General features: G+C 57.3%; 56 protein-coding genes and 2 tRNA genes (1 of these 58 running past the window's edge). 22 read left to right on the top strand and 36 right to left on the bottom strand.

Annotated elements, in window-relative coordinates; all coding sequences use genetic code 11:
* Window positions 1-104 carry the 3' end of a uroporphyrinogen-III C-methyltransferase gene (gene cobA / locus ACZ9W6_RS09115; protein WP_465190793.1) on the top strand. Its footprint begins 655 nt before the window's first position, so only the last 104 of its 759 coding nucleotides appear in the window; its start codon lies off the left edge, out of view; its stop codon occupies window positions 102-104.
* A 63-nt stretch (window positions 105-167) separates the two neighbouring features.
* Here cobA and recN read toward each other — a convergent pair whose 3' ends face one another.
* The 5 genes from recN to ACZ9W6_RS09090 form a co-directional block, all read right to left on the bottom strand.
* On the bottom strand, window positions 168-1,829 hold the full coding sequence (recN, locus tag ACZ9W6_RS09110; protein ID WP_465190792.1) for a DNA repair protein RecN: 1,662 nt from the start codon (window positions 1,827-1,829) through the stop codon (window positions 168-170).
* A 4-nt stretch (window positions 1,830-1,833) separates the two neighbouring features.
* Entirely contained in the window at window positions 1,834-2,715 is an 882-nt protein-coding gene (locus tag ACZ9W6_RS09105) for an NAD kinase (RefSeq protein WP_465190791.1), read from the bottom strand.
* Between the two features lie 2 nt (window positions 2,716-2,717).
* Window positions 2,718-3,356 (bottom strand): response regulator transcription factor, encoded by a 639-nt coding sequence (locus ACZ9W6_RS09100; RefSeq protein WP_465190790.1) that lies wholly within the window; start codon window positions 3,354-3,356, stop codon window positions 2,718-2,720.
* A complete protein-coding gene (locus ACZ9W6_RS09095; protein ID WP_465190789.1) occupies window positions 3,353-5,455 on the bottom strand; it encodes an ATP-binding protein in 2,103 nt (700 codons plus the stop codon). The genes ACZ9W6_RS09100 and ACZ9W6_RS09095 overlap by 4 nt, the downstream gene beginning before the upstream one ends.
* Before the next feature lie 61 nt (window positions 5,456-5,516).
* Entirely contained in the window at window positions 5,517-6,458 is a 942-nt protein-coding gene (locus ACZ9W6_RS09090; protein ID WP_465190788.1) for a nucleoside hydrolase, read from the bottom strand.
* 95 nt (window positions 6,459-6,553) lie between these two features.
* Here ACZ9W6_RS09090 and ACZ9W6_RS09085 point away from each other — a divergent pair, with 95 nt between their 5' ends.
* On the top strand, window positions 6,554-7,516 hold the full coding sequence (locus tag ACZ9W6_RS09085) for a tRNA dihydrouridine synthase (protein ID WP_465190787.1): 963 nt from the start codon (window positions 6,554-6,556) through the stop codon (window positions 7,514-7,516).
* Between the two features lie 227 nt (window positions 7,517-7,743).
* On the opposite strand, the gene ACZ9W6_RS09080 is transcribed toward ACZ9W6_RS09085, so the two are convergent.
* The 6 genes from ACZ9W6_RS09080 to ACZ9W6_RS09055 are packed head-to-tail and all read right to left on the bottom strand — an operon-like array spanning window position 7,744 to window position 10,946.
* Window positions 7,744-8,205 (bottom strand): molybdenum cofactor biosynthesis protein MoaE, encoded by a 462-nt coding sequence (locus ACZ9W6_RS09080; RefSeq protein WP_465190786.1) that lies wholly within the window; start codon window positions 8,203-8,205, stop codon window positions 7,744-7,746.
* A 1-nt stretch (window position 8,206) separates the two neighbouring features.
* Window positions 8,207-8,458 carry a MoaD/ThiS family protein gene (locus tag ACZ9W6_RS09075; protein ID WP_465190785.1) on the bottom strand — a complete coding sequence of 84 codons (252 nt, stop codon included), beginning with the start codon at window positions 8,456-8,458 and terminating at the stop codon, window positions 8,207-8,209.
* Window positions 8,458-8,967 carry a molybdopterin-guanine dinucleotide biosynthesis protein B gene (mobB, locus tag ACZ9W6_RS09070; protein WP_465190784.1) on the bottom strand — a complete coding sequence of 170 codons (510 nt, stop codon included), beginning with the start codon at window positions 8,965-8,967 and terminating at the stop codon, window positions 8,458-8,460. Before mobB ends, ACZ9W6_RS09075 begins: the two co-directional genes overlap by 1 nt.
* Window positions 8,968-9,008: 41 nt before the next feature.
* Window positions 9,009-9,854, bottom strand: a complete 846-nt coding sequence (locus ACZ9W6_RS09065; protein ID WP_465190783.1) for a crotonase/enoyl-CoA hydratase family protein — start codon at window positions 9,852-9,854, stop codon at window positions 9,009-9,011.
* Complete coding sequence (locus ACZ9W6_RS09060; protein ID WP_465190782.1) at window positions 9,818-10,327, bottom strand: DUF4442 domain-containing protein; 510 nt, start codon at window positions 10,325-10,327, stop codon at window positions 9,818-9,820. The genes ACZ9W6_RS09065 and ACZ9W6_RS09060 overlap by 37 nt, the downstream gene beginning before the upstream one ends.
* A gap of 34 nt (window positions 10,328-10,361) precedes the next feature.
* Complete coding sequence (locus tag ACZ9W6_RS09055; RefSeq protein WP_465190781.1) at window positions 10,362-10,946, bottom strand: TetR/AcrR family transcriptional regulator; 585 nt, start codon at window positions 10,944-10,946, stop codon at window positions 10,362-10,364.
* A 110-nt stretch (window positions 10,947-11,056) separates the two neighbouring features.
* On the opposite strand from ACZ9W6_RS09055, the gene dapF reads away from it, so the two are divergent.
* Genes dapF through ACZ9W6_RS09040 form a run of 3 tightly spaced genes read left to right on the top strand, consistent with a single transcriptional unit; the run spans window position 11,057 to window position 13,113 of the window.
* Window positions 11,057-11,887 (top strand): diaminopimelate epimerase, encoded by an 831-nt coding sequence (dapF, locus tag ACZ9W6_RS09050; protein ID WP_465190780.1) that lies wholly within the window; start codon window positions 11,057-11,059, stop codon window positions 11,885-11,887.
* A gap of 30 nt (window positions 11,888-11,917) precedes the next feature.
* Window positions 11,918-12,553: a DUF484 family protein gene (locus ACZ9W6_RS09045; protein WP_465190779.1), complete on the top strand. Its 636-nt coding sequence runs from the start codon at window positions 11,918-11,920 to the stop codon at window positions 12,551-12,553.
* A complete protein-coding gene (locus ACZ9W6_RS09040) occupies window positions 12,550-13,113 on the top strand; it encodes a hypothetical protein (RefSeq protein ID WP_465190777.1) in 564 nt (187 codons plus the stop codon). Before ACZ9W6_RS09045 ends, ACZ9W6_RS09040 begins: the two co-directional genes overlap by 4 nt.
* A gap of 1 nt (window position 13,114) precedes the next feature.
* On the opposite strand, the gene ACZ9W6_RS09035 is transcribed toward ACZ9W6_RS09040, so the two are convergent.
* From ACZ9W6_RS09035 to ACZ9W6_RS08985, 11 genes are all read right to left on the bottom strand, one after another.
* A complete protein-coding gene (locus tag ACZ9W6_RS09035) occupies window positions 13,115-14,107 on the bottom strand; it encodes a 3-deoxy-7-phosphoheptulonate synthase (protein ID WP_465190776.1) in 993 nt (330 codons plus the stop codon).
* Window positions 14,108-14,126: 19 nt separating this feature from the next.
* Window positions 14,127-14,714 (bottom strand): LOG family protein, encoded by a 588-nt coding sequence (locus tag ACZ9W6_RS09030; protein ID WP_465190775.1) that lies wholly within the window; start codon window positions 14,712-14,714, stop codon window positions 14,127-14,129.
* 30 nt (window positions 14,715-14,744) lie between these two features.
* The gene (pheA, locus tag ACZ9W6_RS09025; RefSeq protein WP_465190774.1) at window positions 14,745-15,818 is read right to left on the bottom strand and encodes a prephenate dehydratase; all 1,074 of its coding nucleotides are present in this window, start codon (window positions 15,816-15,818) and stop codon (window positions 14,745-14,747) included.
* 1 nt (window position 15,819) lies between these two features.
* The gene (locus ACZ9W6_RS09020) at window positions 15,820-16,410 is read right to left on the bottom strand and encodes an O-methyltransferase (RefSeq protein ID WP_465190773.1); all 591 of its coding nucleotides are present in this window, start codon (window positions 16,408-16,410) and stop codon (window positions 15,820-15,822) included.
* 135 nt (window positions 16,411-16,545) lie between these two features.
* Window positions 16,546-17,754 carry an MFS transporter gene (locus ACZ9W6_RS09015; protein ID WP_465190772.1) on the bottom strand — a complete coding sequence of 403 codons (1,209 nt, stop codon included), beginning with the start codon at window positions 17,752-17,754 and terminating at the stop codon, window positions 16,546-16,548.
* A gap of 155 nt (window positions 17,755-17,909) precedes the next feature.
* Entirely contained in the window at window positions 17,910-18,995 is a 1,086-nt protein-coding gene (serC, locus tag ACZ9W6_RS09010) for a 3-phosphoserine/phosphohydroxythreonine transaminase (protein WP_465190771.1), read from the bottom strand.
* Between the two features lie 62 nt (window positions 18,996-19,057).
* Window positions 19,058-19,501, bottom strand: coding sequence for a PaaI family thioesterase (locus tag ACZ9W6_RS09005; protein WP_465190770.1), 444 nt, complete (start codon window positions 19,499-19,501; stop codon window positions 19,058-19,060).
* Complete coding sequence (locus ACZ9W6_RS09000) at window positions 19,498-19,968, bottom strand: PaaI family thioesterase (protein ID WP_465190769.1); 471 nt, start codon at window positions 19,966-19,968, stop codon at window positions 19,498-19,500. Before ACZ9W6_RS09000 ends, ACZ9W6_RS09005 begins: the two co-directional genes overlap by 4 nt.
* Complete coding sequence (gene gyrA, locus ACZ9W6_RS08995) at window positions 19,965-22,616, bottom strand: DNA gyrase subunit A (RefSeq protein ID WP_465190768.1); 2,652 nt, start codon at window positions 22,614-22,616, stop codon at window positions 19,965-19,967. The genes ACZ9W6_RS09000 and gyrA overlap by 4 nt, the downstream gene beginning before the upstream one ends.
* A 109-nt stretch (window positions 22,617-22,725) precedes the next feature.
* Window positions 22,726-23,469 (bottom strand): amino acid ABC transporter permease, encoded by a 744-nt coding sequence (locus ACZ9W6_RS08990; RefSeq protein WP_465190767.1) that lies wholly within the window; start codon window positions 23,467-23,469, stop codon window positions 22,726-22,728.
* Window positions 23,470-23,532: 63 nt separating this feature from the next.
* Window positions 23,533-24,348 (bottom strand): transporter substrate-binding domain-containing protein, encoded by an 816-nt coding sequence (locus tag ACZ9W6_RS08985; protein WP_465190766.1) that lies wholly within the window; start codon window positions 24,346-24,348, stop codon window positions 23,533-23,535.
* A gap of 148 nt (window positions 24,349-24,496) precedes the next feature.
* Between ACZ9W6_RS08985 and ACZ9W6_RS08980 the strand changes: the two genes are divergently transcribed.
* Genes ACZ9W6_RS08980 through elbB form a run of 3 tightly spaced genes read left to right on the top strand, consistent with a single transcriptional unit; the run spans window position 24,497 to window position 26,732 of the window.
* Entirely contained in the window at window positions 24,497-24,850 is a 354-nt protein-coding gene (locus ACZ9W6_RS08980) for a hypothetical protein (protein WP_465190765.1), read from the top strand.
* A gap of 39 nt (window positions 24,851-24,889) precedes the next feature.
* Complete coding sequence (locus tag ACZ9W6_RS08975) at window positions 24,890-26,032, top strand: GGDEF domain-containing protein (protein ID WP_465190764.1); 1,143 nt, start codon at window positions 24,890-24,892, stop codon at window positions 26,030-26,032.
* 25 nt (window positions 26,033-26,057) lie between these two features.
* Window positions 26,058-26,732 (top strand): isoprenoid biosynthesis glyoxalase ElbB, encoded by a 675-nt coding sequence (elbB, locus tag ACZ9W6_RS08970; RefSeq protein ID WP_465190763.1) that lies wholly within the window; start codon window positions 26,058-26,060, stop codon window positions 26,730-26,732.
* Here elbB and ACZ9W6_RS08965 read toward each other — a convergent pair.
* Complete coding sequence (locus ACZ9W6_RS08965) at window positions 26,729-27,085, bottom strand: hypothetical protein (RefSeq protein WP_465190761.1); 357 nt, start codon at window positions 27,083-27,085, stop codon at window positions 26,729-26,731. The two genes, elbB and ACZ9W6_RS08965, sit on opposite strands and share 4 nt — an antisense overlap.
* Window positions 27,086-27,273: 188 nt before the next feature.
* On the opposite strand from ACZ9W6_RS08965, the gene ACZ9W6_RS08960 reads away from it, so the two are divergent.
* The 4 genes from ACZ9W6_RS08960 (at window position 27,274) to ACZ9W6_RS08945 (ending at window position 32,046) form a co-directional block, all read left to right on the top strand.
* A complete protein-coding gene (locus tag ACZ9W6_RS08960) occupies window positions 27,274-28,425 on the top strand; it encodes an imelysin family protein (protein WP_465190760.1) in 1,152 nt (383 codons plus the stop codon).
* Window positions 28,426-28,532: 107 nt separating this feature from the next.
* A complete protein-coding gene (locus ACZ9W6_RS08955) occupies window positions 28,533-29,939 on the top strand; it encodes a di-heme oxidoreductase family protein (protein ID WP_465190759.1) in 1,407 nt (468 codons plus the stop codon).
* Between the two features lie 42 nt (window positions 29,940-29,981).
* Window positions 29,982-30,974 carry an imelysin family protein gene (locus ACZ9W6_RS08950; RefSeq protein ID WP_465190758.1) on the top strand — a complete coding sequence of 331 codons (993 nt, stop codon included), beginning with the start codon at window positions 29,982-29,984 and terminating at the stop codon, window positions 30,972-30,974.
* A gap of 1 nt (window position 30,975) precedes the next feature.
* Entirely contained in the window at window positions 30,976-32,046 is a 1,071-nt protein-coding gene (locus ACZ9W6_RS08945) for a DUF1513 domain-containing protein (RefSeq protein WP_465190757.1), read from the top strand.
* Here ACZ9W6_RS08945 and ACZ9W6_RS08940 read toward each other — a convergent pair.
* Window positions 31,961-32,959 carry a DNA-binding protein gene (locus ACZ9W6_RS08940; RefSeq protein ID WP_465190973.1) on the bottom strand — a complete coding sequence of 333 codons (999 nt, stop codon included), beginning with the start codon at window positions 32,957-32,959 and terminating at the stop codon, window positions 31,961-31,963. The genes ACZ9W6_RS08945 and ACZ9W6_RS08940 overlap by 86 nt on opposite strands.
* 169 nt (window positions 32,960-33,128) lie before the next feature.
* Here ACZ9W6_RS08940 and ACZ9W6_RS08935 point away from each other — a divergent pair, with 169 nt between their 5' ends.
* Window positions 33,129-34,106 (top strand): site-specific integrase, encoded by a 978-nt coding sequence (locus ACZ9W6_RS08935; RefSeq protein ID WP_465190756.1) that lies wholly within the window; start codon window positions 33,129-33,131, stop codon window positions 34,104-34,106.
* 8 nt (window positions 34,107-34,114) lie between these two features.
* Here ACZ9W6_RS08935 and ACZ9W6_RS08930 read toward each other — a convergent pair whose 3' ends face one another.
* Entirely contained in the window at window positions 34,115-34,468 is a 354-nt protein-coding gene (locus ACZ9W6_RS08930; protein ID WP_465190755.1) for a YkgJ family cysteine cluster protein, read from the bottom strand.
* Between the two features lie 73 nt (window positions 34,469-34,541).
* Here ACZ9W6_RS08930 and ACZ9W6_RS08925 point away from each other — a divergent pair, with 73 nt between their 5' ends.
* Window positions 34,542-35,723: an alkaline phosphatase family protein gene (locus tag ACZ9W6_RS08925; RefSeq protein ID WP_465190754.1), complete on the top strand. Its 1,182-nt coding sequence runs from the start codon at window positions 34,542-34,544 to the stop codon at window positions 35,721-35,723.
* On the opposite strand, the gene ACZ9W6_RS08920 is transcribed toward ACZ9W6_RS08925, so the two are convergent.
* The 8 genes from ACZ9W6_RS08920 to ACZ9W6_RS08885 form a co-directional block, all read right to left on the bottom strand.
* The gene (locus ACZ9W6_RS08920) at window positions 35,715-36,701 is read right to left on the bottom strand and encodes a hypothetical protein (protein WP_465190753.1); all 987 of its coding nucleotides are present in this window, start codon (window positions 36,699-36,701) and stop codon (window positions 35,715-35,717) included. The genes ACZ9W6_RS08925 and ACZ9W6_RS08920 overlap by 9 nt on opposite strands.
* A 23-nt stretch (window positions 36,702-36,724) precedes the next feature.
* A complete protein-coding gene (locus ACZ9W6_RS08915; protein WP_465190752.1) occupies window positions 36,725-37,456 on the bottom strand; it encodes a pseudouridine synthase in 732 nt (243 codons plus the stop codon).
* 74 nt (window positions 37,457-37,530) lie between these two features.
* The gene (locus ACZ9W6_RS08910; RefSeq protein WP_465190750.1) at window positions 37,531-38,316 is read right to left on the bottom strand and encodes a TrmH family RNA methyltransferase; all 786 of its coding nucleotides are present in this window, start codon (window positions 38,314-38,316) and stop codon (window positions 37,531-37,533) included.
* Window positions 38,313-39,617, bottom strand: coding sequence for an HDOD domain-containing protein (locus tag ACZ9W6_RS08905; RefSeq protein ID WP_465190749.1), 1,305 nt, complete (start codon window positions 39,615-39,617; stop codon window positions 38,313-38,315). Before ACZ9W6_RS08905 ends, ACZ9W6_RS08910 begins: the two co-directional genes overlap by 4 nt.
* Window positions 39,618-39,645: 28 nt before the next feature.
* Window positions 39,646-40,386 (bottom strand): SAM-dependent methyltransferase, encoded by a 741-nt coding sequence (locus ACZ9W6_RS08900; protein WP_465190748.1) that lies wholly within the window; start codon window positions 40,384-40,386, stop codon window positions 39,646-39,648.
* 2 nt (window positions 40,387-40,388) lie between these two features.
* Window positions 40,389-41,300 (bottom strand): flagellar motor protein MotB, encoded by a 912-nt coding sequence (gene motB, locus ACZ9W6_RS08895; RefSeq protein WP_465190747.1) that lies wholly within the window; start codon window positions 41,298-41,300, stop codon window positions 40,389-40,391.
* Between the two features lie 298 nt (window positions 41,301-41,598).
* Window positions 41,599-41,688 (bottom strand) — tRNA-Ser (locus ACZ9W6_RS08890).
* A 10-nt stretch (window positions 41,689-41,698) separates the two neighbouring features.
* A tRNA-Leu gene (locus ACZ9W6_RS08885) sits at window positions 41,699-41,783 on the bottom strand.
* A gap of 162 nt (window positions 41,784-41,945) precedes the next feature.
* Here ACZ9W6_RS08885 and ACZ9W6_RS08880 point away from each other — a divergent pair.
* Window positions 41,946-42,635, top strand: a complete 690-nt coding sequence (locus ACZ9W6_RS08880) for a Bax inhibitor-1/YccA family protein (protein WP_465190746.1) — start codon at window positions 41,946-41,948, stop codon at window positions 42,633-42,635.
* A 140-nt stretch (window positions 42,636-42,775) separates the two neighbouring features.
* On the opposite strand, the gene purL is transcribed toward ACZ9W6_RS08880, so the two are convergent.
* Window positions 42,776-46,657, bottom strand: a complete 3,882-nt coding sequence (gene purL / locus ACZ9W6_RS08875; RefSeq protein WP_465190745.1) for a phosphoribosylformylglycinamidine synthase — start codon at window positions 46,655-46,657, stop codon at window positions 42,776-42,778.
* 149 nt (window positions 46,658-46,806) lie between these two features.
* Between purL and ACZ9W6_RS08870 the strand changes: the two genes are divergently transcribed.
* Window positions 46,807-47,145 carry a P-II family nitrogen regulator gene (locus tag ACZ9W6_RS08870; RefSeq protein ID WP_465190744.1) on the top strand — a complete coding sequence of 113 codons (339 nt, stop codon included), beginning with the start codon at window positions 46,807-46,809 and terminating at the stop codon, window positions 47,143-47,145.
* Window positions 47,146-47,209: 64 nt separating this feature from the next.
* On the opposite strand, the gene ACZ9W6_RS08865 is transcribed toward ACZ9W6_RS08870, so the two are convergent.
* Complete coding sequence (locus tag ACZ9W6_RS08865) at window positions 47,210-48,001, bottom strand: outer membrane protein assembly factor BamD (RefSeq protein ID WP_465190743.1); 792 nt, start codon at window positions 47,999-48,001, stop codon at window positions 47,210-47,212.
* Between the two features lie 154 nt (window positions 48,002-48,155).
* On the opposite strand from ACZ9W6_RS08865, the gene rluD reads away from it, so the two are divergent.
* From rluD to ACZ9W6_RS08835, 6 genes are all read left to right on the top strand, one after another.
* On the top strand, window positions 48,156-49,277 hold the full coding sequence (gene rluD / locus ACZ9W6_RS08860) for a 23S rRNA pseudouridine(1911/1915/1917) synthase RluD (protein ID WP_465190742.1): 1,122 nt from the start codon (window positions 48,156-48,158) through the stop codon (window positions 49,275-49,277).
* Window positions 49,255-50,013: a peptidoglycan editing factor PgeF gene (pgeF, locus tag ACZ9W6_RS08855; RefSeq protein WP_465190972.1), complete on the top strand. Its 759-nt coding sequence runs from the start codon at window positions 49,255-49,257 to the stop codon at window positions 50,011-50,013. The genes rluD and pgeF overlap by 23 nt, the downstream gene beginning before the upstream one ends.
* 465 nt (window positions 50,014-50,478) lie before the next feature.
* Window positions 50,479-53,340 carry a ribonucleoside-diphosphate reductase subunit alpha gene (locus tag ACZ9W6_RS08850; protein ID WP_465190741.1) on the top strand — a complete coding sequence of 954 codons (2,862 nt, stop codon included), beginning with the start codon at window positions 50,479-50,481 and terminating at the stop codon, window positions 53,338-53,340.
* A 204-nt stretch (window positions 53,341-53,544) separates the two neighbouring features.
* Window positions 53,545-54,624, top strand: coding sequence for a ribonucleotide-diphosphate reductase subunit beta (locus ACZ9W6_RS08845; protein WP_465190740.1), 1,080 nt, complete (start codon window positions 53,545-53,547; stop codon window positions 54,622-54,624).
* A gap of 117 nt (window positions 54,625-54,741) precedes the next feature.
* Window positions 54,742-55,632, top strand: a complete 891-nt coding sequence (locus tag ACZ9W6_RS08840) for a hypothetical protein (RefSeq protein ID WP_465190738.1) — start codon at window positions 54,742-54,744, stop codon at window positions 55,630-55,632.
* 205 nt (window positions 55,633-55,837) lie between these two features.
* Window positions 55,838-56,356, top strand: coding sequence for an REP-associated tyrosine transposase (locus tag ACZ9W6_RS08835; protein WP_465190737.1), 519 nt, complete (start codon window positions 55,838-55,840; stop codon window positions 56,354-56,356).
* Between the two features lie 125 nt (window positions 56,357-56,481).
* On the opposite strand, the gene ACZ9W6_RS08830 is transcribed toward ACZ9W6_RS08835, so the two are convergent.
* Window positions 56,482-56,634 (bottom strand): integrase core domain-containing protein, encoded by a 153-nt coding sequence (locus ACZ9W6_RS08830; protein WP_465190971.1) that lies wholly within the window; start codon window positions 56,632-56,634, stop codon window positions 56,482-56,484.
* Between the last annotated feature and the right edge of the window lie 2 nt (window positions 56,635-56,636).

The following is a 56,636-nucleotide window of genomic DNA, read 5'->3' as shown; positions in this document are numbered from 1 at the left end:
AAAGCGGCCTTGCCAGCCCGGCCGTCATCATTCTGGGTGAGGTCGTCAGCCATGCGATGGCGGTGATGCCTTCGCAGGAGCCGGGTCAGCAACACTCGGCCTGAGTTTGCCCGCCAATCAAAAACAAACCCGCCAGATGGCGGGTTTGTTTTTGGGAGCGAGAAGGCTTAGCTGGCGTTGGCTGTCAGCATTTCGCTGGCGTGCTCGCGAGTGGTCTGGGTGATGTCTTCGCCACCCAGCATGCGTGCGATTTCGAGAATGCGTGCCTCGCTATCCAGCGGCTGGATGCGGCTGATGGTGGCGCTGCCTTCGCGGCGCTTGCTGACTTGCCAGTGCTGGCGCGCGCAGGAAGCCACCTGGGGCAGGTGAGTCACGCACAAGACCTGATAACGTTCGCCCAGTTGACGCAGCAGCTTGCCGACCACCTCTGCCACGCGCCCGCCGATGCCGACATCGACCTCGTCAAAGATCAGCGTCGGCACGCTGGCGACCTGGCTGATGACAACCTGCATGGCGAGGCTGATGCGCGACAGCTCACCGCCCGAGGCTACCTTGGCCAGCGGGCGCAGCGTGCTACCCTGGTTGGCCGCAACCAGATATTCGATAGATTCGAGGCCGTGTGCGCCTGGCTCGGCCAGGGCCGACAACTCGATGGCAAAGCGGGCGCCTTCCATCGCCAGTCGCTGCATCTCGCTGGCGATGCGCTTGCCCAGCTCGCTGGCAGCCTGACGACGTTTGGCAGACAAAGACTCGGCGAGGGCGCGGTAACGCGCCTGGGCGGCAGACTCGGCTACGGCCAGCTGCTCCTGATCGCTGGCGGCCTCGATGGCGGCCAGTTGCTGTTGCCAGTCTTCGAGTTTGCGCGGCAGCTCTTCCGGCTGGCAGCGGTATTTGCGAGCGGCACGCATCAGCTGCTCGATACGGCTTTCAACTTGTTGCAACAGCGCCGGGTCGGCATCGTCATCACCATAGCCGCGCAGGCTGTAGATGACTTCGCGCAGCTCGGCCTCGACCGAATCCAGCAGCGCATGCGACTCGGCAAGGCGGGTGTCGAGGCCGGACAGCTTGCCCAGCCGGTTCTGCACCTGCGCCAGGATGCTCAGGCAGCTGCCATCCATCTCGGACAGGGCTTCGACGGCAAACTCGGCAGCCTGGGCCAGTTCGGTGGCGTTTGCCAACCGCGAATGTTGCTGGTTCAGCTGTGCCCATTCATCGGCCTGCACACCCAGCTCCTGCAGCTCGTTGATCTGCCAGTTCAGCCGCTCGCGCTCGATTTCCGATTCGCGCAGCAGCCGTTCGGCGTCTTCACGTTTTTTGCGCGCGCCTTGCCATTGCTGCCAGGCATCGCGCACATCTGCGGCCAACTGTCGGGCACCGGCGTAGGCATCCAGCAGCTGGCGCTGGGATTCGCTGCGCACCAGTGACTGATGTGCATGTTGGCCGTGAATGTCGACGAGGAAGTCGCCCAGCAGCTTGAGCTGGCTTTGTGTCGCCTGCTGGCCGTTGATGAAGCTGCGCGAGCGGCCGCTGCGGTCTATTACGCGGCGTACCAGCAGCTCGGCCTCGTCAATGGCAAAGGCCTCATCCTGTAGCCAGGCACGGATGTCGGGGTTCTGTGACAGGTCAAATTGCGCCGATAGTTCGGCACGTTCGGCACCTTCGCGAATCATGCTGTTTTCGGCACGATCGCCCATCAGGAGACCCAGTGCATCCAGGATGATGGATTTGCCGGCACCAGTTTCGCCGGTCAGTACGGTAAAGCCCTGCTGAAATTCGAGATCCAGCTGGTCGACGATGACAAAATTGCGGATGCTGAGTGAGAGGAGCATGGTGTCAGAGCAGGCGTTCGCCCCAGTGCAGTTTGTGACGCAGGGTGTCGTAGTAGTTGTAGCTGAGCGGGTGCAGCAGTTTCAGCGTATTGCGGTAGCTGCGAATGACGACCCGATCCATTTCCATCAGATTGCAATGTGACTGACCGTCAAAATGCACGCGCGTATCAAGGCCCTTGGTCAGCATGAACTCGACTTCGCAGCTGTCGCTGACTGCGATCGGGCGGTTGTTGAGTGACTGCGGGCAGATCGGCACCAGCGTGATTGCTTGCAGTGACGGGTGCAGAATAGGGCCGCCGGAAGCCAGCGAGTAGGCAGTCGAGCCGGTTGGCGTGCTGACAATCAGGCCATCCGAGCGCTGGCTGTAGACAAACTGGTTGTCGATAAAGACTTCGAATTCGATCATCGAGCCCAGTGCACCGCGGCTGATGACCACATCGTTGAGCGCCAGCGCGCTGGTGATTTCCGCATCTTCGCGAATCACCGAGGCTTGCAGCAGATTGCGCTCCTCCGGCACAAACTGGCCGGCCAGAATCTGGTCGACCGAGCTGATCATCTCGTGCAGCGGGATATCGGTCATGAAGCCAAGTCGGCCCTGGTTGACGCCAACCAGTGGCACGCGATAAGGCGCCAGCATGCGGGCGACCGACAGCATGGTGCCATCACCGCCCAGAACGATGACGAGGTCGGCCAGTTTGCCGAGGTCTTCGCGCTCGACAATGGTGAAGTCGGCAGGGCAGGTGGCGCCAGACAAGCTCTCGCTGTCGACAAGGATGCGCGCGCCGCGCTTGCACAGGTGCGCGGCCAGGCCCAGCAGGGATTCGACAATCTGCACCTTGCCCGGGCGGGCAACCAGGCCGATGGCGTTAAAAAGAAGTTTCGACATTTTTATTGATCTGGAGTGTCTCTGTCCTTGAACGGCAAGGCCTTGAGATAGAAGCGAATCAGTTCTGCCAGCGAGGTGACACCAAGCTTGTTGAACAGGTTGGCGCGGTGTGCCTCGATGGTGCGCGGAGATACGTCAAGCATCTTGGCGATCTCCTTGCTGGACAAGCCATCGGCAACCAGCTGCAGGATGCCCATCTCGCGTTCGGTAATTTTTTCGAGTTTCAGCCTGACGTCGGCGGTTTCAGCTTCGTGCTGTTGTAGTTCGATACTTTTCTTGATGGCTTTACGCAAGCTCTCAAGCAGTCTGTCACGGTCTATCGGCTTGGTCAGGAAGTCGACCGCGCCACCGCGAAAAGCACGGGTGCACTGCTCTAGATCACCGTGGCCGGTGATGAAAATGATGGGCAGGCGATTTTCCTTGATACTCAGGATGTCCTGCAATGCCAGACCGCTGATGTCCGGCATGCGGATATCAAGCACGAGACAGCCGATTTCGCCTGGCTGGTAGGTTTCCAGAAAACTGTTGGCATGGTCGAAAGTGCGTACATGCAGGCCTTGAGTGCCGATCAGCAGGGCCAGTGCATCACGCACCCCCGGATCGTCATCAACCACGTACACGGTTGGGTTCATCGACGTCATGCATTCTCCTCGTGATTATCATCGGCTTCGTCACGCAGCGCCGGCAAGGTTATGGCAAATTCAGCACCCCCTGTTTCGAGGTTGCGCGCTGACAGCCGGCCGCCAATGCTTTCGACGATAGTCTGGCTGATGGTCAGCCCCAAACCCATGCCGTCACTTTTCGAGCTGTAAAACGGGTCGAAAACGTGAGGCAGCACATTTTCAGGCATGCCGGGGCCGTTGTCACGAATCCCGATGCGAATATGGCGGCCACGTTGTTCGGTGTAGGCAAAGATACGGTTCAACTGTTTGCGAGGTTGCTGTTGCATGGCATCCATCGCGTTCTTGATCAGGTTGATGACAACTTGTTCAAGCTGGATGTTGTCACCGCGAACCAGCGGCAATAACTTGCCAAGATCGGTGGTCAGCTCGATCTGGCGGCTGTCCAGCTCGTTTTGTACCAGGGCAATCGAGCCAGTCAGTAGCTCGTTGATATCCAGTGGTGCCAGCACAGGCTGCTTGCGACTGGCTAGTTCGCGTAGTCGGCGGATGATCTTGCCGGCACGATTGGCCTGTTTGACGGATGAGGATAGCGAGATGCGCAGCAGTACCGGGTCCGGGTTGACATCATCCAGCATGGCAAGGCACGCCTCGTTGTAGCTCATGATTGCCGACAGCGGCTGATTGATCTCGTGAGCAACACCGGAAGACATCTCGCCCAAGGTGTTGATGCGGGCAATGCGCGCCAGCTCGTCCTGATGCTTTTGCAGCTGCTCTTGCAGTTTGTGGATTTCGGCATCACTGCCTTTGCGCACATTGGCCAGCTGGCGGAAGCTGAAAACATAACCGCGCAAGGTCGGGTCGCTATCATTAGGCAAGAGGCTGAATTCACCTTCAATGTCATGACGCATGCCCGAGGCATCGATCAGGAATGACCTGGGTGGGAAGATGGCCGGCTTGCGCTGCTCGGCCATTGCATTGATCAGACTGATACGACGTTCGTCTTGCATGTAGAACAGGCCGAAATCCAGGCCGGCACTGAGTTTGCCGATCAGACGGTCGTCGCCGCTCAGTGCAATGGCGACATCGTTGGCATACCTGATCTGCATGCGCTCGGAAAACACCAATACGGCACTGGGCAGGCTCTGCAAGGCATGCCTGCTAAGTATGTCGGCATTGGTGCGCGGCAAGACTTTCGGCCGGGCCTGAGCGCTACGGGTGTTGAATAATGCGATGAACAAACTCAGGCAGGCTAGGCCGACAAAGAAGAAGAAGACCAGCAGTTCCAGAGGGCTGAGTTTATGAGGGTGCAGTGTTACGGTATAGGGCAGCTCAAGTGGCAGCTGCTTGCCCGAAATCAGTGCTTCTGTACCTTTCTTGGCCTGATAGGCAGCCGGGTGAATGGCCAGTTCGGCCAGCTCTGCGTTGACGTTGATGAGCTGGGAAGCATCGACAAAGACAATAGCCAGCCCGGATTTGTCTGTTGCGCGCAGATAGGCAACGCCCGGAGAGTTGTCCTGCAGCGAAAACGGTCGGCTACGGAAGACCTTGCCCGGCGACTGCCAGGCTTTTAATGCGGCATCACCCAAGAAAGGGTCGGACAATACATCAAGACCACTCAAATCTTGCAAGCGGCTGCCGTTTGCCGTCGGATAAAGTGACAGCAAAGGTAAATACTGATTTCGCGCCGGTGCCGGTACCCACGAGCCATTGCCGATCCAGGTGGCCGAAGACCAGTCGCGATAATCGCGGATCAGGAAGGGCTGCCGATTCTGGTAGCTTAGCCGCGTTTCCAGCTGTTCGCGCTCTGCCAGCGGGATGGCCTGCTGGAAGCCGGCAGCGACAATGGCAGGGGAGTACAGCTTGTGGAATGAACCGACATCCAGATCGATAAAGAGACGGTTGGACCCCTGATCGCTCAGAGCCTGTAGCAACAACTGAACCAGACTGAGTTCACGATGCAGTGATGATTCGGCCTGAATGATCTGGTCTTCGAATACGACTTCCTCGTGTTGCTCGATCATGGCCAGCAAGGCAAAGGTAAATGCCGTTGCGGCCAACCAATATATCAGCTTGCGACCAAGACCGCGGCGGGAAAACGGATGACGAGGCGGGGTCATTCAGTTGCGCTCGGCGAATGCATTCGTGTCGGGTCCTGGTTGCGGGCTGATTGACTATGACTTAGGGCAGGGAGGCAATGCAGTTGGCGAGTACTGCAAACAGTGCATCCGTATCGACGTCAGTGATGTAGTTCACATTGGGCTTGCGGCCGGTAGTGCCCCACCAGTCGACCGGGGATGCGCCGATTGTCAGCTCGCTTGATTGCTCAACGGCAACAAATACCCGTTTGCCCGAGAAAATCTCAGGCTTGAGTACATATGCAATGACGGCCGGGTCGTGAATTGGAATGGATTGATCGCCAAAGCGCTCGAATTCGAATCTCACCGGCGTGGTCATCAAATCTGCTGCCAAGGTACCGCAACGATTAGGCAGGTTGCGGAACAAGGCTGCGCGCGATGGGGTGGCCATGACCTTGTGGGTGACGTCCAGAGGCAGCAGGGTAATCGGTGCGCCGCAGCCAAGAACGGTTGCCGCCGAGTCCGGGTCAACATGGAAGTTGAACTCGGCAGACGGGGTGATGTTGCCGCCTTCAAAGTAGGCCCCGCCCATGATTACAATTTCGCGGACACGCATGATAATATCCGGCGCCTTGACAACAGCCATGGCCAGATTGGTCAACGGACCCAGCATGCAAAGCGTAACGCTGTGCTCCGGGCGTTCACGCAAGGTCTTGACGATGAAGTCGACAGCATGTTCGTCCTGAACCGGGGTGATCGGGTCGTGCAGTGGTGCGCCATCAAGGCCTGACTTGCCACACAGATGTTCTGCGGTTACCAGTTCGCGCAAAAGGGGGCGGCTGCAACCGGCGAAAACCGGCACGTCATGGCGGCCAGCCCAGTCACAAATGATACGTGCGTTACGGGTGGTCAGTGGCAGCGGCACATTGCCGGCAACAGTGGTAATGCCGGCAACTTCCATGGATGCCGAGCCCAGTGCCGAAAGAATGGCGACTGCGTCGTCCTGGCCCGGGTCGGTATCGATAATGATCGTGTGTTTAGTCATGAATCTTGTGTCTTTCTTTTCAAGCCGGAAGATTTACCAACTCAACTTTAAAAGTCAATAGCAGCCTGCATTTCGATAGTGAATTGGAACAGAGAATGAAAATTGCATTAGCCCCAATGGAAGGCCTCGTCGATGACGCGATGCGCTCCGTACTAACGAGTATTGGTGGTATTGATTGGTGCGTAACGGAATTTATTCGTGTAACCAACTCTCTCTTGCCGGTTAAAACGTTCCATCGTTTGGCTCCCGAATTGCTTAATGGTTCACGCACGACAACCGGTACGCAGGTGCGGTTGCAACTGTTGGGCTCGGATGCCGATTGGCTGGCTGAAAATGCGGTGCGTGCCTGTGAGCTGGGCGCACCGGTAATCGACCTGAATTTTGGCTGTCCGGCACCAACGGTCAACAGGCACCGTGGCGGTGCCGTATTGCTGAAAGAGCCCGAGACCTTGTTCAGCATAGTCAATAAAGTCCGGCAAGCGGTGCCGGCTGATATTCCGGTTACTGCAAAAATGAGGCTCGGCTACGAAAATACGGATTTGACACTGGAGTGCGCTCGCGCACTGTCGGACGCAGGCGCACATGAGCTCGTTGTTCATGCGCGCACCAAAGTTGAGGGCTATAGACCTCCAGCGCACTGGGAGTGGTTTCCACGCATCAAGGAAGTCATTTCCATCCCCTTGATTGCCAATGGCGAGGTCTGGACGTTAGAAGACTACATTGCATTGCGCGAGATTGGTCAGTGTGACGACGTGATGATTGGGCGCGGCCTGATTGCCGCGCCTGATCTGGCCATGCGTATCAAACAGTACCTGAACAATCAGGACGCGCAGCCTCTGGCGAGCTGGCAAGTTACGATGGTCCATGTCAATGAGCTTTTCAATCAATGCCTTCGTCACCCGGATGCGGGCAACTACGCCTGTAGTCGCGTAAAGCAATGGGTGAACTTATTGCGCAGAACGTACCCAGAGGCGTCTGATTTTTTCAGTATTATCAAGACGATAAAAGACGAATCAATGCTTAAGGCTCAGCTGGATGCTCATATCGCAAGGGACTAGGTGTTTTTACGAATAGTCTGTTAGCAGGCTCGGAACTATCATTAACCCAAGCTTTGATATGGAATGGCGTTCCTGATCTGAAGCGTGCGGGCAAAGCCTGCGCTTAAAACCTCCAGACATCTGTGACTGATGCTGGAGGTTCTTTTTTGCCCGCATGCTTGATGTCACATAATGTTTATTATGTCAAATTTAATGCCTGAAAAGGCTGACTTCAGCCCCTTCTCCAGCTACAAACCCCATTTCTTCAGCGCCTCACCATCACTAAGCTTTGCATCAACCCAGTGACTACTATCATCAGCAAGGATTTCTTTCTTCCAGAAAGGCGCTTCCGTCTTCAGATAGTCCATCAGGAATTCGGCCGCAGCGAATGCAGCCTTGCGATGTGCCGATGCAACCATCACCATTACAATGGGCTCGCCAGCGGCTAACTCGCCAACACGATGAATGACTCGGACAGCTGATACAGGCCAACGTTGCTGCATATCTACAGCAATCCGGCGGATCTCGTTTTCGGTGACGCCCGGAAAGTGCTCGAGAAATAATGCCCGCAACGGAATTGCATGATCATTGGCGCGGACCACGCCCTGGAATGTCACCGTGGCGCCGGCATCATTTGCCTCTTGGCGAAGCTGCAACTCTTCTGCAGCAAGATCATAGCGTTCGGTCTGAATCCGGATATGACAAATCATGCTAGCCCCCGGTCACTGGCGGTAAAATCGCGACTTCTGCCTTGTCTTCAATGACCGCGTCCAACTTCGAGATTTGCTGGTTGATTGCCAGCCGGAATACCTTTCCTTCAGCCAATGATTCACTCCAGCTAGTGCTACGGCTACGCAGCTGTGCCAGTAAGTCGTGGCCACTGCCGCCGTGCCAGTCAATTTCAATGTCCGTGCAAGCCAGATCGTCTTTCAGTCGGCCAAAAAAAATCACACGTACTGCCACTATCGGTTCTCCCTGATCCAGTCGGCGATGCAATCAGCAATGCCGTGGATATTATCGAGTTGTATGCTGGGGACGCCCAGATTTGCTTCAGCCAAGCTATCCCTTGCCTGCAGAAAAATGCCACTACATTCCGGATGCAACATCGGCTTGCCAACACTTTGCCGAAATACCTCTATCTTCGGAATGTCCAGCCATTTCTGTCCTTCGAATATGACAAGATCAACAGGCTGTAACAGTCGGAGCTGGTCGTCAAGATCCGGTGCTTTGGCATGGTTGGTTGTGATACTACTTTTGCCATCCGATATCAGCATGACCTGGCTGGCACCAGCGCGAGAGTGCCGCCAGCTATCCTTTCCCGGTGTGTCATGTTCAATCTGGTGGTGGCTATGCTTGACGACAGAAATACAAAAGCCCTTGTTTTGCAACAAGGGCAAGATCGCTTCGATCAGCGTCGTTTTACCGCAGCCAGACCAGCCAACAATACCAAGTACTAATTGCTGTCTTTTCACAAGCAAAGATCCTGCCTTGATGTAAGGTTGGCCGCAGCGATTCAGCCACGGAATGTGGCGGGCGCTCCGGTTACGGCGCCCATGACTGCGGCCTGCAAATCCTCTGAAACCAGCATGGCTGCATTCCAGGTCGCGACGTAGTTTAACCCATCGGCAACACTATGATCGCGGCTGTAGTTGAGAATTTCCTTGGTACCTCGGATGGCCAGTGGCGACTTGGCAGCAATTGCAGTAGCACAAGCCTGCACATGAGCAAGCATCGCGTCCCTGCTTTCGAATGCGCGATTGAGCAAATGGTTGGCCGCCGCCTGCTCTGCCGTCAGCTCGATAGCGGTGAATGCCATCTCGCGGGCATTGCCCTCGCCTACTATTCTGGCCAGTCTTTGCAACGTGCCGACATCGGCAACCATGCCGACATCTACTTCCTTGATGCAGAAACGGGCATCGACGCTGGCATAGCGCATGTCCGCAGCAAGAATGATGTCAAGTGCACCGCCGACGCATGCGCCGTGAATGGCAGCAATAACCGGCTTGCTGCATGCCTCTAGACTCGACACGCTGTCTTGCAAAGCCAGAATCAGCCTGCGCAGTTTTTCACGTTTGCGTGCTTCGCAAGCATCCTCAATCTGTGCTTGCACATTCATGAGCATCTGCAAATCAATGCCGGCGCAGAAGTGTTTGCCATTGCCTTGCAGGATAACGACCCGTACAACCGGGTTATCACTGCAGTGCTCCATGACGAGGCGCAACTCCTGCCACATTGTTTCGTTGAGCGAGTTCGCCTTGTCAGGCCGGTTCAGCGTGACAGTTGCGATATGATCTTCAATTGTCAAAAGCAGGGTATCGAAGATCATTTTGCTGCCTCCGGCCGCTTCTTCGGCACCCATGCCCAAACCATTTCACAGGCAATCGGCGACTCACCGCTTTCATCCACCACGTTGACATTGACCAGCACATCACCCTTGTCTTCGCTGAACATGCGCGCAATCTGGCTGGGCTCCAGCGTGGCAGTAGCTCGCATATTGCCTTGGGCGCGCTTGAGATAGCTGACCTTCATCGACTTCAACAGCATCAATTTGTCATCGGGGACGTTCATGCCCACTACAAAGCCGGTTGCCGTCTCGGCCAGCAGTGCCATCGCGGCTGCGTGAATACCCTTGATATGGTTCTGAACCTTGCGCTGATTGACAATGCTGACCACCATGCGCTCGCGGCCAACCTCTTCAAAGCGCAGTCCCGCGGTGCCGAGAAAAGGTACAAAGCGCGAGAAAAGTTTGGTAATTGCCCACTGGCGCAAGCTGGCAGGCAGTTTGTCGGTTTTTTCAACCATGCGGCACATGGCATTTTTCTTTTGAGTCATCTTGTTCTCTCGTGTTGGTAAAACGTTTTGTTTTTTATCGGGCTGCGATACCTAGCAGATCCCGGATTTGCTGCTTGCATAACGACATGGCTTGCTCGTCAAAGCGGGCAAGCTGCAAGGCACCTTGCATGGCAGCTGAAATCAGGCTACCCATTGCCAGCGGGTTGCCGGCGTAGTGCATGCTGCCCTGCTCTTTTCCTTGCTCGACGATCTGCACAGCCCAGCTGCGCATCAAGGCCACAAAGCGGTGGGTAGCTGTTTGCATTTCTTCCGGCAACGTTGCCAGCTCGGCAGACAGTATCCCGCTCGGGCAAATCTGTCCGTGCCCGTAGTAGCGATCAGCCAGCTCCAGATAACGCTCCAGTTGTTCTGCGGCGCTCAGGCCGGCATGCGACTGCATATAGCGCTCGAAGCGTCGGCAATAACGTTCGATCAGCGCGACACCCAGATCGGTTTTCTTCGGAAAATGGTAATGAATGGCGGCATTGCGCACGCCCAGCTCGGCACTGATGTGCTGATAACTGAAGGCATTGAAGCCTCGCCCCAGCATGAGTGCTTCAGCCAGATCGAGAATCCTTTTGCGGGTATCGGTGGTGCGGGAATCGGTTTCTGCTTTCATGAATCGACTCTACTTACCGGTTAGTAAGGTGTCAATGATGTCGCATGCTGTTGAGGCTTAGGCATATCGGTTATGATGGCCTCAACTTGGCTCACAGAACTTGAACTCCGATGAAATTGAAATTCAGCAAGATGCATGGTTTGGGCAATGATTTTGTGGTGATTGACGGGATTCGCCAGACAGTCACCCTCAGCACGACCCGACTGAAACAACTGGGTGATCGCCATATGGGCATCGGCTTTGACCAGCTATTGCTGGTAGAGGCACCTCACTCTGCTGATAACGATTTCCGCTATCGCATCTTCAATAACGATGGCAGCGAGGTGGAGCAATGCGGCAATGGCGCGCGCTGCTTCGTCAAATTCGTGACCGAACAGAAACTTACCAACAAGTCGTCTATCCGTGTCGAAACCGCCAAGGGCGTGATCGTGCCCGAGTATCGTCAGGACGGCACCATCACTGTAGACATGGGCGTACCGCGCTTCAAGCCGCTGGAAATCCCATTCCTTGCCGAGGGCGATGCCATTACTCACCCGCTGTCGCTGAGTGATGTCGACCTCGATGTTTCGGTGGTTTCGATGGGTAATCCGCATGCCGTGACGGTAGTCGAGGATGTCGAGCTGGCTCCAGTTGCTCAGTGGGGCCCTCAGGTCGAATCGCATGCCCGCTTCCCGGAAAAGGTGAACGCCGGCTTCATGCAAATTGTTGCGCGTGATGAAGTCCGTCTGCGGGTTTATGAACGCGGTGCCGGCGAGACACTGGCCTGCGGGACCGGCGCGTGTGCTGCCGTCGTTGCCGGTATTCGCCGCGGCGCACTGGGTAACAAGGTTCGCGTTCATACCCGTGGCGGCGAATTGCAGATCGAATGGCATGGTGAGGGTCATCCGGTAAAAATGACCGGCCCCGCCGTTACTGTCTTTAGCGGTGAAGTTGAACTGTAACTCTGCCGTACACAGTGATGAGGAGGAATAATGCTGCCAGAAGACGTGCTGTCCTTTCTTGATCAACATCCGGATTTTCTCGAGCAAAACGCTGCCCGTTTTGGCCTGAAACCCAGCCACGACCGCATCGTGTCATTTGCCGAACGCCAGATGCTGGATTTACGTGACCAGAACCGGCAGCTGGAAGTCCGACTGCAGCAAATGCTGCAGTTCGGCGAGCTGAATGACAAGATCGTGACCCGCTGCCATGCATTGTCGCTGGGCTTGCTCAAGTCTGGCAGCGTCGAAGAGGCGGTGCAGGCTACGCATGACTTGCTGAAGGCGCAGTTTGGTCTTGATCGTTCCACCATCCGTTTATGGCATCCATCTCGCAAGGACTGCGCAGACTACTGCAGCCGCAAGGAGATTCAGCAACTGGCACAGAATCAGGCGCAGCCTTATTGTGGCCCCTATATCAATGATGAAATGCTGGCCTGGCTGCCCGGCCAGCCGGTATTGCAGTCCTTCGCCAGCGTCGCATTGCGGGTCGATGGTGTGGCGTTCGGCGTGTTGTTGATTGGTAGCGATGATGCCGAGCGCTTCACCCGCGACATGCAGACACAGTATCTCGCACAGATCGGCGAGCTGATTTCGGCTCGTATTGGCGCGCTGCTGGCTCAGGCATGATCTTGTCTTTCGGCAGTCTGCTGATCCTGCTTCCGCTATTGATCTATTTTCTGCATGTCTTGTGGCGGATAGTCGCGTGCGACAGCCTGCTTGTCGCCTTGTCGGCATGTTTTGCCTATCTGATAGCCGCGACCCTGTTTCGCGGCTATTTGCCTACCCTGCCGCTGGTGCCGGTGTGGTTGCCATTCTTGTATGCCTACTTGTGGCTAAGCATTACCGCACTGCTGGTTTTTGCGGTGAGTGGCAAGGTTGGCCGCAAAGGTGTGGGATTTGTCGGGCTTTCTCGCAAGATGGGCTGTTACCTGAGCAGCCATCTTGTGCTGGTGGCTGGCGTCATGCTGCTGAATCCGCTGCTTACCGACCGCCCCTTGCAGGCATTCATGACCCTGCCGCCATTTGTTGCAGTTGCTGCTTATGTGCAGTACCAGCTGTTCTGCAGTCTGGCTGATGAAAAAGCGCGGCTGCCTTGGTGGCTGATCGTATTCAGCATGATCACCATGCCGCTGGCGCTGGCCTGGACGGCCGAAGTGCTGGTGCCGTTACTGCTCAGACACCTTTGACTTAAAGCTTGCGGCCAAGGTGCGGCGCGATGCCTCGCAAGGTTTCTTGTAGCATTGCCAGTGCCGGTAAGCTGAGGGCATGTGGCAAGGTCGACTGTGAGCTGGCGTGCAACAAGAGCCCATCCGCACCCGCCGCCATACCGGCCAAGGCAAGGTTGGCCGCAATATCGGCCGTCACTGCCGGCGAGCACGGGGCCAGCAAGACTGGCAGATGGCTCTCGCGCTTGAGTAAGGGGATCTCGCTGATAGCAGCCAAGCCACGCTCGGCACTTTCGGTCTGCTCGCCCTGCTCGCACAAGATGATGCGGTGATTGCCGCCAATCGCGACATGTTCAGCCGCCATCAGCCATTCAGCCGGTGTCGCACGTGGCGGCCTCGCCAGCACCACCGGCTTGTTGATGCGGCCAACTTCCTTCAGCAAGACAACATCACTGGCCGAGCGGCCTGCCAGCAGGATGGCATCGGGATCTGCCTCGAGATAGGTGTCGAGCAAACGGACATCCTGCAATGGCGACAGCCATGACAAGCCCGCATTACGTGCTGTGCTGGCCAGTTTTTCCAGCGCCAATAATCCGCTGCCCGACTTTCCATAGGGGTTGTCATTCAGCAAGAAACTGTCGGCAATCAGCCCTGCGCAACCCTGCTGGCTGGCAAAGCCGGCGATGGTTTCAAGATCAGACTCGTTTGGTGTGGCGGCCAACATCAGCTGCCACTGTGCAGTGCCAAATACGGTACGACCAATTCTGACTTCACTGTTTTCACGCTGAAACTCGCGCGAGACCAGCCGATAGCCGTCGAGCACACGTAGTACCCGATCCACCCCTGGCAAACCATCAAACAGACTGGTCTGCAGCAGGCGTTCATCACCGATTACCCCGATCAGCGTGCGCTCGATGCCGCGCGAGACATGGCTTTGCAGGCCTAACGCAGCAATACTGGCGAGTACGCCATCCAGCGCGGCTTCGTCACTGTGGGGTTTCAGGATGATGATCATCGTGTGCTCCGTCGCTGCCTTAAACCTGGTCGTGAGACAGCCATTTATTGACCGTGCGCGGCTGATGGTTTTCCAGTGCCAGCAACAGGCTGTCGACATTGTTGGCCACAACGAACAGCTCAAGATTGCCCGGTGCAACAAAGCCCTCTTTCACGCCATGCTCGACCATGGCCAGCAAAGGATCAAAGAAGCCATCCACATTCAGCAGGCCGATAGGCTTGTTGTGAACCGACAGCTGAGCCCAGGTCAGCATCTCGAAAAACTCATCATAGGTGCCAAAGCCGCCTGGCAAGGTGATGAAAGCACCGGACAGGTCTTCCATCAGCGCCTTGCGTTCGTGCATGGTGCGCGTGACGTGCAGCTCCGACAGGCCCTCGTGAGCGACTTCACGTGCTTTCAGAAACTCGGGAATCACGCCGATGACACGACCGCCACCAGCCAGCACGGCATCGGCAGTGGTGCCCATCAGGCCGATATTGCCACCACCATAAACAAGGGTGATATCTCTTGCTGCCAAGGTAGTACCCAAGGCAAAAGCTGCTGCGGTATACGCAGGGTTGGCGCCACTGTTGGAGCCACAAAACAGACATACTGACTGAATGCTCATACGGGAATCTCGTTTGGGTAGCGTGGCCGCTTACAGCACGGCTTGCGGATAGGCGCCTAGCACCTTGACGAAGGCTGTGCGCTCTTTCAGCGCCAGCAGCGCCTTGGCAACATGTGCGTCGTCGGCATGCCCTTCCACATCAATAAAGAAGACATAGTCCCACAGACCGGCGCGTGATGGACGAGATTCGAACTTGCTCATCGATACGCCATTGTCGGCCAGCGGGGCCAGCAGGTAATGCACGGCACCAGGACGGTTTGGCGCGGAGACAATCAGCGACGTCTTGTCCTGGCCGGTAACGCCAACGCTCTGGTGACCCAGCACCAGGAAGCGGGTGGTATTGTTCGGCTCGTCTTCGATGTTTTCCGCCAGCTTCAGCAGGCTGTAGCGTTCGGCGGCTGCCTGGCCGGCAATAGCGGCGCAGTCCTTGTCCTCTGCGGCCAACCTTGCGGCTTCGGCATTGCTGGCAACGGAGACACGCTCGACATTGGCCGGCAGGTTCTTGTTCAGCCACTCGTGACATTGCGCCAGCGCCTGGGCGTGCGCATAAACACGGCGAATGCCGTCAAAACTCGGCTCTTGCCGCAGCAGGTGATGGTGAATGCGCAGCACGACTTCGCCACAGACTTTCAGTGGCGAGCTGACCATCAGGTCCAGCGTGCGGCCAACGGCGCCCTCGGTCGAGTTCTCCACCGGTGCCACCACGTAATCGAGTGTGCGCGATTCAACCAGGCGGAAGGCCTCGTCTATCGAGCTGCACGCCACGGTGCGGGCAGCATGGCCAAAGTGCTTGCGAGTGGCCAGCTGGCTGAAAGTCCCTTCCGGGCCGAGATAGGCGATCGACAGCGGTTTTTCCAGCGCGAGGCACTCCGACATCACTTCACGGAACAAACGCGCTACGGACTCGCCGGGCAAAGGGCCGGGATTCAGTTCCTTGATGCGGCGCAGCACCTGGGCTTCGCGTTCCGGGCGATAAATGATGCCGCCACCCTTGATTTCGCCAATCTCGCGCGCATGTTGCGCACGCTGATTCAGCAGCTTGAGAATTTCGACGTCGATATTGTCGATCGCGTCGCGATGTTGCTTGAGCAGTTCTTCTGACACGTTACAAGTCTTTCAGTATGACAAACTGGCCTTTTCCGATCGGATAAGTTTCCGCGAGATAGCCATGCGTCGCAAGCACTGCACGGCAGAATGGTGCACATTCTTCGGCATGAGACAATGCATTATCCATCACCAGCAAGCCACCACGCGCCATAACCCGGCAGATTTCCGGCCAATAACCGGCATAACGCTGCCGATCGGCATCCAGAAACAGCAAATCCACGCTTTCATCATCGGCTTGCGCCAGCAGTTCATAGCCATCCTTGCGCTGCAGCATCACCTGCGCCTCGAGGCCGAATTTCTGCAGGTTGGCTGCAGCCAGTGCCAGTTTGTGTGCCGAGATGTCGGCAGAAATGACTTTGCCCTTGTTGCGCCTGGCGGCCAGCGCCAGCCAGATAGTCGAGTAAGCGGTAGATGTGCCGATTTCCAGCACGGTTCTGGCGTTGCGGCTACGACTTAGCTGATACAGGAAGCGGCCGGTGTCAGGGGTGATGTTCAGACGTTTTTCGCTGCGCGTACTGTGGGTGGCGTCAAACTCTTCGCCCTCTTCCCACAGCTTTTGCAAGGCAGCCAGCAAGCTTGGTTCCAGCATGAGCCTGTTCTCTTTAAAGCAATCAGAAACAGGATGCTATCAGGTTGGCCGCATCAATGACGAATGCTGGTTGCAAATAACTGGCAAAAATCAGGGCAAGCGCGGCCACGGTCAGCAATGTCATGATCAATCGTGTCATGCTCGTACCGGCACCAGCGTTTCGCGCACCGGCAGATTGGCCAGCGCCGCCATTATGCCCAGCACGATAGCCATCGCCCAGACTGCATCGTAATTGCCGGTTTTGTCATAGATCAGCCCGCCCAGCCAGACGCCGAGGAAGCTGCCGATCTGGTGAGAAAAGAAAACCGCGCCGGACAGCAAGCCCAGATGACGTACACCAAACAAGCCGACCAGCACGCCATTGGTCAACGGGACGGTGGATAGCCACAAAAAGCCGATGGCGGCCGCGAAGATGGCAACACTGGTCGTACTGAGCGGTGCCAGCAGGAAGCCGATAATCACCAGGCTGCGCAAGGCATAGATACCGGCCAGCAAATAGGGTTTGGCATAACGCCCGCCCAGCTTGCCCGCGGTATAGGTGCCGAAAATATTGAAGAGCCCGATAAGCGCCAGCGCCATGCTGGCAACGCCACCAGCCATGCCGTGATCACGCAGATAGGCCGGCAGGTGCACGCCTATAAAAACGACCTGAAAGCCGCAGACAAAGTAGCCTGCCGTCAGCAAGCGAAAGGAGCGCTGCTGCCATGCTTCGGCAAACGCATCGCGCATGCCCTTGAGTAGCGACGAACCATGACCGCCAGATAACGGTGGCAGCTGGCGATAGGTGTTTTCAAGCGGACGGGCGAGTGGTAGCAGAAATAGCGCCAGCAAGCCCAGTACCAGCAGGGTTTGTGACCAGCCCGCGCTATCGATCAGTGCGCGCTCCACCGGTATCATCACGAACTGGCCAAAGGAGCCGGCGGCTGCGGTCAGGCCCATCGCTGTCGAGCGGTAGTGATCAGGCACGGCGCGCACAATCACCGAATACACCACGCTATAAGTGGTACAAGCCAGCGCCATACCGATCAGCAAACCCGCCGAGCCGGATAGCAGTGCCCCGCTGGCAGAAACTGTCATCAATGCCAGCCCTGCCGCATACAGCAAGCCACCACCAATCAGCACCCTGCCCGGGCCGTAACGGTCGGCGAAGGCGCCGGCAAATGGCTGGGATACGCCCCAGATCAGATTCTGCAGGCCAATGGCAAAGGCAAATGATTCGCGCGACAAACTGAAGGCCTCGGTCATCGGCGGCAGGAAAAAACCAAAGCCATGGCGTATGCCCATGCTGAGCGAAACAATGCCGCTGGCAGCCAGCAGCAGATACGACAAGGGGGAAATTCGCATGACAAACTCCGGGATGCGGCCAACATTGTATTGGCGCTTGTCATGCATTCTGCTATCGCACGTCAATTACAGCTAGAGTAAATCGAGAAACAGCCTGATCAGCAGACAGAACAAAGCCCGCCGAAGCGGGCCTTGTTACATGCAGAGTGCGCCGCTTAGCCGTGCTGGCGGGCGAAGTCCTGCATGAAGTGCACCAGCGCCTTGACGCCCTCGATAGGCATGGCGTTGTAGATGGACGCACGCATGCCGCCAACCGAACGATGCCCCTTGAGCTGAGTCAGGCCATTCTTTTTGGCTTCGGACAGGAAGGCCTCCTCTAGTGACTCATCTCTGAGGCGGAAGACCACGTTCATTCGCGAGCGGAACTCGGGCTGAACATGACATGAATAGAAGCCATTGCTGCTATCGATCATGTGATACAGCAGGCCGGCTTTTTCTTCATTGCGCGACTGCATGCCCTTGATGCCGCCCTGGGTTTTCAGCCATTTGAATACCAGACCGGCAATGTAGACCGGGTATGTTGCCGGCGTGTTGTACATGGAGTCGGCATCAGCGTGAACCTGGTAGTCGAGCATGGTCGGCGTTTGAGCCTGGGCGCGGCCGAGCAGGTCTTCACGGATGATGACAACAGTCAAGCCGGACGGGCCGATATTCTTCTGCGCACCGGCAAAGATCACGCCAAAGCGCGATACATCGATCTCGCGCGACAGGAAGTCGGACGACATGTCGCAGATGAGCGGTACGTCGCCTGTCTCCGGGATGTCGAGATACTGCACACCACCAATGGTCTCGTTCGAGGTGTAGTGAAAGTAGGCTGCGCCCGGCGTACATTGCCAGCTGGTAGGTGCCGGCACGCGGTCATAGCCACTGTCGGCACTGCTGGCAACGACATTGACCTTGGCGTAATGGCGAGCTTCCTTGATGGCCATGCGTGACCAGTGGCCGCTATCGAGGATATCGATGGTCTGGTCGGGGGCGGCCAGATTCAAGGGCAGCATGGCAAACTGCAAGGAGGCACCGCCCTGCAGGAACAGCACCTTGTAGCCGGCAGGCACACCCAGCAGGGTGCGCAGATCCTGCTCTGCTTCGTGGATGATCTCCATGAACTCTTTGCCGCGATGGCTCATTTCCATCACGCACATGCCAGAGCCATGCCAGTCCAGCATTTCTGCCTGGGCCGTTGCAAGTACTTCATGCGGCAACACCGCCGGGCCAGCCGAGAAGTTGTACACCTTAGCCATGTGAACCTCTATCCCTTGTCATTATGAAGATAAAAAAAGCCACGTCATTGCGTGGCTTGTCATCAGTTGGTACTTAACAGGAAGTGCGCACGCGCAACCGCGACCGGCTTGCTCCGGTCTTCCTGCCAAGCCTCGATTAGCACATGGGCAACCCGCTTGCCCTGCTTGGTAATCTCGCAGCTGGCATACAGCGTCTGGGCGCGGCCCGAGCGAAGATAATCCAGCGAGAAGTCGACAATCTTTGGCGCTTCGCGCGACTCGCGATTCCACATCAGATGCAGCAATGCAGCGTTTTCCAGAAAACCGCCAATCAGCCCGCCGTGCAAAGCGGGCAGTGTGGTGTTGCCGACATTGCGCTGATGAAATGGCAGGGAGAACAGCAGATCGCCCTGCTCGTCCTCGCCAAACTCGACACCCATCAGCCGCGCATAAGGCACGGCATTAATGATTTCGTCGTAACGCTTTTCATCGCGCAACTGCAAGAAAGTATCTATGAAGGCGCTCATCCGGCACCTCCTGTCGGCAGCATGGGCTTGGGGTTGGAATCGCGCATGAAAGTTGCCACGCCGTGGGCAATCGGGTCATCCGGACTATCGTGATAGCAGACGGCGCGGGTAAAGGCGATCTGATTGGCCATGCGGTAGCATTCTGCCCGGCAAAAAATCGCCTTGCCGGGCGTGGCGGCCTTCAGATAGTCGATGCGCAAGTCCAGCGTGGCGATAGTTTCGTAGTCCTGCATATTGGCGGCCACCGCCACGGCACTGGTAGTGTCCACCAGCGAAGTAATGACACCGCCGTGAATCACGCCGCTGGCCGGATTGCCGACCAGGTCTTCGTGCCAATCCACCTTAAGCGTCGGCTTGCGGCCAACCGTCCCCAGATACTCGAAGCCCAGTGTGCGGCAATGTGGCAAGCTGACAAACAGCTCGCCCATTGCCTTCAGCACTTCAGGGTTGGCCGCATCCGCCGTCATTCGCTTGCGCCCTCTGCTGCGTCACCAGCAATCTCTTCGCCTTCGGCGGTATCGATCGCTTCGCTTTCGGCAACCTTGACGAGGCAGATCAGCTTCTCGCCTTCGTCCAGGTTGATCAGGCGCACGCCCTGTGCCGAACGGCCAGTTTCGCGAATCTGGTCAACCTTGGTGCGAATCAGCACGCCGCCAGTAGTAATCAGCATGACGTCATCGCTGTCCTCTACCAGGCTGGCCGATACCAGGTCCAGGCCGGTCTTGTCGGTCAGATCCATGGCAATCACACCCTGGGTGCCGCGGCTGGTCTGGCGGAACTCGCCAACGCGGGTGCGCTTGCCATAGCCGCCATCGCTGGCAGTCAGCACTTGCTGTTCGTCGCTATTGGCCACCAGCAGCGAGATCACCTGCTGGCCTTCCGCCAGCAGCATGCCGCGTACGCCACCGGCAGTACGGCCCATGGCGCGTACATTAGCTTCGTCAAAACGGACTGCCTTGCCAGCGTTGGAGAACAGCATGATCTGGTCGTGGCCGGAAGTCAGCGCCACGCCTACCAGCTTGTCGCCATCATCCAGTTTGACGGCAATAATGCCGGCGGAGCGTGGGCGGCTGAAGGCTTCGAGTGGCGTCTTCTTCACCGTGCCATTAGCGGTACACATGAAGATGAACGGACCTTTGACCTTGTCGCTGATTTCCTCTTCGTCAAGCTCGGCCGTCTCCGGGCCAGTAAAGGCCTTGACTGGCAGCATGGCGTTGATTTTCTCGCCTTCAGCCAGTGGCAGTACGTTGACGATAGGCTTGCCACGGCTGGTGCGACCGCCTTGCGGCATATCGTAGACCTTGATCCAGTAGCAGCGACCAAAGCTGGAGAAGCACAGCACGTAGTCATGGGTGTTGGCTACGAACAGCGTGTCGATGAAGTCGTCATCCTTGGTGGCTGCGGCTTGCTTGCCGCGGCCGCCACGACGTTGTGACTGGTAATCGTCAACCGGCTGGGCTTTCAGGTAACCGCCATGCGTTACGGTTACTACCATTTCTTGCGGAGTGATCAGGTCTTCAATATTGATATCGCCGCCGAAAGGCTCGATCTCGGAACGACGCTTGTCACCATATTGCAGTTTGATGGCATTCAGTTCGTCATTGATGATCTGGTTGATGCGTTCCGGCTTGGCCAGGATGTCGATCAGATCCATGATCACATCCATGATTTCGCGGTATTCGCCAACAATCTTGTCCTGCTCGAGGCCAGTCAGGCGCTGCAGACGCAGATCCAGAATGGCCTGAGCCTGAGTCTCGGACAGGAAGTAACCTTCCTCATGCAGACCAAGGCTGGCCGCAATATTGTCCGGGCGAGCCTTGTCCTTGTCGACGCGCGACAGCATGCCGGTTACCAGCTCCGAGCGCCAGGCGCGCGCCATCAATGCGGCTTTGGCTTGCGGCGGTGCTTCGGATGCCTTGATCAGCGCGATGATTTCATCAACATTCGACAGTGCAACGGCCAAACCTTCGAGGATATGACCGCGTTCGCGCGCCTTGCGCAATTCGAAAATGGTACGGCGTGTCACTACTTCGCGGCGATGGCGCAGGAATTCTTCGATGATCTGCTTGAGGTTCAGCAAGCGCGGCTGGCCATCGACCAGCGCTACCATATTGATGCCGAAGCTGTCCTGCAGCTGGGTCAGTTTGTACAGGTGATTGAGCACCACTTCTGGCATTTCGCCACGTTTGAGCTCGATCACCACGCGCATGCCGGACTTGTCCGACTCGTCGCGCAGGTCAGAAATGCCTTCGATCAGTTTTTCGCGCACCAGCTCGCTGATGCGCTCCAGCAGGCGTGATTTGTTTACCTGATACGGAATTTCATCAACGATGATCGCCTGGCGATCGCCCTTGCCGATGTCTTCAAAATGTACGCGCGCACGCATGATGGCACGACCGCGGCCGGTGCGATAAGCCTCGCGGATGCCGGCAGTGCCATAGATAATGCCGGCGGTCGGGAAGTCTGGTGCCGGAATGATTTCGATCAGCTCGTCGATGGTCATCTCGCCATTGGCGAGCAGAGCCAGGCAGCCATCAATCACTTCATTGATATTGTGCGGCGGGATGTTGGTCGCCATGCCAACTGCGATACCGGCAGCGCCGTTGATCAGCAAGTTCGGAATGCGGGCCGGCATGATCAGCGGCTCTTTTTCCGAGCCGTCATAGTTAGGCCCGAAATCGACAGTTTCCTTGTCGATATCGGCCATCAGCTCGTGCGCGATGCGCGCCATGCGAATTTCGGTGTATCGCATCGCCGCGGCGTTATCGCCGTCGATGGAGCCAAAGTTACCCTGGCCATCGACCAAGGGGTAACGCAGCGAGAAATCCTGAGCCATACGTACGATAGTGTCGTAGACGGCGCTATCACCGTGCGGGTGATATTTACCGATTACGTCACCCACGATACGGGCAGACTTCTTGTAGGCACGGTTCCAGTCGTTCGACAGCTCGTGCATGGCAAACAGCACGCGACGATGTACCGGCTTGAGACCATCACGAACATCTGGCAGGGCGCGGCCAACGATCACGCTCATCGCATAATCGAGATATGAGCGGCGCATCTCCTCTTCCAGGCTAATCGGAAGTGTTTCCTTGGCAAAAAGCTGATCGGTCATGAAAATCCGTAATCAAGGCAAAAATTATTCAGCATTCTAACACAAACGTCTGTTGGCTCGTGCGTGGCGAGAAGCAAAAAAGGCCGCGTTAGCGGCCTTTTTTGCGGTCTTACCGACCACCTATGTGCAGACGTTTCTCCAGTCTGGAAATGCCCCAAGCCATCAGCATGGTCAATCCAAGATAGACGAAAGAGATCGTCAGATAAGGCTCCCAGTAGCGCGAGTAAACTCCCGCCACGGTACGGGCGGCAAAGGCAAGCTCGGCAAGGCCGATCGCCGAAACCAGAGAGCTGTCTTTCAGCAGCATGATTGCCTCGTTACCCAGTGGTGGCAGCATGCGACGGAAAGCCTGCGGGACGATGACGAACTTCATCGTCTGGCCATAGCTCAGACCGAGTGAGCGCGCGGCCTCCATCTGCCCTTTGTCGATAGACTGGATGCCGGCGCGGAAAATCTCGGTAATATAGGCGCCCGCATTCAGCGTCAGGGCAACGAGGCCGGAAATGAACGCACCGTAGTTCTGGCGAATTTCCCGCGCCGCATCGCCCGACAGCAGTACGCCATCAACCGGATGGATCAACACAGGCATCAAAGCAAAGTGCACCAGCAAAATCTGCACAAACAGCGGCGTACCGCGAAAGAAAGCTACATAGGCAGCCGCCGGCCAGCGTACCAGATAGCGCACGACATACTTGGCCGCACCGTGTCGGGCATCCGCGAGCCGCGCCATCCCCATGAACAGGCCGATCAGCGTACCTAACACCACGGCAACCAACGTGATACCCACTGTCATCTTCACGCCTTCAACAAACAAAGGCGCATAGTCGACAATCATTCCCCAACGAAAATCCATGATGCTCTCCCTGCAAAAAGCGGGCAGCCGATGAAGGCTGCCCGCTTGATATGCAGTCTCTGATTACTTGCTGCCGAAATGCTTGCTGTAGATCTGATCATAGGTGCCGTCAGCCTTGATTGCTGCCAGACCGGCATTAATCTTGGCCAGCACCTCGGCATTGCCCTTGTTGACGGCAAAGCCATAGAACTCTGGTGCGAAGCTCTGCAGATCTTCAACGGTGCTGATACCGTGCTGAGGATTGTTTTTTACATAGTTGATGACTACACCGTTGTCACCCACGGCCGCATCAACCCCGCCAGTTTCAAGCTCTTTCAGTGCCAAAGGCATGTTTTCGAAACGTTTGATATTCGGATTGGTCTTGCCCAGCAGTTTTTGCACCACCTCGTCGCCGGTCGTGCCGGTCTGAACCGCAACTTTCTTGTTTTTCAGATCCTGAAAGGTCTTGACGTCAGTTACGCCCTTGGCAACGGCAATCAGCTGGCGCGCTTCGAAATATGGCTCGGAAAAGTCCATGCTGGCCTTGCGCTCGTCGGTAATCGTAATGGACGATGCCAGAATGTCTCGATCGCCCTGCCCCAGGCTGGCAAAGATACCTTCCCATGGGGTATTGACGAATTTCGCCTTGAAGCCACCCTTGGCCGCCACGGCATTCAGCACGTCCACGGTAAAGCCGGCGATCTCGTTTTTGTCGTTCTGGAATTCGAACGGTGCATAGCTGGCATCAGAGCCAACCACATATTCAGGCATGCTGTTTTCTGCCACCGCTGGTGCGCTGCTGCTTCCTGTCGCTGGGGCTTCGGCCTTCTGGCCGCAACCCGCCAATGCAAATACGCTTAGCGCCATGCCTGCCAGAACCGTTCTTCTTGCTTGTCTCATCTCGTGTTCTCCGTAGAATCAGCTTATTCTTGCCACTCGTTTTGCGAGCGGTCATGGCGATTATATAACTCGATTTAATGGTCATTGCCAGACGCAGAAATACATTTTGCTTCAAAATGATTACGGCATTCATCAATACAGACACAGCATGGCAATGAAAAAATACATCGCAATCGGATTGACTGCACTACTATGCTCAAACTTCGCTCTCGCCGAGGACAAGCCTTTACCTGGTGACTTTCAGCATCGCGCAACGCCCGCGCCCGCAGTACAAACGCAGGCAAGCAGCAATAAAGCCAACGTAGAGAAACCGGTCGAGGTCAGTCGCGCGCCGCGGAAAAAGACTGATGCAGGCAAGCCCTCCAGAAAATCCAAAGCCGGCAAGGCAGCCACGACTCGGGGCGAAAAAGCGCTTGGCAAGGCCAGAGCGGGCAAAGACAAGGTAGTAAAAACCAGTCGCAGCAAAAGCAAGTCGCGCCAATCCAAACACAGAAAAAAATGATCCACCCGGGGATGCCCCCTCAAAGTATCGTTAACGCCAATGCACCTCGACCTCACCACTCTCAGCATCACTCACGTCTCCAACTTCATTCTGCTTGGCACCGTCCTTTGCACCCTTGGCTGGCGCTATCGACACGAGCCGTCGTTATGGATCTGGGGCGCAGGCACCTTGCTGGCCTGTCTTGGCCAGTTCCTGATTGCTGCCCGGGCTCAAATGCCGCTTGCACTTTCGATTATTGCCGGCAATGGCGCCCTGTTTGCAGCAATGTCACTGTCGTGGCTGGGCCTGCTTGCGCTAAAGAGTCATCGCGTGCCATGGCGTACCGGATTGATTCTGGCTGCCATACCAACTGTATTAATTGCCACGCCAGGCTTGGATGATGCAGTTATCAACCAGCGCGTGATGGTCTTCGTGATTGCCGTGCTTGGCTTCAACCTGCTGGTACTTCATACCATCCTGCGAACTGGCATGGTCATCACACTAGGTACCAGGCTCCTTGCCTGGCTGAGTGTGCTGCTGGTGCTGCAATACAGCTATCGCACCTATCTGCTGTTTGGTAGTGAGGCGCCAAACATTCAGGCTACTCCCGAGTATGTAGATACGATGTTTCTCTCGCTAACGCTGGAGACCGCCAAGGTGATGTTATTCATCTATCTTTGTTTCGAGCGACTGGAAATGCGCCTGAATGACATGCGCGAGCAGGATGTGGCCAGCGGTTTGCCCAATATGCGTGCCTTTGCCGCGCGCGCTATCAGCCTGCTGGCCAAGCCGGGCAACCAGACCATGCTGCTGCTCAGCATTGATGATCTGAGCAAGATTCGTGGTGTTTCGAGCAAAGAGTGGCAGGACAAGATGCTGAGCGACATCAGCAGCCAGCTGCGCCAGCTATTGCATCCGATGACCGAATGCTATGGCAAGCATGACGAATACTTCGCCGTTCTGCTGCCTGCGGCCACCCTTGAACAGCTACTCCCCAGGCTGCAGAGCATTACCCACCCCTCTCTTGGCAAGATCAGCCTCAGCATCGGCATTACCGATTACGACTACGCGGCATCTCCGCGCAACACGGTCGACGAGCTGTTGCTTGAGGCAGAGCTTGCCCTGCAAGAGGCGCAGCACAAGGGGCGCGGACAGATTTGTCATGCGGACAAAGAAGCCATTCGCTTGCTGAGCGAATGCTGAACCCTCATCCGACCTGGAGATCATCATGAAGAAAGTGGCAGTTGTGCTGTCTGGCTGCGGCGTATTTGATGGAAGCGAGATAACCGAAAGTACAGCCTTGCTGATTGCTCTGTCGCAGGCAGGTTTCACATGGCAGTGCTTTGCGCCCGATCGCCCGCAGGCGCATGTCGTCAATCATCTGAATGGCGAGGTCGAGGCGGTCAAACGCAACATCTTGCAAGAATCCGCCCGCATCGCCAGAAGCAATGTCCTGCCCTTGTCAACGTTGGCCGCAGAAGATTACGAAGCGCTGCTGTTACCAGGTGGCTTCGGCGCAGCAAAAAACCTGTGCAACTTTGCTTTCGCCGGAGAGCAAGCGGTACTTGAGGATGATATCAAGGCAGCCGGTTTGGCTTTCATCCGGAAGCAAAAACCGGTGTTAGCGCTGTGTGCCGCCCCGGTGGTGCTGGCCTTGCTGGCAAAAGAGGCCGGCATCAAGGAGGCGCGCCTGACGGTTGGCAGTGAAGAGGAAGGCAAGTCACTGGCGGATGCCATTCGTGCCTGGGGGCAGATTCACGAGGAGAAGCGGATTGACGAGGCCTGTGTTGATGCAGGCAATCGCTTTGTTACGGCGCCGGCCTTTATGTATGGTGCAGCCACTCCGGCCGGCATTTACGCAAGCTGCCAGGCTGCGGTAGCTGGCTTGCAGACGCTGCTTTAACGCTTGCGCTTGCTGCTTTTGCTGTCTGCGAGCATGGACAGCAGTTGCGGATCAAGATCAAACAGCTGACCGGTACGACCGGTCTGCTGCTCACAGGCGATCAACATGGCACGGTTGATCGCCTCTTTCTTGCTGACTCCCCACCATTCGATCATCTTGTCGAGCGCCTTTTGTGCATCGCGCGTCAGCTCCACAGTCACCGACAGCTCTTGCAGCCGGTTGCGTCTTAACTCGCGACTACGACGCTTGCGCTCGGCAGCCGTCATCGCACGCTCACCCAGGGGTTTACGCCCGGGTTTGACGCGGTTGCCGCCAATCAGATCGATTGTGTAGTGATCGCAAGGGTCTCGCATTGCCGTGATGCTGTACAAAAGGGGCGCAAGGATAGCACGAAGCCGCCATGGCCGATATCGGCAAGCCACAATTACCCGCAATCGATCTACAAACCTCAATAACAAGATGAATTCTCGTTATTGTTTACTCTTTTATTGAGATTGATTATCATGCATTGCGAAATCAACCATGCAATCCGAGATAAACAATGACATACAAGAAGCTACTCGCCGTTGCCGTAGGCACCTTGCTGCTTGCCTCTTCTGCTGCGCACGCAAACCAGGACATCAACTCGCAAGACGTGGTCAAGCAGTACGCCACCATCGTGCATGCCAACTATGAAGATGCGCTGAATACTGCCATCAAGCTGCAACAGGCCATCAAGACTTTCACCGCCGCGCCATCCGAAGCAAACCTGCAGGCAGCCCGCCAAGCATGGTTGGCCGCACGCGAGCCCTATGGCCAGACCGAGACCTTCCGTTTCTACGGCGGTCCGATTGACGATGCCAAAGGCCCGGAAGGTCAGATCAATGCCTGGCCGCTGGATGAGGCCTATATCGACACGGTCAAAGGCAAAGCGGCCTCCGGCATCATCAATGACCGCAAAAAGACCATCAACAAGAAGCTGCTGACCTCGCTGAACGAGCGTGGTGGTGAGGAAAACATCTCCACCGGCTATCACGCCATCGAGTTCTTGCTGTGGGGTCAGGACTTCGACACCAAGGGTGCCGGCAATCGCGCCTATACCGACTTTGTTGACGGCAAGGCTGAGAATGCCGATCGTCGCCGCGAATACCTGAATGTCGCCACTGACCTGCTGGTGGATGATCTGCGTTATCTGGCGGAAGCCTGGAAGCCGGCCAGCAACAATTACCGCGCCAAGTTTGAAAAGCGTCCGGATGCCATTCGCCAGATTATGGTCGGTATGGGCGTGTTGTCGCGCGCTGAACTGGCTGGCGAACGGATGGAAGTCGCCCTAGATAGCCGCAACCAGGAAGACGAGCACAGCTGCTTCTCCGACAACACTCACCGCGATATCGTAACCAATGCACAAGGCATTCGTAACGTCTGGCTGGGCGAGTACAAGCGCGTGGATGGCAGCGTGGTCAAGGGTGCCAGCCTGTACGCACTGGTCGCGCAGAAAAATGCCAAGCTGGCTGACAAGGTCAGCGCCGACATGAATGCCACCATGGGCAAGGCCGAAGGCATTCGGGCACCGTTTGACCAGGAAATCGTCACCAAGGACGGCCGTCAGCGTGTGCAGGCCACCATCGCTGCACTGCGCAAGCAGGCGGGCGGGCTGGTAGAGGCCGCCAAAGTACTGGGTATCAAGAAGCTTAACGTCAGCTTGCCTGACTGATCATTGCGGTAAACCACCACCCACCGCCCCGCCGGGTTTTGCCCGGCGGGTTTTTCCATTCACCTGTTGCGCCAAGGTTGGCCGCAACACGAATCGATGCGAAGAAGATGAAAAAAACCTATGTCGTTGCCAGCACTGGCCTTGCATTTGCCGTCATTGCCGGGCTGTCAGGCTTTGGCAAAGCTGAACTTGCCCCATACCAGGATGGGGATGAGAAACTGGGCGGCCAGACCACGGTGTACGAAACCGGCCGTAATGCCTTCTCTTTGCCGTTTGCCAATATGGCCAATGAGCGCCAGACGCAGTTCTTTATCGGCAACTCCTTCTTCAAGAAAGCCTGGGTAGAAGCGCCCGCCTCCACTACCTTGCGTGATGGCCTAGGGCCGCACTTCATTGCCCGCTCTTGCGGTGCCTGCCATGCACTGGATGGTCGTGGCGCACCGCCGCTGTTTGAAAACGGCATCCAGCAAGAGCAGCCGATGGCCTTGCTGTTTCGCCTGTCCATTCCGGGCAAAAACGGGCCAATGCCCGAGCCAAACTACGGCGGCCAGTTCAATAACGATGCCATCCCCGGCGTGAAGGCCGAGGGCAAGGTGGCGATCAGCTACCTGCCCGTCAAAGGGCAATTTGCTGATGGCGAAAGTTATGAACTGCAGCAGCCGCAATACCAGTTCACAGAGCTGGGCTATGGCCCGATGCATGCGCAAGTCATGGTATCGCCACGCATTGCACCGCACATGATCGGTCTGGGCTTGCTGGAGGCCATTGCCGAGCGCGACATTCTGGCCAATGCAGCGCGCCAAGCGCGCGAAAATGCCGGCATCAGCGGCCGCCCCAACTATGTGGTCGATGCCCCCAGCGGCAAGACCATGCTTGGCCGCTTTGGCTGGAAAGCCAACTCGCCAACCATCGCCCACCAGTCGGCCGGTGCATTCAATGGCGACATCGGCATCACTTCGCGCCACTTCCCCAAGGAAGAATGCATGCCAAGCCAGCGCGATTGTCTGACGGCCAAGGATGGCGGCAAGCCCGAGATCGACGACAAGAAAATGGCCGCGGTGATTTTCTACAGCCGCACCCTTGCCGTGCCGGCGCAGCGTGATGCCGATACGACAGGGGTCCGTCGCGGCAAGCTATTGTTCAGCCAGATCCAGTGTGCGAGCTGCCATACACCAAGCTATACCACCAGCAAACTTGCCGGCCTGCCAGAAGTCAGCAAGCAGAAAATCAGCCCTTACACCGACTTGCTGCTGCACGATATGGGCCCGGGCCTTGCCGACAATCGTCCGGATAGCCGCGCCAATGGTCAGGAATGGAAGACGCCACCGCTGTGGGGCATCGGCCTGTTTCAGGACGTAAATGGCCATAGTCGTTATCTGCATGATGGCCGCGCCCGCAATCTGCAGGAAGCCATCCTGTGGCACGGCGGCGAAGCCGAGGCCGCGCGCCAGCGTTACACCGCGCTGGACAAGCGTGATCGCGCTGCCCTGCTGCGCTTCCTCGAATCGCTGTAAACACGGCCGCCCTGTAAAGCCTCGCTGTCAATGGAAAACAATATGAAGAGCAAACCCCTTTTCCTCGCCCTGCTGCTGGCCGGCTTGAGCAGCCATGCCTTGGCATCGACCGCCGACAAGCTGCTGAGCTACTCTGTGAGCGGCATTTTTCAACCTCGCGCAGAACAATTGGCGGTGAGTTCTGCCCGCTTGGCCGCCAATGCGCGCACTGCTTGCACGCAAGCCAGCGACTTCGCCGCACTGCGCCAGGATTGGCAGCAAAGCTATCTGGCCTGGAAGCAGTTGGCCGCATTGAACTGGGGGCCGGGTGCCAGCATGCGCATTTCGCGGGTGATTGCCTTCCACCCGGTGCGGCCAACCCTGCTGGAAGATGCCATCACGCAGAGTGCCAGTGGCGAAAAGAAATACGAGGAAATCGGCGCGGCGGCCAAGGGGCTGGCTGCCATCGAATACCTGCTGTACAGCGCACCTGCACTGCAGTCCGGCCCGCGTTGCCAATGGCTGCAGCAGCTGACTGATGAGGTGGCAAGCCAGAGCCGCGAGCTGGCAGGCAGCTGGCAGGCGATTGCCGCCGATGTGCAACAAGGCAAAGCCAGTGCACAACTGCCCGAAGCACCGCTCGCACTGGAAGAGCTGTACAACCTGTCACTGGCGGGCAGCAATGAGCTGCTCAAGGAGCTGAGCAAGCTTGATGGCAGCAAGCCCGACAACCTGACCGGCTATCGCAGTGCCCTTGGGCGCGAGCTGATGCGGGCGCAGCTCAGCCAGATCCAGGCGCTGATGCTGGGTGGCAAGAATGGCGCAGGGATTGTCAGCTTGCTGCAAAGCAAACAGCCCAAGCTGGCTGACAAACTCGCGCGCCAGGTGCTGGCGGTAGACAAGGGCCTGCAAGCCCTGCCGGCGCAGCTGGCCGAGGCCAAGGGTCGCGAGAAGACAGCCATTGTTGCGCTGCAAGCACTGCTGGATCTGCTTGAGGGCGAGGTTGCCACGACACTCGATCTGACACTGAGCTTTAACGAGTCGGATGGGGACTGAGGTGAACAGGCGACAATTCCTGCAGGGGCTGGGCATCAGCCTCGCCGCCCTGCCCCTTGCTGCGCAAGCCGCCCAGTCGCAGCAACAACTGCATGTGCTGGCGGCCTATGATGTTGGCCGCAATGAGCACCGTTTCGGCCTGGCCGGTGTTGCGGCCAACGTCAGCTTGCCCGAGCGTGGTCATCACATCTGCCGTGTGCCCGGCAAGTCAGATGAATGTCTGGTGTTTGCGCGTCGCCCCGGCAGCTACATCGCCCGCATCAACTGGCGCAAGGCCGAGCTGCTGGCACGCTATGACTATGCCGACAATCGCCACGGCTTCGGTCATGGCGTATTCCTGCCCGATGGCCGACTGGCCACTACCGATAACGATATCGACAGTGGCTCGGGCCTGATTACCCTGCGCCATCCGCAAACGCTGGAACCGCTGGCCGAATTTTCCAGCGGCGGCATCGGCCCGCACGAGTTGCTGGTGCTGGACGCCAAGACCCTGCTGGTGGCCAATGGCGGCATCCTGACCCTGCCCGAGAGCGGTCGTATCAAGCTGAATCTGCGCGAGATGCAACCTTCGCTGGACGTGGTGGCGCTGGATGGTAGTGGCAGTCGCGCCAGCTGGCAGCTGGCGGACAAACGCCTGTCTATCCGCCATCTGGCGCATGCTGCCGATGACTGCTACGCCATTGCCTTGCAGTTTGAAGGCCGTGGTGCCGCACCGGTGCTGGCGCGTTGGCAGGCAGGCAGCTTGCAAACACTGGATATACCCGATGCCGCACTCGCCGAGGCTTGCAACGGCTATGCCGCCAGCGCCGCCGCCAGCCCGCAAACCCTCGCCTGCACCGCCACCAAGGGTGATGCCGTGTTGGCGTGGCGGCGAGATGGCAGTTTTCTCGCGGCGCATGAGATTGCCAAGCCAGCCGGCATTGCACTGACGCCGGATGGCCGGCACTTCATCGTCAGCAACGAGGATGGCGAAATCCGCTGGCTGTTCAGCGACTCGCTGCGGGAGGATTTGCCGCGTCGTCGTCGCTACCCGCTGAAGTGGGATAATCATCTGGTCCTGCTTCAGGGCTGATCTCGGGTGTGTTGGCCGCATGATTTGCGGCCAACTGCTTTTGCAGCGCCAGCATCTGGCCACTCAGCACCTGCCAGGCCTGCTCCTGATACTGCCGCTGCTGCTCGCCAGCCTGCATCGCCGCCAGGGTGGACTTGAGTTCGGCGTGCTGTTCGCGCAGGGTTTCGTACTGTCGCTCTTTGTCCTGATAATGCTGCGCCTGCTCCTGTAGCTGCTGTCGCAGTTGCATATGCTGTGCCCCCTGCCTTGCCAGCTCCTGGTGCAGCGCAGTCAGCTCCTGCTGTTTTTGCGCAAGATCCAGCTGGCTGCGACGTAACTCAGCCTGCCACTGCTGCATTTGCTGATCGTGTTTTTGCAGCTCTTGCTCGCGCTGCTGGCGCACCGATTCACGGTAGTGCTCCAGCGCCAGGCGCGCATGCTGATGCTTGTCCTCCAGCGACTGCCGATGCGCCTCGTTTTCCTCCAGCCTTAACTGCATATCCAGCTGCTGCTGCTCGAGCTGCGCCACCATGATGCGTTCGGCCTGCAGGCTTTCGCGTTGCTGTTCGAATTGCTGCGTCAGTTGCTGCCGCGCTTCTGCCTCGGCTGCCAGCGCCAATTGCAGGCTGTCGCACTCCTGCTGCGCCCTTTCCAGCTCTTGCTGCTGCCGCTCGCTTTGCATGGCGAGCTCTTCACGCATGGAATCGATCTGCGCTGTGGCATTGGCCTGCAGTGTTGCGGCCAACTGCTTCACCAGCGAAAGGATGGCTTCATCCAGCACTGGTGCACTTTCGTCTGCGCCCTCCTCCTGTTCCAGCTCTCGCAGATAGCGATGAATCGTGGTTTTTGAGCCGGTATTGCCCATTGCCATTCTGACTGCATCAATTGACGGATGTTTGCCCTGCGCCAACAAAGTATTGCGCGCATTTTGCACATCCGACTTGTAGATCCCGACTCTTGCCACGCTGCACACCCACTCAAATAACGTATGTATTACGTACTATGATATGAAATGTATTTTTAATCAATATTACAGTCATAAAAATCAAAATTTAAGGCGTGATAATCCCGAATTATCACGCCTTATCGTATAAAATACGCTGATGAAGCCAGCAAAGCCCCCAAAACTGCAAAATCCCCCCCTTAAAATTGACGATTACCTGCAAGCAGCCACGCGCGACAACACACGGCGCAGCTATCAGCAGGCGATACGGCATTACGAGGAAGTCTGGGGGGGATTCTTACCAGCGAGCAGCCAGAGCATCGCCCGCTATCTGGCGGACTGCGCTGCCGACAACAGCCACAGCACCTTGCGCCTGAGGTTGGCCGCATTGAGTCAGTGGCATCAAAGCCAGGGCTTTGCCGACCCGACGCGCGATGTAACCGTCAAAAAACTGCTTAAAGGAATTGCACGGCTACATCCGGCCAAAGCAAAGCAAGCCAAGCCCCTGCAACTGGCCGAGCTGGAACAGCTGGATGCGTTTCTGGCGAATCAGACGGGGATAGAAACTCAGGCCGGCGATCAGCCCAGCGAACTACGCGCTTGTCGCGATCGAGCCTTGATCTTGCTGGGGTTCTGGCGGGGGTTTCGCGGGGATGAGCTGTTGCGACTGGAAGCACAACACCTTGATTTTCATGACAATCAGGGCATGGTCTGTTTTTTGCCTGCCAGCAAAGGCGACCGGCAAAACCTTGGCCGCAGTTACAGAACGCCCGCCCTGGCAAGGTTGTGCCCGGTGCAGGCTTGCAAGGCGTGGCTTGAGAAATCGGGCATCCAAAATGGCCCGCTATTTCGCAGCATCAATCGCTGGGGACAGCTCGGGTCAGAGGGCATGCATATCAACAGCCTGCCCAAGCTCTTGCACAAGCGTTTTGCCGAGGCGGGCCTGGCTGGCGCCAGTGAACTCAGCAGCCACTCGCTGCGACGCGGTTTTGCCAACTGGGCCAGCAGCAACGGTTGGGATGCACGCAATCTGATGGAATACGTCGGCTGGCGCGATCTGAAATCGGCCATGCGTTATCTTGAAGAGGAAAACGGCTTTCAGCAGGCGCGCTTCAATCAGGCACTCCATCAGGAGTGATGACGCGCTTACCAGTCCTCGACCGGCACCGGTGGCAAACCGTGCATGGCACGTGCGCGATTACAGGCACGCTCGTAAATGCTGACCTCGGCCAAGGCACCAAATTCGCGACACGGCGACGGCCTGTCCTGATAAATGCTGCAGGACACCGCCACACCCACCTCGCCACGCAAGGCGATGCAACGCGGCGGGCTGTCATCAGTGCCCTTCATTCGCATGGTGTTGCGAATCTCGTGCACCGCGTAGTCGGGCGGCACGCCCGCACCATTTTCTGCGGCCAACTCGCTGCGATGAAATGACACGCGAAAGGCCGCACAACAGGCGCCACACTCGGTACAGCTGACTCTTGAGAGCGTATTCATTCGATTTCTATCCAGATTTGCTATCAAGCAATAAAGCAGACACTATACACAAAGCCTTTATAAAGCCCGAGCCATGACCACGCCTGCACAGCTACTTTCCACACTGCCTCCCGACTATCAGTCCAGCCTTGCCAATCTGGCAGCAAGACTGCACCAGACCGAGGCCTGCCAGTCCTTGCAGCACCCCTTGCTGGATGGGCTTGAAGACAGTCAGGCCATCATCCTGTTGCTGATTGATGGCATGGGTGAGGCGCAGATTCAGAGCCTGTGCCCGCAGGGCTGGCTGAGCCGTCAGGACAAAATCAGTCTGCGTAGCGTTTTTCCCAGCACGACAACGGCAGCGATCACCACGCTGATGACCGGACTTCCACCCAGCCAACACAGTTTGCTGTCCTGGCATTTATGGTCACCAGAGTTGGCCGCCATTGCTACCCCGTTGCCGCTCTCTCTGCACTGGCCAACCGACGCCGATATGACTAGCGAAGAAATGGCGGCTGCACTGTATAGCAAGCCATCGGCACTGCGCAATGGTCGGCGTGCGCAGTACGTCATGCAGCCTGCACGCATTGCCGGCTCGCCCTACAGTCAGCACCACGGCGGCGAAGCCACGCACCTGCCTTGGCAGAATTACGATGAGCTGTTTGAAAACCTGCAGAAATTGTCGACCGATGGCGAGTGCAAGTATGTCTACGCCTACATTCCCGATCTGGACTCGGCAATGCATGACTTGGGCACGCAGCATCCCAAGGTCGCGAAGCTGCTGCAGCGGATTGATGGTTACGTTAAACAGTTGGCCGCAAGACTCGGTACCGATTGCACACTGTTGATCACCGCCGATCATGGCCAGCTGGACATTCCGGCCGAGCGCTTTCTGTTTATCAACGACTTCCCGGAAATCGCCGCCATGCTGGCGCAACCATTAAGTGGCGAGCCGCGTGCGGCATTCTGCCATGTCAAGCCGGAGTTCAAGACCATCTTCTCGCAGCGGGTGAGTCAGGCCTTAGGGCATGCTGTCGATTGCGTACCAGCAAGCAAGGTGCTGAACGAGGGTTGGTTCGGGCCGCAACCGCACCATCAGCTATTGGCGGCGAGACTGGGGGACTACATCCTGATGCCGAAAGATGACTGGGCGATCTTGCAGACGGTTGGCGATGCGCCGCGCCCCAAACTGCGCGGCAATCATGGCGGGCTTAGCCGTGCCGAGATGGAAATTCCGCTGTTTGTGATCCGGCGAAACGAGCCGGCATCAAGCTAAGCTGACTGGCCAGCGCTCGCGCCATACCGGCAAGTCATGGCGGTCAATCACCGCCGGAAACACCACCCGCTCTCGTGCATCGGTATCACCCAGCTCGACCAGGGCCATATCCAGCCTGGTCGCATCTGGCGAATGCGGGCTAATCACGCCCATGCGGTCCAGCCAGACCGTTTCGCTATGAATCTGCAGATAATCCGCCGGCTTGCGCACCGTCTCCCATAGCCAATCCAGCTTGCCAGTCAGGGTTTGTCGGCCGGCACAGACTGCCAGCTCGATGTCCAGCTCATTCAGGCGCTGCGGTAGCTGATCGTCCGCAACATCATGTCGCTCGCGCAGCGCATCAGCATTAACTGTGTGCTGACCATGTGCGGCTATGCGCAGCAGCACACGTTGCTGTTCGGCCTCCAGCCGCTTGCGATAGGCATCCTGACTTTGCATGCGCCGCGCCAGATCCCGACACATTGCGCGATAGGCCTCCATGCCGGCCCATTGTTGCAAACTGGCCAGACTGTCATAAACCGCCATGATCCTTGCCTGCTCGAAGCTGACAACCTCAAGCGGCACATCATTCTGGATGCTGCCATCCGGCAATAGCTGGCTGCCCATCTTGCTGCGTCGATTGGGCTGGCCAACCAACAGCAAATAAGCACGATCCGGATTGGAAGGATGAGAAAAGTACTCATGCAAGGCTTCGCTGCGCAGCAGCAAGGCACTTAACGATTCCGGGGTGGCAAAGACAAGACCAACCCGACGATCACTACTGAAACCTGCCGGGCTCAAGTCTAATGGCTTTGGCAATACCGACACCTTTTCAGCAGTGTAGTTAAGCGTCTCGCGGACACCACGGTATAGCCGCTCTTTAGCGTTCGGCAGCAGACCGACCTTGGGATCAACCTCGGCAATCAACCCTTCAACCGCCGTGCTGATGTCACGACGGCTCCACGGGCCTTTGTGGCCGAATAATCTATCCAGGAACATGGTCTGCACCTCCCGCCGGCAAGTCAGGCAAACTTCTCGTCTGCTGCCAGATAGCGCCACTGCCCGGTTGGCAGGTCACCCAGCATCACGGTCCCGATGCGAATACGCTTCAAGCCAACAACGCGCAGACCAACTGCTTCGCACATGCGACGAATCTGGCGCTTCTTGCCTTCCTTCAGGATAAAGCGCAGCTGGTCTTCGTTCTGCCACCACACCTTGGCCGGCAGCAAGGCTTTGCCATCCAGCGAGAGGCCGTGATTGAGCAGCTTCAGGCCCTTGTCATCCAGCTCGCCCTCAACACGCACCAGATACTCTTTTTCGACATCGCTGTTTTCGCCAATCAGCTGCTTGGCAACGCGACCGTCCTGAGTCAGCACCAGCAGACCGACCGAGTCGATATCCAGGCGACCGGCTGGCGCAAGGCCCTTCATATGATCGCGCGAAAAACGGATGCCGGACTTGTCGCCATCCCACTGGCGATCAGGGGTCACCAGTGCGGCGGCGGGCTGATAACCATCTTCCGCCTGGCCGGATACATAGCCAACGGGCTTGTTAATCAGGATAGTTACGCGCTGCGCCTGAGCCTGGCTCATGCGCTTGTCGAGCTGGATCTGATCTTCTGGTGTGACCTTCTGGCCAAGCACTGCCGCCACACCGTTTACCTTGACCCAGCCCTGTTCGATATAACTGTCAGCCTCACGGCGCGAACACAGCCCCAGTTCGGCCATGCGCTTGGAAAGTCTAATTGGTTCCAAAATTTACTCCAGAGATGCCCGTGAGAGCGTAAAAAGCCGCGTATTGTAGTCAGGCAGACCAGCAAGGCATAGCATTAATTGGCTTGCAGCTGACGCACACGCTCAAACAGACAGACAGTTGCTGCCATCGCCACATTCAGTGACTCGGCCTGACCCGGCATCGGAATGCGCACGCGCTGCGAGCAGGCGCGCATCACCTCGACACTGACACCGGCACCCTCATTGCCAAACACCATGGCAGTATTGCCGGTCAGATCCATCTCGTATAGCGAGCAGCTTTGCTCAAGCGAGGTAGCGATGCTGGCACCCTGCCACTGGCCCAGCAAGGCAGGCAGATCGGCCTGCTCGAAAATATTGACCGAAAAATGGGCACCCATTGCTGACCGCAGCACTTTCGGACTGAACACATCAGCACACTCTGCCGACAGGTAGATATTACGTACGTTGGCCGCAGCGGCACTGCGCAGTATCGTGCCGAGATTGCCCGGATCACGCACGCCGTCCAGCATCACGGCTCCTTCGCCTATCGCCTTGAGCGGGACGGGGCGCTGGCATACCGCTATCACCTCGGGCGGTGTCGCAAGCGCGGTTACCTTGCTCAGAATGGCTGCATTGACAATGCTGCATGATGCCGAAGACAACTTGCCGGCCAGTTTCAGCCAGTCAGCGTGATACTCGGCCTTTTCATCCAGATAAACAGACTTCACCTGCAACCTAGCCTCGACAGCAGCGTGTAGCAGATGAAAACCCTCCAGAATCAACAGGCCCTGTTTTTTGCGCTCGCGAGCATTTTCATGCAGCTTGGCAAGCGACTTGATTTCGTCATTACTGCTTGAGGTAATTTTTTTGAGAAAGATCATGCAAAGTTCAACTGTGAAACACGGACAACCGTGTCTTTGAAACGACTGTAAACGCCTTCGTCGATAGCCTTGTTACTACGGAAATTATCGACATAAAACACGCCGACAAGCACATGGCCGGAAAACACCGACATGCAGGCAAAGTGGCCATCGCCAATGAAGTCGAAGAAGCCATCCTGATACTTGCGTTGCAACTGCTTCCGCGTCCCCGAAGGTGCATGGAAGCTTTGCGGACGACTGGTCAGCAAGCCAAAAAAGCTGCCCGGTTCCAGACCGACGAGCTGCTTCTTGATTGCATCGCCATTTTCTAGGCCAATTTGATAGCGCAGGCGCAAGGCATGTGCGGGCTGGTCATATTTGAAGAAAAGAATGCGCTCAAACTGCAAATCATTGGCCAGATGTCGCAGCGACTCCAGCAGGGCTTGTTCAAGCTGCTGCTCCGAACTGAGCGCCGTGATGACTTCACGCTTTTCCTTGTCAGGAAACGGGCCGGGACTCAGCAAGAGGTATCGGCCGGCATTGGCGTAGCCAGACGCCTTCGGATGGCGGGCAACATTCAGCACCGATTGTGTAACAACGTCATACGCGTCCTCGATTCTGCACCCCATCAGTTTGGATGCCGCTTCGATGCCGATATGCCACTGCGGCCGCCACCAGCCCTGGTCAATCGAATTGGCCGTCGCAATTGCGAGTTTCAGCAACTGTTTGCGACGGTTGGCAGGACCTGCACCCAAGAGATTCAGCAAGCCGCTAGGTAGCGGCATACGCTTGATGAATTGCTCGACAATCTTCGGGTAGTCGAGCGAGAAGACTTCAGACACCTCATGCAACAGCGGCCCCGACGGAATGCGATTGCGGTAGATCAGATACAGGCAGGCCGGCAGGTTGTAAACCAGCGCTGCCAGAAAGCAATCTTCAACTTTGTATTCGCCAGTAATCGCCAGCCATTCCTTGATGGTGAACGCAGCGATGCGTGATCGTCCCAGCCAGTCACCGACTGCCTCAACCACCTCGGGGTCTAGCCGCCCGTGCACTACCGTCAGCGTCGGAATTTGCCGGTAGCGCTGGGTAATGGTTTCCAGCCCCAGCATCATCAGCATTTGTTCGACGGTCGGATTGGCCTCGCTCTTTTGCATGGCGCGCGAGGAGCCAACCAGACGCATCAGGTCCAGCAGCAAAAACGGATCGGATAGCGTGAGATTCGCCAGCTCGGAAAATACTATCCGGTCAGCATGACGGGACAGCATGGCACTGACCTCCTTGCCGGTATCAGGCAGGATGGGCCAGCGGTTCTCACTCAAGGACGTCAACCAGTTGGAAATATCCATACTATTTTTTTCGCCAGATCAGCAACGCTTTTTGCAAATGACCATCGAGCGGTAAGACTTCATCAGGCTCTACGCCTTCGATAGCGAATGAATTACTTATCAGCATGGTGGCGCAAGCGGTGTAGGCCTGAAAATTGGCCCAGACTCTTGTCATGGGTGCAGGTGACAAAAATGCATAGATCGCATTGAACTCACCCCAATTCAGCGTCCACATATTGCCATACCTGATCTGCACATTAGCCGGCCTACCTTCGATCAGCCATCGGAGCTTTGCGGCCAACCACGGCAGAACAGCATTCTCCACACCAACGAACACCACATCCGGACGGATCTTACTCGCCGCAAACAGCATTCCTCCATTGGCACAGCCAAGATCAAGCATCCTGCATTGCTTTGGCAATATGCCGGCGACTGCGCAGGCGGCCTCCTTTGAGGAAAGATACAAAGGGACGCGCTCAAAGAGCGCATTACGACTGAGTGCAAACAGCAATACGAAACCCAGCAGGTACACCCATGCCGGCAGTGCCAGCCAAATTGCCAAGACTACGGTCGGCATAAACAGCAAATGCCCCAGTCGCAATGACACAGGCAGTTTCATATAACCAGTCACAGCCAGTACCACGACGGCCGCTACCAACACAAACTGCCCTAGGGCCTCAATGGGCGAGAACCAGAACCAGGCAACACAGAATGCGGCCAACTGTAATGCCAGGTGGCTTGTGACACGAGCAACAAACCTCACGGCTAATGCCCTTGAGCCGGATTGTTAGCAGGAGGTGCAGCTTCAGTTACCGGCTGGGGCGGCTCAGGAAGGGCTGCCTCACCACCTTTGATTCGCTGTACGGTTTCATCATTCAGAATGACAATGTCGATACGACGATTCTCCGGACTGAAAACATTCTGCTTGTTAAACGGGTCTGCAGAGGCAAGACCAACCACGCGCATTACCTTCTCTTCAAGCATGCCGCCAGCAATCAGCTCACGCCGTGCGGCGTTCGCGCGATCAGATGACAATTCCCAGTTGGTGTAGCCATAAGGAGCACCCCCGAAACGGTTGGCATCGGTATGTCCGGAAATACTGATTTTGTTGCTGACCTGATTAAGCTCCAAGCCAATAGCTCGCAGCAATTCGCTGGTATGACCGAGAGGAATGGCACCTCCGGACTGGAACATCGGCCGGTTTTGTTCGTCAATCAGCTGAATGCGTAGACCTTCCGGGGTCAACTCCATCTTGACCTGGTCTTTGAAGGATTTCAGAACAGCGCTCTGCTCCATCTTCTTCGCCAGTGTTTCCTGGATTTTCTTCTGAAGCTTGCTCAGCTCGGCTTTTTTCTCACCGGTCGTCGGCTCGGGGTTGCCACGTTTGACTTGCCCGTCTTGACGTGAAATATCCTTGCCGCCCCCCTTGATCACAGCAGTGGCATCCCCTGCACCCTCTCCGCCCTGCAAGGAAACCTTCAGCGGCTCCTTGAAAAACGAGGAAATACCACTAAGCGTGCCGGCAGAGGTCGAGCCAAGCAGCCACATCAGCAAAAAGAAAGCCATCATCGCAGTAACGAAGTCGGCGTAGGCAATCTTCCAGGCGCCGCCATGGTGACCGCCATGACCCTTCTTGATCTTTTTGACAATAATCGGGCGTTGAGATTCGTCTGCCATTACAAGCCTTGTAATTTTTACAAACTGAAGGGAATGCCAAAGATGTTAACGTGCGGCCATTGGCATTACACATTGTATATCAGCCGGTATCTTAGTTTATACATCTGATACACGAAGTCACAGCTAACCGGCTGACATCAGCGACAGTTTTAAAAGAAAGGATGGGCAGAGTCGGATCACCAAGATTGGCAATGTAGACTGCAGAATGGTTTGCCATTTGGTGACAGGGATGATGGCTGCTAATTCAGCCTGAATCGAAAAACAAAAAAGCCCTGAAAATCAGGGCTTTTGTATATTCTGGCGGAAGCGGTGAGATTCGAACTCACGGAAGGCTCACACCTTCGGCGGTTTTCAAGACCGCTGCCTTAAACCACTCGGCCACGCTTCCTTAGATTGTATGGTGCGAAAGGAGAGACTCGAACTCTCACGCCGCGAGGCGCTGGAACCTAAATCCAGTGCGTCTACCAATTCCGCCACTTTCGCATCAAACCTGTCTCGCGACAGGAGGAGCGCATCTTATGTCAGATGCCGTTGTCTGGCAAGTGGCTTGCCAAAAAATTCTGTTGCCATGAAACTAATCCCTTGAAATCGCGTCGAACACCCGCAGTTAATTCATAACGATCAATAGCAAGGAGTCTCTTTGCCATGCAACATAACATGCACACCTCATTCCAGAGCACGGCCGTAGGCGGTGTTCGCAACAAGGTTTTGCGCAACACCTACGCCCTGCTGGGCTTGTCCATGGTGCCAACCGTGATTGGCGCTGCCATTGGCAGCAGCATGAGCTTTGCCTTCCTGGCAGGCAGCCCGATCATGGGCACGCTGGCGATCATGGCAGTCATGTACGGCCTGATCTTTGCCGTCGAGGCCAACCGCAACAGCGCGCTGGGCGTGCCGCTGATGCTGCTGTTCACCTTTGTCATGGGCTTGCTGCTCGGCCCATTGCTGCAACACGCTGCCAAACTGTCTAACGGCACCCAGTTGGTCATGGTAGCCGGTGGCGCAACCGCCGTTGTCTTTGCCGCCATGGCAGGCATCGCTACTACCACCAAGCGTGATCTGTCCGGCCTGGGCAAATTCCTGACTGTTGGCGTGATCGTGCTGATGGTTGCGGTGCTGGCCAACATCTTCATGCAGATTCCGGCCATGTCGCTGGCAATCTCTGCGGCCTTCGCCCTGATCAGCTCGCTGCTGATTCTGTGGCAGGTGAAGACCATTGTTGATGGCGGCGAAACCAGCTACATCTCGGCTGCGCTGGGCATCTACATCAGCATCTACAATCTGTTCACCAGCCTGCTGCACCTGCTGATGGCCTTTGCTGGTGATCGCGACTAAGTCTTGCCCTGTGCATTGACCTGAAAACGCCGGCATCGCCGGCGTTTTTCTTTGGCCAAGCATTCTTGCTCCCAAACCTTGTGCATCAATAAAAAACGCCCCGCATCGCGGGGCGTTTCACTTGCGGCCGACCTTGCGATTTAGCCGATCCAGCGACGGGCGCTGGCGAACATCCGGAACCAGCCGCCGTTCTCGCCCCAGCCTTCAGGATGCCAGCTGTTCTGCAGCGCGCGGAACACGCGCTCAGGATGCGGCATCATGATGGTGAAGCGGCCGTCTGGCGTGGTGACGCCAGTAATACCTGCCGGCGAACCGTTCGGGTTCATCGGGTAGGTCTCGGTCGCCTGGCCATTGAAGTCCACATAGCGCAGCGCAGTCAGCACTTGCTCTTGCGCGCCCGGGGCGAACACCGCGCGGCCTTCGCCGTGCGATACCACCACCGGCAACTTGGAACCAATCATGTCCTGCAGGAAAATGGACGGCGACTCGGTCACTTCTACCATCGCGAAACGGGCCTCGAACTGCTCGGAAGCATTGCGCTTCAGCTTCGGCCAGTGTTGTGCGCCCGGGATGATGTCCGACAGATTGGACATCATCTGGCAGCCGTTGCACACACCCAGCGCGAAGGTATCGCCACGACCAAAGAACGCCTCGAACTGCTCGCGTGCCTGGCCGTTGAACAGAATGCTCTTTGCCCAGCCTTCACCGGCACCCAGCACGTCGCCGTAGCTGAAGCCACCGCAAGCGGCCAGGCCCTTGAAGTCAGCCAGTTGTACACGGCCGGCAATCACGTCGGACATGTGCACGTCTACCGCTTCGAAACCAGCGCGGGTAAATGCTGCGCCCATCTCGATCTGGCCGTTCACACCCTGCTCGCGCAGGATGGCGATGCGCGGACGCGCACCGGTAGCGATGAGCGGTGCCGCCGGATTTTCTTCGGTATCGAAGGTCAGTTCGGCAAACAGACCGCGCGATGCCTCGTCGGCAATCTGTGCGTATTCACTATCGGCACCAGCCGGGTTGTCACGCAGACGCTGCAAGCGGTAGCTGGTTTCGGACCAAGCTTGCTGCAGAGCCACGCGGCTCTGGGCAAACAGCTCGTCTTCACCATGCACCAGACGCAGCACGCCATCGGTTGCCGGCGTACCAATTACCGATACGGCACCCGCCAGACCCATGATGTCGAAACGCTTGAGCACGTTGTCGATCTCGTCGGCCGCAACCTGCAGCACCGCGCCCAGCTCTTCGTTGAACAGTACGGCGTTCACGTTGGCCGCATTGCCGCCAGTCAGCACCGACAGCTCAATCTGCGCGCCCAGATGGCCGGCAAAGCACATCTCGGCCAAAGTCGCGAACAGACCGCCGTCAGAACGATCGTGATAGGACAAGAGCTTGCCATCATCCACCAGCGACTGAATCACGGTGAACGCAGCGGCCAGCTTCTCGGCGCTATCCACGTCCGGCGCCTGGCCATTCATGTCGTTCCACACCTGACCGAAGATCGAGCCGCCCAGACGATTCTTGCCTTCACCCAGATCCAGCAGCAGCAAGGCGCTCTCTTCCGCACGCAGTTGCGGTGTCACGGTCTTGCGTACATCAGCTACCGGCGCAAACGCGGAGATGATCAGCGACAGCGGCGCAGTAACCGCCTTCTTCTCGCCATTCTCTTCCCACACCGTCTTCATCGACAGCGAGTCTTTACCCACCGGAATGCTGACGTCAATCGCCACGCACAGGTCGGAAATTGCCTTCACGGTAGCGTACAGATTGGCATCTTCACCGGCGTGACCGGCTGCCGCCATCCAGTTGGCAGACAGCTTGACATTGCCCAGCTCGCCCACGTTGGCCGCAGCCAGGTTCAGCAGCGACTCGCCAACCGATACGCGGCCGGCAGCCGGCGCATCGAACAGCGCTACCGGCGTGCGCTCGCCCATCGCCATCGCCTCGCCCAGCGTGGTGTTGAAGCCCATTGCCGTCACGGCCACGTCAGCCACCGGCACCTGCCACGGGCCAACCATCTGGTCGCGTGCGGTCATGCCGCCCACGGTACGGTCGCCAATGGTGATCAGGAAGCTCTTGTCGGCAACGGTCGGGTTCTTCAGCACGCGATAAGCCGATTCTTTCAGCTCGTACTGCGCGGCGTTCAGCGCATCGGTCGTTACTGCGACAGTTTTCACATCGCGCGTCATGCGTGGTGGCTTGCCCAGCAGCACGTTCAGCGGCATGTCGACCGGATTGTTGTCGAAGTAATCGTCACGCACCTGCAGATGGCCATCATCGGTGGCCACGCCCATCACTGCAAACGGGCAACGCTCGCGTTCGCAGATTTCGGTGAAGGTCGCCAGATCCTCCGGCATCACCGCCATCACGTAACGCTCTTGCGATTCGTTAGACCAGATCTGCATCGGGGTCATGCCCTTTTCTTCCAGATGCACTTTGCGCAGATGGAAGATGGCACCGCGACCGGCGTCGTTCACCAGCTCAGGGAAGGCATTGGACAGGCCGCCCGCGCCCACGTCGTGAATCGACACGATAGGGTTGGCCGCACCGCGCTGCCAGCAGCGGTCGATCACTTCCTGGCAACGGCGTTCGATTTCCGGGTTGCCGCGCTGTACCGAATCGAAGTCCAGGTTTTCGCTGTTGGCACCGGTATCCATCGAGGATGCCGCGCCACCACCCAGACCGATCAACAGGCTCGGGCCGCCCAGCTGTATCAGCAGCGCGCCTTCCGGAATCTCGTTCTTGAAGATCTGCTGTTCCTGAATATTACCCAAGCCGCCGGCGATCATGATCGGCTTGTGGTAACCGCGACGCTCGCCCTTGAAATCTTCTTCAAAGGTACGGAAGTAACCGGCGAGGTTCGGACGGCCAAATTCGTTGTTGAACGCAGCGCCGCCGATCGGGCCTTCGATCATGATGTCGAGTGCCGAGGCGATACGACCTGGCTTGCCATACTGCTTGGCTTCCCATGGTTGCTCGAAGCCTGGCACGCTCAGGTTGGACACGGTAAAGCCCGACAGGCCAGCCTTCGGGCGCGAGCCGCGACCGGTAGCGCCTTCGTCGCGGATTTCGCCACCGTTACCGGTGGAAGCACCAGGGAATGGAGAAATCGCGGTCGGGTGGTTGTGTGTCTCTACCTTCATCAGGATGTGGGTCGGCTCTTCGCTGAAGGCGTAAGTGTGGCTGCCCGGCTGCGGATAGAAGCGCTCGATGGTCGCACCATCAATCACCGAAGCATTGTCCTTGTAGGCCACGCGAGTGCCCTGTGGATGCGCATCATGCGTGTCGCGAATCATGCGGAACAGCGACTTGCCCTGCTCTACGCCGTCGATGATGAACTGCGCATTGAAGATCTTGTGACGGCAGTGCTCGGAGTTTGCCTGGGCAAACATCATCAGCTCGACGTCAGTCGGATTGCGCTCCAGCTTGATGAAGCTTTCGACCAGATAGTCGACTTCATCCGGCGACAGCGCGAGGCCCATGTCTGCGTTGGCCGCATCCAGTGCTGCCTTGCCGCCACCAAGGATATCCACGGTGGACAGCGGCTGCGGATCGATATGCACGAACAGGCGCGCAGCATCATCCAGCGATGGCAGCACGGTTTCGGTCATGCGATCGTGCAAGAGGCCCGCCAGACGTTGGCGAGCCTCTTCGGTAAACGGGGTGGCGGACTGGATGTGATACGCAATGCCGCGCTCGATGCGCAAGACATTTTCCAGGCCACAATGGCGGGCAATATCAGTTGCCTTGGACGCCCACGGCGACAGCGTACCCAGACGCGGCGTCACCAGGAACAGCTCCCCGGTTGGTGCCTCGGCAAATGGTGCTTCGCCATAAGTGAGCAGTTTTTCCAGAACGGTAGTCTGGCTCTCGCTCAACGGGCTTTCGCTTTCGGCGAAATGCCAGAATTCTGCCTTGATGCTCAGGTCTGGTAGACCGGCCTCGCGCGCAGCGGCAAGAAGTTTGTCGAGACGGAACTGGGACAGGGCAACACCGCCCCGCAGCTTGAGAATGTGCGACATTGGATACCCGCAACAATGAAGACAAGGGTGAGGAAAGCGCGCCATAATACAGCAATTTCCGGCTTATTATAAGGCCCGCGCATAATTACACCCGGTTGGCATTTGGTGTTGCCGATTTTGTTTTCAACGAATTTTCAAGGAGTTAGCGCATGAAGAAGATCGAAGCCATTATCAAGCCATTCAAGCTCGACGAGGTGCGTGAGGCGCTATCCGAAATCGGCATCAATGGTCTGACCGTTACCGAAGTCAAAGGTTTCGGCCGCCAGAAGGGCCATACCGAGCTGTATCGCGGCGCAGAATATGTCGTCGACTTCCTGCCCAAGGTGAAGATCGAAGTCGTCATTGCCGACGATCTGGTTGATCGCGCCATCGAGTCCATCATCAATACCGCGCGTACCGGCAAGATTGGCGACGGCAAGATTTTCGTCTATCCGGTCGAGCAGGTTGTGCGTATCCGCACCGGCGAAACCGGCGAAGAAGCCGTCTGATCTCGCGATTCGGACAAATAAAAAACGGCGCTCGAAGCGCCGTTTTTTATTTCCCAACCCGGACTCAGCTCCAGAACTTCCACCAAGGCAGGGATTTTGGCTCCCACTGCTGCTTCAGATAGCGGCTTTGCGGGAAGTTCAGCTGCAATACACGGCGCGAAGACTCGGCCAGATCCTTCTTGCCCAGCTGCTCGTAAGCGGCCACGCTCAAGGCCAGCGCCTCTTCATTGAAGCCGGTATTGCCGTATTCCTTGATCACCACCTGGGCGCGATTCACTGCGGCCAACCATGCGCCACGCTTCATGTAATAGCGCGCAACGTGCATTTCATTGGCACCCAGCGCAATCACCAGCTTGGCCATCTTGGCGCTGGCATCCTCGGCGTACTTGCTTTCCGGGAAGCGGCTGACCAGCTCGCCAAATGCGGCATAAGACTCGCGCGCAGCCTTGGAGTCCCGCTCGCTCATATCCTGACCGGACAGGCGCGAGAAGAAGGTATCGTCGTCGTTAAAGTAGACCAGACCCTTCAGGTAATAGATGTAGTCGAGATTCGGATGGGCCGGATACAGACGGGCAAAACGGTTGGCAGTGGCAATCGCCAGCTCCGGTTCCGAATCCTTGTAATGGGCGTAAGCCTGATCCATCAGCGCCTGCTGCGCATGGCGACCATAGGGGAAGCGTGCCTGCAGGGTCTCGTAGAGTTTCTGCGCGCGCTGATAATTGCCCGAGTTCAACTCGTCACGGGCTTCGGCATAGATCTGGCCGACGGTCCAGTTACGGGTCTCGTCGCGCGGCTCCACCGTGGCACAACCAGCCATCACGACGACGGCCAGCAAGGCTGCAAGATGTTTCTTCATGGGCGATCCTTGTTTGACTGCCGCCGATTATTATCCAAAACCGTCATTTATGCACCCCACCCATGCGCCATAGCGGCAAAAGGCGGCGGCAAAGACAGGACAAGCCGCGCCAAGTCCATTAAAATTGCCCGATTTAGCCCCTGCCACGAATCACATGAACGAACACGACATCAATCCGGACGATTTGCCGGACGACGACATGCTGGATGGCGAAGCCGCAAGCGGCAGCGATATCCGCCAGTTTACTGTCGCCTACGAGCAGGCCGGCGACCGGCTGGATGCCACCCTGGCCAAATTGCTGCCTGATTTTTCGCGCAGCCGCATGACGCAATGGATCAAGGATGGCAAGGTCAGCGTGGACGGCAAGGTGGTCGCCGGCAAGACCAAGCTGCTGGGCGGCGAGATCATCAGCGTCGAGGTGGTTGCCTCGGTCGACGAGCAATCCTATGTTGCCGAAGACATCGCCTTCCCTGTCATCTATGAAGACGAACACTTGCTGGTGGTCAACAAGCCGGCCGGCCTCGTTGTGCATCCGGCTGCCGGCAACTGGACAGGCACCCTGCTCAACGGCCTGCTGCATCGCTACCCGCAACTGGCGGGCGTACCGCGCGCCGGCATCGTGCATCGCCTCGACAAGGACACCTCGGGCCTGATGGTGGTTGCCAAGACCCTGCAAGCGCAGCACGAACTCGTGCGCCAGCTACAGGAACGCACCGTCAAGCGTATCTACCGCGCCGTGGCCACTGGCGTCGTGCCTTACGACGGCAAGATCGAAACCCAGATCGGCCGCGACCCGCACAACCGCCTGCGCATGGCTGTGGTGAAGTTCGGCGGCAAGTCGGCCATCACCCATCTGCGCGTGCTCGAGCGTTACGAAGACTTCAGCTACGTCGAGTGCAAGCTCGAAACCGGCCGCACTCACCAGATTCGCGTGCACATGCGTGAAGCCCGCCACCCGCTGGCTGGTGACGCGCTGTACGGCAACCCGCGCCATCATGGCTCCGAGGCAGCCGACGAGGCCGTCAAGTCGCTGGCGCGCCAGGCGCTGCACGCCTACAAGCTGTCGCTGGTGCATCCGGTTACCGGCATCACCCACAGCTGGAGTGCGCCGATCCCGGACGACATGAAAAACCTGCTGGCCGTACTGCGCGGCGAAGCTGAAGCGCGCCTGAACAAGACCCGCGCCGCCAGCATCCCGAACGTCGCCGGCTTTGACGACGACGATGATGACTGGGATGAGGACGACTACGATGTTGAAATCCATTACATCCGCTAAGCCGGATGGCTGGATTCAGCCCGAGTGGCCACTGCCGGCCAAGGTCGGCAGCCTGATCACCACCCGTCACGGTGGCGTCAGCCCTGCCCCCTACGACAGCCTGAATCTTGGCAATCACGTCGGTGACGATGCGGCCAACGTTGGCCGTAATCGCGCCATCCTGCGCGAGCAACTGCCGGCCGAGCCTGCATGGCTCAATCAGGTGCACGGCGTAACGGTGGTCGATGCGGCGAGCGTGACAGCCGGCGAAGTGCCGGATGCCGATGCCAGCTTCACCCGTACGCCCGGCGCGGTTTGCGTGGTGATGACTGCCGACTGCCTGCCCGTGCTGCTGGCCGATCGCGCCGGTACCGTTGTTGGTGCGGCGCATGCCGGCTGGCGCGGCCTGTGCAATGGCGTGATCGAGGCCACCGTCGCCGCGATGAACGAGCCTGCGGCCAACCTCGTTGCCTATCTTGGCCCCGCTATCGGGCCGGATGCCTTCGAAGTAGGCGGCGAAGTGCGCGATGCCTTCATGGCACATGATGCGGAAGCGGTCGCCGCCTTCCTGCCGATAGACGACGGCAAGTTTCTGGCCGACATTTATCTGCTGGCCAGACAAAGGTTGGCCGCACTCGGCATCAGCGAGGTTTACGGCGGCGAGGAGTGCACGGTGATAGACCGGGCGCGTTTTTTCTCCTACCGCCGTGACCGCACTACCGGCCGCATGGCCAGCCTTATCTGGTTGAACCCTTGAGGGTAAACACCAGATATTGTGAAAATGGCGGCCTTGACCGCCATTTTTCATGATCATTGCCGTCGCATTCATGCTACATGAAAATGTTTTTGGCATGAGACAAGTCGCTTGTCCTGTGCGGCAAAGTCTTGCCAGACAAGGACTTTCGCAAAGCCGCCACAAGCAGCAAGAAAACGGCAAAAAAATTTCTTCTGCCGCAAAGCCAATAACGGCGCGGGTTTGCGCTTTTCCTGCCGCTGTCAAGACTTGTCCGACGCGGCCTTCAACACTAGAATTTGCGTCGAATTTGCGTTGCGGACATAGATCTTGTGTTTACACACAGTAGACACACAGCTTTTCAACAGACTTGTCCACAGCCACCAACTGCGGGCCGCAGCGATGGCCACCACCCGTTGCCGTCCGCCTCTCACAGCAGGCCGCAGGGTCATTCCGAATAAACCACCCCCACCACGAGGGAACATGACAATGCAAAACACTACTTTTGACGGGCAAATGGCCGCCGAGCTGGGCCGTGCAGCTGCCCCGCAGGCAGACTGCTCCCAGTACAAGACCATCCGCCGCAACGGCGCGGTCGTGCCATTCGAGCCGGTCAAGATCTCCATCGCCATGACCAAGACCTTCCTCGCGGTGATGGGTGCATCCGGCGTGAACTCCGCCAGCATCCGTGACAAGGTTGCCCAGTTGACCGAATCCGTGGTCAGCGCCCTGATGCGTCGCAAGCCGGAAGGTGGCGCGATTCACATCGAAGACATCCAGGACCAGGTAGAGCTGTCGCTGATGCGTGCCGGCGAGCACGACGTGGCCCGCGCCTACGTGCTGTACCGCGAACAGCGCGCCCAGGAGCGTGCTGCCCGTGGCGAAGCCCTGCACCAGATCCAGATCAACGTGATCCGCCAGGACGGTCGCAAGCTGCCGCTGGACATCGCCAAGCTGCGCGCCACCATCGAAGCCGCCTGCGTAGGGCTGGCCAACACCGATGTTGACGCCATCCTGACCGAAACCCTGAAGAACATTTACGACGGCGTTTCCGAAGAAGAAGTCAACAAGTCCGCCATTTTCGCTGCCCGCGCGCTGATCGAGCAGGACCCGGCCTACGACTACGTGACTGCCCGCCTGTTGCTGGGCAATGTCCGTCTGGAAATCCTCGGCGAAGCCATCAGCCACGCCGAAATGGACACCCAGTACCCGCTGTACTTCCCTACCTTCATCAAGAAAGGTATCGCGGCAGAACTGCTGGACGAAAAACTCGGCGAATTCGACCTGAAAAAACTGGGCGCAGCCCTGAAGCCTGAGCGCGATCTGCAGTTCGGTTACCTTGGCCTGCAAACCCTGTACGACCGCTACTTCCTGCACATCGACGGCACCCGCATCGAAATGCCGCAGGCTTTCTACATGCGCGTCGCCATGGGCCTGGCCCTGAACGAAGTGAACCGCGAAGACAGCGCCATCGCGTTCTACAACGTGCTGTCCAGCTTCGACTTCATGTCGTCCACCCCGACGCTGTTCAACTCCGGCAGCCGTCGCAGCCAGCTGTCCAGCTGCTACCTGACCACCATCGCCGACGACCTCGACGGCATCTACGAAGGCATCAAGGAAAACGCCCTGCTGTCCAAGTTTGCCGGTGGCCTGGGCAATGACTGGACGCCAGTACGCGCCATGGGCAGCCACATCAAGGGCACCAATGGCAAGTCGCAAGGCGTGGTGCCGTTCCTGAAAGTGGTGAACGACACTGCTGTCGCCGTAAACCAGGGTGGCAAGCGCAAGGGCGCGGTATGTGCCTACCTCGAAACCTGGCACGCCGACATCGAAGAATTCCTCGAGCTGCGCAAGAACACCGGTGACGACCGCCGTCGTACCCACGACATGAACACCGCCAACTGGATTCCGGACCTGTTCATGAAGCGCGTGATGGAAGGTGGCCAGTGGAGCCTGTTCTCCCCGTCCGAAACGCCAGACCTGCACGACATCTACGGCCAGGCTTTCGAAAAGGCCTACACCGCCTACGAACAGAAAGGCATCAACGGCGAACTGCGCGTGTTCAAGCAGATCCCGGCCCTGAGCCTGTGGCGCAAGATGCTGACCATGCTGTTTGAAACCGGCCATCCGTGGATCACCTTCAAGGACCCGTGCAACATCCGCAGCCCGCAGCAACACATGGGCGTGGTTCACAGCTCCAACCTGTGCACCGAGATCACCCTGAACACCAATGACGACGAAATCGCCGTGTGCAACCTGGGCTCGGTCAACCTGTCGCGTCACCTGAAAGAAGTCAACGGCAAGCTGGAACTCGACACCGAGAAGCTGGCCCGCACCGTTCGCGTTGCCCTGCGCATGCTGGACAACGTCATCGACATCAACTTCTACCCGGTGAAAAAGGCACGCAACTCCAACCTGAAGCACCGTCCGGTTGGCATGGGCATCATGGGCTTCCAGGACTGCCTGCACCAGATGCGCGTTCCTTACGCCAGCAACGAAGCGGTCGAGTTTGCCGATGTGTCGATGGAAGCTGTCGCCTACTACGCCTACCTCGCCTCGACCGAACTGGCCGAAGAGCGTGGCCGCTACCCGTCGTACAAGGGCAGCCTGTGGGATCGTGGCATCCTGCCGCACGACAGCATCAACCTGTTGGCCGCAGAACGTGGCGGTTATCTGGAAATGGACCGCAGCGAACGCATGGACTGGAGTGCCCTGCGCAAGCGCATCGCCGAACACGGCATGCGTAACTCCAACGTGCTGGCCATCGCCCCGACCGCGACCATCGCCAACATCATTGGCGTATCCGCGTCCATCGAGCCGACTTACCAGAACCTGTTCGTGAAATCCAACCTGTCCGGCGAATTCACCGTCACCAACGAATACCTCGTTCGTGATCTGAAGAAACTGGGCCTGTGGGATGAAGTGATGGTCGCCGACCTGAAATACTTCGACGGCAGCCTGGGCCGCATCGACCGCGTACCGGCCGAGCTGAAAGCCATCTACGCCACCGCGTTCGAAATGGACCCGAGCTGGCTGGTAGAAGCCGCCAGCCGTCGCCAGAAATGGATCGACCAGGCGCAATCGCTGAACCTGTATCTGGCTGGCGCATCCGGCAAGAAGCTGGACGAGCTGTACAAGCTTGCCTGGACAAAAGGCCTGAAGACCACCTACTACCTGCGCACCCTGGGCGCCAGCTCGGCCGAGAAATCCACCGGCCGTGGCGGCGAACTGAACGCAGTACAGGCAACGCCAGCAGCAGCCGCACCCGCTGCCGCCGTGGTAGACACCACCCCGGCAACCGATGCCAAGTTCTGCAGCATCGACAACCCTGACTGCGAAAGCTGCCAGTAAGTCTGCCGGCTGGGCTGAGCACAAGGTAGGTTGGGCTGAGCTTTGCGAAGCCCAACGTTTACCGCGCAATACCCAAGGTTGGCCGCATGCGGCCAACCTTCATCCCGAGGCGCTTTTGCGCAAGAGCGCCACGGAATGAAGATCGCCCGCGATGGGCACACCACATGGCAGCCAGACTGCCAAACGAAACTGGAGATCAAAACCATGAGCCTGTCTTTTGACGACGCACCGGTAAGCACCCAAACCAATTCCATGACCGAACACGGCACCAACCGCATCAGCGCCGCTGACAAGCGCGTGATCAACGGCCAGACCGACGTAAACCAGCTGGTACCGTTCAAGCACAAATGGGCATGGGAAAAATACCTCGCCCAGTGTGCAAACCACTGGATGCCGCAAGAAGTCAACATGCAGCGCGACATCGAGCAATGGAAAACCGGCCAGCTGACCGAAGACGAAATGCGCATCGTAAAGCGCAACCTCGGCTTCTTTGTCACTGCCGACAGCCTTGCGGCCAACAATATCGTGCTGGGCACCTATCGCCAGATCACCAGCCCGGAATGCCGCCAGTACCTGCTGCGCCAGGCATTTGACGAAGCCATCCACACCCACGCCTACCAGTACATCGTCGAGTCGCTGGGCCTTGACGAAGGCGAAGTGTTCAACGCCTATCACGAAATCACCTCCATCCGTAACAAGGACGAGTTCCTGATTCCGTTCATCGACGTGCTGTGCAACCCCGAATTCAAGACCGGCACCCTGGAAACCGACCAGACCCTGCTGAAGTCGCTGATCGTGTTTGCCTGCATCATGGAAGGCCTGTTCTTCTACGTCGGCTTCGTACAGATTCTCGCCCTGGGCCGTCAAAACAAGATGACCGGCGCGGCCGAGCAATACCAGTACATCCTGCGTGACGAATCCAGCCACTGCAATTTCGGTATCGACCTGATCAACACCATCAAGCTGGAACAGCCGGAAGTGTGGACCGAATCCTTCAAGGCCGAAATCACCGAGCTGTTCAAAAAGGCCGTGGATCTGGAATATGCCTACGCCGAAGACACCATGCCACGCGGCGTACTGGGCCTGAACGCCAGCATGTTCAAGGAATACCTGCGCTTCATCGCCAACCGTCGCATGCAGCAAATCGGCCTCGAGCAGCTGTTCCCGGGCGTCAACAACCCGTTCCCGTGGATGTCGGAAATGATCGATCTCAAGAAAGAGAAAAACTTCTTCGAGACTCGGGTTACCGAGTACCAGACTGGCGGCGCGCTGAGCTGGGATTGATGTCACAAAGAAAAAAGAGACCGGATGGTCTCTTTTTTTAATAAAAAATATGCCAAATTTATTGAAATACTGAGCCGGTTTTGGTGCGCATACGAATCCACATGAAGGACATTCGACATGACGAAGTCAATCAGAAGTGCAAAAAGCATCATCTCACTAATTGGCGAGAATTCAGAATTCTACTTCTCTATATCTGCAGACGGTTTTGGCGAAAAATTATTAGATCTTGGATTTACCATTCCGCTAGTTAGTGGTGAGGAAGTAATCCCAAAAGCAGTTGGGAAATTTACAGACTTTAACGCCAACGGAAGAGAAACCATCAATAAAGATTTAGAAAAAAGCCCCGTCTATCGGATGGTTTGGGTTGCAAGTAGAAGAGGAAGTATGCGCACACACATACAGCACAGAAGATTTGACATGTATCCCCGTGATTGGATTGACGCCCCTGAGGAAGCATTAAAAGTCATAAAAATTCATTCAAAAACATTAATTTTAAGCAAAAAACTGATTGCCTCCCACAGTAATTCGCAGGAGATTGTACATCTTGCCAATATGTTTCTAGAGTTATTTGGTGACTATTCAATAATAAATGATTCCCTGCACCCCAAACTCCCACCTGTCGTGAGAAAACTTAACTGGACAATCCTCCCACCAGGTGAGCATCCTTTTAATGATGTATTGGGATTCACTGACAGACTAACCAGAAATATAAAACCCTCCGAGAAAAAGGTTGCTGAATACAGGATATCGAGCATTCTTAGTCACAAACCTGGCTTCATTGCCATTGGCAATGGCGGATTTCATGGCTATGTGGTTATGGGATTTCAGGATAAAAACCTTTACATCCTTGAAAGCCCAATTTTTGGAAACGCAACATATGTATTCGAGGGCGATTGGGAATCTGTCTCATCGTTATCGAAGAAAGAAATCATTCGTGGTGAATTCCACTCACAAAGACTGATCCACACTCGAGGATGGAGATCAGAACTACGTCGCCTGCTCAATTAATATCAAGCCACGTAGGGCGGGTTCGCCAACGGCGATACCCGCGCCACACCGACCATCAATCCCTGCACCCACGCGGGTATGGCCTTGCGGCCAACCCGCCCTACGGCCGCCGACCTTCCTTGACCCGCTGGCTATCGCGACAAATGGGGATGCGACGTTCTAATATGAATTTCGCATTTCAACACTGAAATCTTGCGGAGGTTTCATGTCGCACTACCGGCGAGAGAGACTGGCAGGTGGCACGTACTTTTTTACCGTGGTAACCGAACGCCGCCAACGCATTCTGACGGATGAGGCGGTACGACGGGCCTTGCGCGCCGCCATTATTCAGGTGAGACAAACTCGCCCATTCCGGATTGATGGCTGGGTACTGCTGCCTGATCATCTGCACACAATCTGGACATTGCCCGAAGGCGATGCTGATTACTCAACGCGCTGGCAACAAATAAAACGCCACGTGACACGTGCCGTTGGCCGCGATTATTTTCGGGCGGAATGGCAAACCGCTCGCCGTGCCGCAAAAGGCCACGGCACGATCTGGCAACATCGTTATTGGGAACACACGCTGGCGGATGAGAATGATCTGGCCCGGCATCTCGATTACCTGCATTTCAATCCGGTCAAACATGGCTTGGTGGCCACCGCAGCCGATTGGCCGTATTCGTCGTTTCATCGCCATGTGGTGGCGGGCCGATATCCTGTCGATTGGGCTGGCCTGATGTAGGGCGGGTTCGCCAACGGCGATACCCGCGCCACCACGATTTCGTACCAAACCGCATTTACATCAAACCGCACACGCGGGTATGGCCTTGCGGCCAACCTGTAATGACCCAGCCCTTTCTGCACAGGTCAGGCTGCTAATTGATACGCCATTGCAGGCGTCTTCATCCCCAAAGCTTGGTGTGGGCGCCGGTGGTTGTAGAACCCAATCCAGTCTGCAATCACCCGGCTAGCGTGCGCCAGGCTTTCAAAGCGGTGTCGATGCGCGCACTGCTCTTTCAAGG

It is taken from the genome of Vogesella lacus (genome assembly GCF_979366295.1).
The sequence above is the reverse complement of the archived record's forward strand: the minus strand, read 5'-3'. Positions and strand labels throughout refer to the sequence as shown.

Bases quoted from the DNA above. Each gene is read 5' to 3' on its own strand.
- ACZ9W6_RS09020 (WP_465190773.1), bottom strand. From the start codon at position 16,410: ATGCTGGAACCAAGCTTGCTGGCTGCCTTGCAAAAGCTGTGGGAAGAG.
- ACZ9W6_RS09100 (WP_465190790.1), bottom strand. From the start codon at position 3,356: ATGACGTCGATGAACCCAACCGTGTACGTGGTTGATGACGATCCGGGG.
- ACZ9W6_RS09000 (WP_465190769.1), bottom strand. From the start codon at position 19,968: ATGACGGCGGATGCGGCCAACCCTGAAGTGCTGAAGGCAATGGGCGAG.
- ACZ9W6_RS08930 (WP_465190755.1), bottom strand. From the start codon at position 34,468: ATGAATACGCTCTCAAGAGTCAGCTGTACCGAGTGTGGCGCCTGTTGT.
- ACZ9W6_RS09105 (WP_465190791.1), bottom strand. From the start codon at position 2,715: ATGTCGAAACTTCTTTTTAACGCCATCGGCCTGGTTGCCCGCCCGGGC.
- ACZ9W6_RS09040 (WP_465190777.1), top strand. From the start codon at position 12,550: ATGATCTTGTCTTTCGGCAGTCTGCTGATCCTGCTTCCGCTATTGATC.
- ACZ9W6_RS09030 (WP_465190775.1), bottom strand. From the start codon at position 14,714: ATGAGCATTCAGTCAGTATGTCTGTTTTGTGGCTCCAACAGTGGCGCC.
- ACZ9W6_RS08990 (WP_465190767.1), bottom strand. From the start codon at position 23,469: ATGGATTTTCGTTGGGGAATGATTGTCGACTATGCGCCTTTGTTTGTT.
- ACZ9W6_RS09035 (WP_465190776.1), bottom strand. From the start codon at position 14,107: ATGATCATCATCCTGAAACCCCACAGTGACGAAGCCGCGCTGGATGGC.
- ACZ9W6_RS08935 (WP_465190756.1), top strand. From the start codon at position 33,129: ATGAAGCCAGCAAAGCCCCCAAAACTGCAAAATCCCCCCCTTAAAATT.
- ACZ9W6_RS08950 (WP_465190758.1), top strand. From the start codon at position 29,982: ATGAAGAGCAAACCCCTTTTCCTCGCCCTGCTGCTGGCCGGCTTGAGC.
- ACZ9W6_RS09055 (WP_465190781.1), bottom strand. From the start codon at position 10,946: ATGAAAGCAGAAACCGATTCCCGCACCACCGATACCCGCAAAAGGATT.
- ACZ9W6_RS09015 (WP_465190772.1), bottom strand. From the start codon at position 17,754: ATGCGAATTTCCCCCTTGTCGTATCTGCTGCTGGCTGCCAGCGGCATT.
- ACZ9W6_RS08845 (WP_465190740.1), top strand. From the start codon at position 53,545: ATGAGCCTGTCTTTTGACGACGCACCGGTAAGCACCCAAACCAATTCC.
- rluD (WP_465190742.1), top strand. From the start codon at position 48,156: ATGAACGAACACGACATCAATCCGGACGATTTGCCGGACGACGACATG.
- dapF (WP_465190780.1), top strand. From the start codon at position 11,057: ATGAAATTGAAATTCAGCAAGATGCATGGTTTGGGCAATGATTTTGTG.
- ACZ9W6_RS09085 (WP_465190787.1), top strand. From the start codon at position 6,554: ATGAAAATTGCATTAGCCCCAATGGAAGGCCTCGTCGATGACGCGATG.
- ACZ9W6_RS08965 (WP_465190761.1), bottom strand. From the start codon at position 27,085: ATGCGAGACCCTTGCGATCACTACACAATCGATCTGATTGGCGGCAAC.
- ACZ9W6_RS08865 (WP_465190743.1), bottom strand. From the start codon at position 48,001: ATGAAGAAACATCTTGCAGCCTTGCTGGCCGTCGTCGTGATGGCTGGT.
- ACZ9W6_RS09045 (WP_465190779.1), top strand. From the start codon at position 11,918: ATGCTGCCAGAAGACGTGCTGTCCTTTCTTGATCAACATCCGGATTTT.
- gyrA (WP_465190768.1), bottom strand. From the start codon at position 22,616: ATGACCGATCAGCTTTTTGCCAAGGAAACACTTCCGATTAGCCTGGAA.
- ACZ9W6_RS09090 (WP_465190788.1), bottom strand. From the start codon at position 6,458: ATGACTAAACACACGATCATTATCGATACCGACCCGGGCCAGGACGAC.
- ACZ9W6_RS08910 (WP_465190750.1), bottom strand. From the start codon at position 38,316: ATGATCTTTCTCAAAAAAATTACCTCAAGCAGTAATGACGAAATCAAG.
- ACZ9W6_RS08880 (WP_465190746.1), top strand. From the start codon at position 41,946: ATGCAACATAACATGCACACCTCATTCCAGAGCACGGCCGTAGGCGGT.
- ACZ9W6_RS08870 (WP_465190744.1), top strand. From the start codon at position 46,807: ATGAAGAAGATCGAAGCCATTATCAAGCCATTCAAGCTCGACGAGGTG.
- ACZ9W6_RS09080 (WP_465190786.1), bottom strand. From the start codon at position 8,205: ATGATTTGTCATATCCGGATTCAGACCGAACGCTATGATCTTGCTGCA.
- ACZ9W6_RS08955 (WP_465190759.1), top strand. From the start codon at position 28,533: ATGAAAAAAACCTATGTCGTTGCCAGCACTGGCCTTGCATTTGCCGTC.
- ACZ9W6_RS08960 (WP_465190760.1), top strand. From the start codon at position 27,274: ATGACATACAAGAAGCTACTCGCCGTTGCCGTAGGCACCTTGCTGCTT.
- ACZ9W6_RS08840 (WP_465190738.1), top strand. From the start codon at position 54,742: ATGACGAAGTCAATCAGAAGTGCAAAAAGCATCATCTCACTAATTGGC.
- ACZ9W6_RS08920 (WP_465190753.1), bottom strand. From the start codon at position 36,701: ATGTTCCTGGATAGATTATTCGGCCACAAAGGCCCGTGGAGCCGTCGT.
- ACZ9W6_RS09065 (WP_465190783.1), bottom strand. From the start codon at position 9,854: ATGGGTGCCGAAGAAGCGGCCGGAGGCAGCAAAATGATCTTCGATACC.
- ACZ9W6_RS08975 (WP_465190764.1), top strand. From the start codon at position 24,890: ATGCACCTCGACCTCACCACTCTCAGCATCACTCACGTCTCCAACTTC.
- serC (WP_465190771.1), bottom strand. From the start codon at position 18,995: ATGGCTAAGGTGTACAACTTCTCGGCTGGCCCGGCGGTGTTGCCGCAT.
- ACZ9W6_RS08980 (WP_465190765.1), top strand. From the start codon at position 24,497: ATGGCAATGAAAAAATACATCGCAATCGGATTGACTGCACTACTATGC.
- ACZ9W6_RS09060 (WP_465190782.1), bottom strand. From the start codon at position 10,327: ATGACTCAAAAGAAAAATGCCATGTGCCGCATGGTTGAAAAAACCGAC.
- ACZ9W6_RS08985 (WP_465190766.1), bottom strand. From the start codon at position 24,348: ATGAGACAAGCAAGAAGAACGGTTCTGGCAGGCATGGCGCTAAGCGTA.
- motB (WP_465190747.1), bottom strand. From the start codon at position 41,300: ATGGCAGACGAATCTCAACGCCCGATTATTGTCAAAAAGATCAAGAAG.
- ACZ9W6_RS08850 (WP_465190741.1), top strand. From the start codon at position 50,479: ATGCAAAACACTACTTTTGACGGGCAAATGGCCGCCGAGCTGGGCCGT.
- ACZ9W6_RS09095 (WP_465190789.1), bottom strand. From the start codon at position 5,455: ATGACCCCGCCTCGTCATCCGTTTTCCCGCCGCGGTCTTGGTCGCAAG.
- ACZ9W6_RS08925 (WP_465190754.1), top strand. From the start codon at position 34,542: ATGACCACGCCTGCACAGCTACTTTCCACACTGCCTCCCGACTATCAG.
- purL (WP_465190745.1), bottom strand. From the start codon at position 46,657: ATGTCGCACATTCTCAAGCTGCGGGGCGGTGTTGCCCTGTCCCAGTTC.
- ACZ9W6_RS08835 (WP_465190737.1), top strand. From the start codon at position 55,838: ATGTCGCACTACCGGCGAGAGAGACTGGCAGGTGGCACGTACTTTTTT.
- ACZ9W6_RS09005 (WP_465190770.1), bottom strand. From the start codon at position 19,501: ATGAGCGCCTTCATAGATACTTTCTTGCAGTTGCGCGATGAAAAGCGT.
- elbB (WP_465190763.1), top strand. From the start codon at position 26,058: ATGAAGAAAGTGGCAGTTGTGCTGTCTGGCTGCGGCGTATTTGATGGA.
- recN (WP_465190792.1), bottom strand. From the start codon at position 1,829: ATGCTCCTCTCACTCAGCATCCGCAATTTTGTCATCGTCGACCAGCTG.